General features: G+C 66.3%; 57 protein-coding genes and 1 pseudogene (1 of these 58 only partly in view). 30 read left to right on the top strand and 28 right to left on the bottom strand.

Features of this window, described 5'->3' with window-relative positions:
• The 9 genes in view from Q0Q36_RS17945 to Q0Q36_RS17905 are tightly spaced (at most 13 nt apart) and all read right to left on the bottom strand, a layout consistent with a single transcriptional unit that may run on beyond the window.
• Positions 1-403, bottom strand: partial view of a Rieske (2Fe-2S) protein gene (locus Q0Q36_RS17945; protein ID WP_293799978.1) — the 5' portion only. Its footprint begins 14 nt before the window's first position; 403 of the gene's 417 nt are visible here — the first part of the coding sequence; its start codon is at positions 401-403; its stop codon lies off the left edge, out of view.
• Position 404: 1 nt separating this feature from the next.
• Positions 405-1,511 (bottom strand): amidohydrolase family protein, encoded by a 1,107-nt coding sequence (locus tag Q0Q36_RS17940; protein WP_293799976.1) that lies wholly within the window; start codon positions 1,509-1,511, stop codon positions 405-407.
• The gene (locus Q0Q36_RS17935; protein ID WP_293799974.1) at positions 1,508-2,578 is read right to left on the bottom strand and encodes an amidohydrolase family protein; all 1,071 of its coding nucleotides are present in this window, start codon (positions 2,576-2,578) and stop codon (positions 1,508-1,510) included. Before Q0Q36_RS17935 ends, Q0Q36_RS17940 begins: the two co-directional genes overlap by 4 nt.
• On the bottom strand, positions 2,575-3,831 hold the full coding sequence (locus Q0Q36_RS17930; protein WP_293799972.1) for a trehalase family glycosidase: 1,257 nt from the start codon (positions 3,829-3,831) through the stop codon (positions 2,575-2,577). Before Q0Q36_RS17930 ends, Q0Q36_RS17935 begins: the two co-directional genes overlap by 4 nt.
• Positions 3,828-4,895 carry an ABC transporter ATP-binding protein gene (locus Q0Q36_RS17925; RefSeq protein WP_293799970.1) on the bottom strand — a complete coding sequence of 356 codons (1,068 nt, stop codon included), beginning with the start codon at positions 4,893-4,895 and terminating at the stop codon, positions 3,828-3,830. Before Q0Q36_RS17925 ends, Q0Q36_RS17930 begins: the two co-directional genes overlap by 4 nt.
• A gap of 6 nt (positions 4,896-4,901) precedes the next feature.
• Complete coding sequence (locus tag Q0Q36_RS17920) at positions 4,902-5,717, bottom strand: carbohydrate ABC transporter permease (protein ID WP_293799968.1); 816 nt, start codon at positions 5,715-5,717, stop codon at positions 4,902-4,904.
• Positions 5,714-6,562, bottom strand: coding sequence for a carbohydrate ABC transporter permease (locus Q0Q36_RS17915; protein ID WP_293799966.1), 849 nt, complete (start codon positions 6,560-6,562; stop codon positions 5,714-5,716). Before Q0Q36_RS17915 ends, Q0Q36_RS17920 begins: the two co-directional genes overlap by 4 nt.
• 13 nt (positions 6,563-6,575) lie before the next feature.
• Entirely contained in the window at positions 6,576-7,868 is a 1,293-nt protein-coding gene (locus Q0Q36_RS17910) for an ABC transporter substrate-binding protein (protein ID WP_293799964.1), read from the bottom strand.
• On the bottom strand, positions 7,840-8,919 hold the full coding sequence (locus Q0Q36_RS17905) for a substrate-binding domain-containing protein (RefSeq protein ID WP_293799962.1): 1,080 nt from the start codon (positions 8,917-8,919) through the stop codon (positions 7,840-7,842). The genes Q0Q36_RS17910 and Q0Q36_RS17905 overlap by 29 nt, the downstream gene beginning before the upstream one ends.
• A gap of 283 nt (positions 8,920-9,202) precedes the next feature.
• On the opposite strand from Q0Q36_RS17905, the gene Q0Q36_RS17900 reads away from it, so the two are divergent.
• The 7 genes from Q0Q36_RS17900 (at position 9,203) to Q0Q36_RS17870 (ending at position 16,175) form a co-directional block, all read left to right on the top strand.
• Positions 9,203-10,024, top strand: coding sequence for a metallophosphoesterase (locus tag Q0Q36_RS17900; RefSeq protein ID WP_293799960.1), 822 nt, complete (start codon positions 9,203-9,205; stop codon positions 10,022-10,024).
• Between the two features lie 80 nt (positions 10,025-10,104).
• Positions 10,105-11,292 carry an ABC transporter ATP-binding protein gene (locus Q0Q36_RS17895; RefSeq protein WP_293799958.1) on the top strand — a complete coding sequence of 396 codons (1,188 nt, stop codon included), beginning with the start codon at positions 10,105-10,107 and terminating at the stop codon, positions 11,290-11,292.
• Positions 11,293-11,294: 2 nt separating this feature from the next.
• On the top strand, positions 11,295-12,218 hold the full coding sequence (locus Q0Q36_RS17890) for a carbohydrate ABC transporter permease (protein ID WP_293799956.1): 924 nt from the start codon (positions 11,295-11,297) through the stop codon (positions 12,216-12,218).
• A 68-nt stretch (positions 12,219-12,286) separates the two neighbouring features.
• Entirely contained in the window at positions 12,287-13,093 is an 807-nt protein-coding gene (locus tag Q0Q36_RS17885; protein WP_293799982.1) for a carbohydrate ABC transporter permease, read from the top strand.
• A gap of 91 nt (positions 13,094-13,184) precedes the next feature.
• Positions 13,185-14,456 carry an ABC transporter substrate-binding protein gene (locus Q0Q36_RS17880; RefSeq protein WP_293799954.1) on the top strand — a complete coding sequence of 424 codons (1,272 nt, stop codon included), beginning with the start codon at positions 13,185-13,187 and terminating at the stop codon, positions 14,454-14,456.
• 88 nt (positions 14,457-14,544) lie between these two features.
• Entirely contained in the window at positions 14,545-15,387 is an 843-nt protein-coding gene (locus Q0Q36_RS17875; RefSeq protein WP_293799952.1) for a phosphodiesterase, read from the top strand.
• A complete protein-coding gene (locus Q0Q36_RS17870) occupies positions 15,384-16,175 on the top strand; it encodes an inositol monophosphatase (RefSeq protein WP_293799950.1) in 792 nt (263 codons plus the stop codon). The genes Q0Q36_RS17875 and Q0Q36_RS17870 overlap by 4 nt, the downstream gene beginning before the upstream one ends.
• A gap of 10 nt (positions 16,176-16,185) precedes the next feature.
• Here the strand turns inward: Q0Q36_RS17870 and Q0Q36_RS17865 are convergent, their stop codons facing one another.
• The gene (locus Q0Q36_RS17865) at positions 16,186-17,136 is read right to left on the bottom strand and encodes a sugar-binding transcriptional regulator (RefSeq protein WP_293799948.1); all 951 of its coding nucleotides are present in this window, start codon (positions 17,134-17,136) and stop codon (positions 16,186-16,188) included.
• A 193-nt stretch (positions 17,137-17,329) separates the two neighbouring features.
• Here Q0Q36_RS17865 and Q0Q36_RS17860 point away from each other — a divergent pair, with 193 nt between their 5' ends.
• The 9 genes from Q0Q36_RS17860 (at position 17,330) to Q0Q36_RS17820 (ending at position 27,196) form a co-directional block, all read left to right on the top strand.
• Positions 17,330-18,370 (top strand): alcohol dehydrogenase catalytic domain-containing protein, encoded by a 1,041-nt coding sequence (locus tag Q0Q36_RS17860; RefSeq protein WP_293799946.1) that lies wholly within the window; start codon positions 17,330-17,332, stop codon positions 18,368-18,370.
• Between the two features lie 38 nt (positions 18,371-18,408).
• The gene (gene xylB / locus Q0Q36_RS17855; protein WP_293799944.1) at positions 18,409-19,869 is read left to right on the top strand and encodes a xylulokinase; all 1,461 of its coding nucleotides are present in this window, start codon (positions 18,409-18,411) and stop codon (positions 19,867-19,869) included.
• 72 nt (positions 19,870-19,941) lie between these two features.
• Entirely contained in the window at positions 19,942-20,619 is a 678-nt protein-coding gene (locus Q0Q36_RS17850) for an HAD family hydrolase (protein ID WP_293799942.1), read from the top strand.
• Positions 20,620-20,626: 7 nt separating this feature from the next.
• Positions 20,627-21,574, top strand: coding sequence for a sugar-binding transcriptional regulator (locus tag Q0Q36_RS17845; RefSeq protein WP_293799941.1), 948 nt, complete (start codon positions 20,627-20,629; stop codon positions 21,572-21,574).
• Between the two features lie 157 nt (positions 21,575-21,731).
• On the top strand, positions 21,732-23,045 hold the full coding sequence (locus Q0Q36_RS17840; protein WP_293799939.1) for an extracellular solute-binding protein: 1,314 nt from the start codon (positions 21,732-21,734) through the stop codon (positions 23,043-23,045).
• A gap of 70 nt (positions 23,046-23,115) precedes the next feature.
• Entirely contained in the window at positions 23,116-24,036 is a 921-nt protein-coding gene (locus tag Q0Q36_RS17835; protein ID WP_293799937.1) for an ABC transporter permease subunit, read from the top strand.
• Positions 24,037-24,043: 7 nt separating this feature from the next.
• Complete coding sequence (gene ugpE / locus Q0Q36_RS17830) at positions 24,044-24,934, top strand: sn-glycerol-3-phosphate ABC transporter permease UgpE (protein WP_293799935.1); 891 nt, start codon at positions 24,044-24,046, stop codon at positions 24,932-24,934.
• A gap of 30 nt (positions 24,935-24,964) precedes the next feature.
• On the top strand, positions 24,965-25,705 hold the full coding sequence (locus Q0Q36_RS17825) for a glycerophosphodiester phosphodiesterase family protein (protein WP_293799933.1): 741 nt from the start codon (positions 24,965-24,967) through the stop codon (positions 25,703-25,705).
• Positions 25,706-25,708: 3 nt separating this feature from the next.
• A complete protein-coding gene (locus Q0Q36_RS17820) occupies positions 25,709-27,196 on the top strand; it encodes a mannitol dehydrogenase family protein (protein ID WP_293799931.1) in 1,488 nt (495 codons plus the stop codon).
• A gap of 30 nt (positions 27,197-27,226) precedes the next feature.
• Here Q0Q36_RS17820 and Q0Q36_RS17815 read toward each other — a convergent pair whose 3' ends face one another.
• Positions 27,227-27,772: a peptidylprolyl isomerase gene (locus Q0Q36_RS17815; protein ID WP_293799929.1), complete on the bottom strand. Its 546-nt coding sequence runs from the start codon at positions 27,770-27,772 to the stop codon at positions 27,227-27,229.
• A 134-nt stretch (positions 27,773-27,906) separates the two neighbouring features.
• Between Q0Q36_RS17815 and Q0Q36_RS17810 the strand changes: the two genes are divergently transcribed.
• From Q0Q36_RS17810 to Q0Q36_RS17800, 3 genes are read left to right on the top strand one after another with little or no spacing between them, the layout of a single operon-like run.
• Complete coding sequence (locus tag Q0Q36_RS17810; protein ID WP_293799927.1) at positions 27,907-30,735, top strand: molybdopterin cofactor-binding domain-containing protein; 2,829 nt, start codon at positions 27,907-27,909, stop codon at positions 30,733-30,735.
• Entirely contained in the window at positions 30,732-31,277 is a 546-nt protein-coding gene (locus tag Q0Q36_RS17805; protein WP_293799925.1) for a (2Fe-2S)-binding protein, read from the top strand. The genes Q0Q36_RS17810 and Q0Q36_RS17805 overlap by 4 nt, the downstream gene beginning before the upstream one ends.
• 4 nt (positions 31,278-31,281) lie before the next feature.
• Complete coding sequence (locus tag Q0Q36_RS17800) at positions 31,282-32,559, top strand: cytochrome c (RefSeq protein WP_293799923.1); 1,278 nt, start codon at positions 31,282-31,284, stop codon at positions 32,557-32,559.
• A 95-nt stretch (positions 32,560-32,654) separates the two neighbouring features.
• Here Q0Q36_RS17800 and Q0Q36_RS17795 read toward each other — a convergent pair whose 3' ends face one another.
• The 5 genes from Q0Q36_RS17795 to Q0Q36_RS17775 all read right to left on the bottom strand — a co-directional run bounded on the left by Q0Q36_RS17795 (position 32,655) and on the right by Q0Q36_RS17775 (position 37,673).
• Positions 32,655-33,824 carry an acyl-CoA dehydrogenase family protein gene (locus tag Q0Q36_RS17795; RefSeq protein WP_293799921.1) on the bottom strand — a complete coding sequence of 390 codons (1,170 nt, stop codon included), beginning with the start codon at positions 33,822-33,824 and terminating at the stop codon, positions 32,655-32,657.
• 245 nt (positions 33,825-34,069) lie between these two features.
• On the bottom strand, positions 34,070-34,861 hold the full coding sequence (locus tag Q0Q36_RS17790; protein ID WP_293799919.1) for an amino acid ABC transporter ATP-binding protein: 792 nt from the start codon (positions 34,859-34,861) through the stop codon (positions 34,070-34,072).
• Positions 34,858-35,775, bottom strand: a complete 918-nt coding sequence (locus Q0Q36_RS17785) for an amino acid ABC transporter permease (RefSeq protein ID WP_293799917.1) — start codon at positions 35,773-35,775, stop codon at positions 34,858-34,860. Before Q0Q36_RS17785 ends, Q0Q36_RS17790 begins: the two co-directional genes overlap by 4 nt.
• A 3-nt stretch (positions 35,776-35,778) precedes the next feature.
• Positions 35,779-36,672 (bottom strand): ABC transporter substrate-binding protein, encoded by an 894-nt coding sequence (locus Q0Q36_RS17780; protein ID WP_293799915.1) that lies wholly within the window; start codon positions 36,670-36,672, stop codon positions 35,779-35,781.
• A gap of 29 nt (positions 36,673-36,701) precedes the next feature.
• On the bottom strand, positions 36,702-37,673 hold the full coding sequence (locus Q0Q36_RS17775; RefSeq protein WP_293799913.1) for a nitrate ABC transporter substrate-binding protein: 972 nt from the start codon (positions 37,671-37,673) through the stop codon (positions 36,702-36,704).
• Between the two features lie 96 nt (positions 37,674-37,769).
• Between Q0Q36_RS17775 and Q0Q36_RS17770 the strand changes: the two genes are divergently transcribed.
• A complete protein-coding gene (locus Q0Q36_RS17770) occupies positions 37,770-39,104 on the top strand; it encodes a PLP-dependent aminotransferase family protein (RefSeq protein WP_293799911.1) in 1,335 nt (444 codons plus the stop codon).
• Between the two features lie 19 nt (positions 39,105-39,123).
• On the opposite strand, the gene Q0Q36_RS17765 is transcribed toward Q0Q36_RS17770, so the two are convergent.
• Together Q0Q36_RS17765 and Q0Q36_RS17760 are read right to left on the bottom strand one after the other, a co-directional pair.
• Positions 39,124-39,588: an ATP-binding cassette domain-containing protein gene (locus Q0Q36_RS17765; RefSeq protein WP_367187181.1), complete on the bottom strand. Its 465-nt coding sequence runs from the start codon at positions 39,586-39,588 to the stop codon at positions 39,124-39,126.
• Positions 39,558-40,067 (bottom strand): methylated-DNA--[protein]-cysteine S-methyltransferase, encoded by a 510-nt coding sequence (locus Q0Q36_RS17760; RefSeq protein WP_293799909.1) that lies wholly within the window; start codon positions 40,065-40,067, stop codon positions 39,558-39,560. The genes Q0Q36_RS17765 and Q0Q36_RS17760 overlap by 31 nt, the downstream gene beginning before the upstream one ends.
• Positions 40,068-40,309: 242 nt before the next feature.
• Between Q0Q36_RS17760 and Q0Q36_RS17755 the strand changes: the two genes are divergently transcribed.
• Positions 40,310-40,639, top strand: a complete 330-nt coding sequence (locus tag Q0Q36_RS17755) for an ATP-binding cassette domain-containing protein (RefSeq protein ID WP_293799907.1) — start codon at positions 40,310-40,312, stop codon at positions 40,637-40,639.
• On the opposite strand, the gene Q0Q36_RS17750 is transcribed toward Q0Q36_RS17755, so the two are convergent.
• The 5 genes and pseudogenes from Q0Q36_RS17750 to Q0Q36_RS17730 form a co-directional block, all read right to left on the bottom strand.
• Entirely contained in the window at positions 40,617-41,366 is a 750-nt protein-coding gene (locus Q0Q36_RS17750) for a 2OG-Fe(II) oxygenase (protein ID WP_293799906.1), read from the bottom strand. The two genes, Q0Q36_RS17755 and Q0Q36_RS17750, sit on opposite strands and share 23 nt — an antisense overlap.
• Positions 41,363-42,454 carry a bifunctional DNA-binding transcriptional regulator/O6-methylguanine-DNA methyltransferase Ada gene (gene ada / locus Q0Q36_RS17745; RefSeq protein WP_293799904.1) on the bottom strand — a complete coding sequence of 364 codons (1,092 nt, stop codon included), beginning with the start codon at positions 42,452-42,454 and terminating at the stop codon, positions 41,363-41,365. Before ada ends, Q0Q36_RS17750 begins: the two co-directional genes overlap by 4 nt.
• Before the next feature lie 193 nt (positions 42,455-42,647).
• A pseudogene (locus tag Q0Q36_RS17740) lies at positions 42,648-43,048 on the bottom strand (ester cyclase).
• A gap of 459 nt (positions 43,049-43,507) precedes the next feature.
• Complete coding sequence (locus tag Q0Q36_RS17735) at positions 43,508-44,884, bottom strand: PleD family two-component system response regulator (protein ID WP_293799902.1); 1,377 nt, start codon at positions 44,882-44,884, stop codon at positions 43,508-43,510.
• 18 nt (positions 44,885-44,902) lie between these two features.
• The gene (locus Q0Q36_RS17730; protein WP_265060345.1) at positions 44,903-45,274 is read right to left on the bottom strand and encodes a response regulator; all 372 of its coding nucleotides are present in this window, start codon (positions 45,272-45,274) and stop codon (positions 44,903-44,905) included.
• A gap of 128 nt (positions 45,275-45,402) precedes the next feature.
• Here Q0Q36_RS17730 and Q0Q36_RS17725 point away from each other — a divergent pair, with 128 nt between their 5' ends.
• Positions 45,403-45,693, top strand: a complete 291-nt coding sequence (locus Q0Q36_RS17725) for a DUF3572 domain-containing protein (protein WP_293799900.1) — start codon at positions 45,403-45,405, stop codon at positions 45,691-45,693.
• Positions 45,690-47,039, top strand: coding sequence for a DNA polymerase IV (locus Q0Q36_RS17720; RefSeq protein WP_293799898.1), 1,350 nt, complete (start codon positions 45,690-45,692; stop codon positions 47,037-47,039). Before Q0Q36_RS17725 ends, Q0Q36_RS17720 begins: the two co-directional genes overlap by 4 nt.
• Here the strand turns inward: Q0Q36_RS17720 and Q0Q36_RS17715 are convergent.
• Complete coding sequence (locus Q0Q36_RS17715; RefSeq protein ID WP_293799896.1) at positions 46,996-47,841, bottom strand: cell envelope integrity EipB family protein; 846 nt, start codon at positions 47,839-47,841, stop codon at positions 46,996-46,998. The genes Q0Q36_RS17720 and Q0Q36_RS17715 overlap by 44 nt on opposite strands.
• Positions 47,842-48,036: 195 nt before the next feature.
• Here Q0Q36_RS17715 and Q0Q36_RS17710 point away from each other — a divergent pair, with 195 nt between their 5' ends.
• The 7 genes from Q0Q36_RS17710 (at position 48,037) to Q0Q36_RS17680 (ending at position 53,256) form a co-directional block, all read left to right on the top strand.
• A complete protein-coding gene (locus Q0Q36_RS17710) occupies positions 48,037-48,510 on the top strand; it encodes a RidA family protein (RefSeq protein ID WP_293799894.1) in 474 nt (157 codons plus the stop codon).
• The gene (locus Q0Q36_RS17705; RefSeq protein ID WP_293799892.1) at positions 48,510-49,289 is read left to right on the top strand and encodes a glycerophosphodiester phosphodiesterase family protein; all 780 of its coding nucleotides are present in this window, start codon (positions 48,510-48,512) and stop codon (positions 49,287-49,289) included. The genes Q0Q36_RS17710 and Q0Q36_RS17705 overlap by 1 nt, the downstream gene beginning before the upstream one ends.
• Positions 49,286-50,524 (top strand): GNAT family N-acetyltransferase, encoded by a 1,239-nt coding sequence (locus Q0Q36_RS17700; protein ID WP_293799890.1) that lies wholly within the window; start codon positions 49,286-49,288, stop codon positions 50,522-50,524. The genes Q0Q36_RS17705 and Q0Q36_RS17700 overlap by 4 nt, the downstream gene beginning before the upstream one ends.
• Positions 50,517-51,293 (top strand): hypothetical protein, encoded by a 777-nt coding sequence (locus Q0Q36_RS17695; RefSeq protein ID WP_293799888.1) that lies wholly within the window; start codon positions 50,517-50,519, stop codon positions 51,291-51,293. Before Q0Q36_RS17700 ends, Q0Q36_RS17695 begins: the two co-directional genes overlap by 8 nt.
• Before the next feature lie 89 nt (positions 51,294-51,382).
• Positions 51,383-51,811, top strand: a complete 429-nt coding sequence (locus tag Q0Q36_RS17690) for an HIT family protein (protein ID WP_293799886.1) — start codon at positions 51,383-51,385, stop codon at positions 51,809-51,811.
• 62 nt (positions 51,812-51,873) lie between these two features.
• On the top strand, positions 51,874-52,338 hold the full coding sequence (locus tag Q0Q36_RS17685) for a carboxymuconolactone decarboxylase family protein (protein ID WP_293799884.1): 465 nt from the start codon (positions 51,874-51,876) through the stop codon (positions 52,336-52,338).
• A 27-nt stretch (positions 52,339-52,365) separates the two neighbouring features.
• Positions 52,366-53,256, top strand: coding sequence for a sigma-70 family RNA polymerase sigma factor (locus Q0Q36_RS17680; protein WP_293799882.1), 891 nt, complete (start codon positions 52,366-52,368; stop codon positions 53,254-53,256).
• Between the two features lie 74 nt (positions 53,257-53,330).
• Here Q0Q36_RS17680 and Q0Q36_RS17675 read toward each other — a convergent pair whose 3' ends face one another.
• From Q0Q36_RS17675 to Q0Q36_RS17660, 4 genes are all read right to left on the bottom strand, one after another.
• Positions 53,331-53,690, bottom strand: a complete 360-nt coding sequence (locus Q0Q36_RS17675) for an AzlD domain-containing protein (RefSeq protein WP_293799880.1) — start codon at positions 53,688-53,690, stop codon at positions 53,331-53,333.
• Complete coding sequence (locus Q0Q36_RS17670; RefSeq protein WP_293799878.1) at positions 53,687-54,409, bottom strand: AzlC family ABC transporter permease; 723 nt, start codon at positions 54,407-54,409, stop codon at positions 53,687-53,689. Before Q0Q36_RS17670 ends, Q0Q36_RS17675 begins: the two co-directional genes overlap by 4 nt.
• A 146-nt stretch (positions 54,410-54,555) precedes the next feature.
• Positions 54,556-54,855, bottom strand: coding sequence for a hypothetical protein (locus Q0Q36_RS17665; RefSeq protein WP_293799876.1), 300 nt, complete (start codon positions 54,853-54,855; stop codon positions 54,556-54,558).
• A gap of 4 nt (positions 54,856-54,859) precedes the next feature.
• On the bottom strand, positions 54,860-55,578 hold a 719-nt coding region (locus Q0Q36_RS17660; protein ID WP_293799874.1), incomplete at its 5' end, for an AAA family ATPase.

The raw sequence follows: 55,578 nt of genomic DNA, 5'->3' as shown, positions 1-55,578 counted from the left end.
CGATATAATCCTCTTCGATCCTGACTAGGACGGTCTCGGCCTGATAGGGACCGTCGAAAAGTTCGGAGCCCGATTTCACCTCGACATCATAGGTCTTGGCCCGGATGCGCCCCGGCTCGGCTCGCGACTTGCCGGTGCGGATGTCGAACTCCCAGCCATGCCAGGGGCAGCGCAGGATTTCGCCGCGGCGGCTGTAGCTGTATTGCCCCGGCGCGTCGCCGGCCTCGACCAGTCCGGTGGTCCGGCCGAGACAGAGATCCCCGCCCTGATGCGGGCAGCGGTTGAACAGGCCGAAATATTCGCCGTCGAGATTGAAAATCACGACCTTGCTGCCGGCGACTTCTGCGACGAGGCGGTCGCCGGGTAGCAGGTCGGCTGCCGGCGCGATGACGTGCTTGACCATCTCAGCTACGCCCGTAGAGCGCCCTGGCGTTGTCGAGGAAAAGAGCCTGACGGGCCGCGTCGTCGAGCTTGACCGGCACCGCCCAGAGCGGGTCGTCGAAATCCCAATGCGGGTAGTCGGTGGCGAAGAGCAGCCGGTCGATGCCGATCCATTCGACGATGTCGTGGAAATGCTTGCGCTTTTCCGGCTCCTCCATCGGCTGCGTCGTCAGCCAGACATGCTCGCGGATGTATTCGCTGGGAGCCCGCTTGAGGTGCGGGGTCTCGCCGCGCAAGCGGGACCAATGCTTGTCGAGCCGCCAGCAGAGCGAAGGCAACCAGGCGAGCCCGGCCTCGATCAGCACCATGCGCGTGCCGGGGTAGCGCTCGAACACGCCCTCGATCACCATCGATGTCAGCAGGGCCTGGCAGCATTGCGAATGCCCCACCATCTCCTCGATATAGTAGGACGGCCAGCCGCCAGCCGTGACCGGATAGCCACCATAGCCGAAGGCGTGCACGCCGATCGGCAGTTTCGCCCGCTGGGCCGCTTCATAGATCGGCCAATAGCGGCGCTGGCCGAGCGGCTCGGCGGTGCGGCTGAGCAGCAGCACCTGGACGAAGGCTTCGTGGCCGGCCCAGTGGTCGATCTCAGCGGCGGCGGCAGCGCCGTCCTCATAGGGAACGACGATCGAGGCCTTCAGGCGTGAATCCTTGCTCGTCCATTCAGCGACCTGCCATTCGTTCAGGGCACGGGCGAGCGCGGCGGAATAGTCGAGGTTCTGCGCCGCCCCGGCAGCCGGTGCGATCACCGTCATGACGCCGAGCTCGACCTTGTTGGCGTCGAGATGCTGCGCCTGCATGAAGGCGAGATCGGAACCGGGGCGCCCGTCCGGCGGCCAGGAATCGAGGCGTGCCGCGTCCGGCTGGCCCTTCGGATAGGCCGGACCGCTCTGGTAGCCGTGGCGAGGCAACATGCCATAGGTCATGGCGTGCTCCTGCCAGCGCTTCGGCAGATAGGGCAGGATGTCGGCTGGCTTGGCCAGGCAGGGATGGATGTCGCAATCGGCAATGACCGGCCTGACGATACTCGTTTCCGGCTTCAAGCGGGTGGGCAGCTCCACATTCATGCGAAATCCTCCTTCAAGCGGGGATAGGTCGCGAGCGGATTGTCGATCAGGATCTTGGTCTTGAGGCTATCGGGCAAAAGCGACGGCAGCGCGTCCTGCCCGTCGAACTGCCAATGCGGATAGTCGGTTGAGAACAGCAGGAGCTCATCCGAACCCGCCTGGTCGAGAATGCGCAGGAGGGCATCCCCCTCCATGGGGGCATCGACGGGCTGCAAGGTGAAGCGCACCTGCTCGCGGATGATCTCCGGCGGCGGACGATCGACCCACGGGATTTCCATGCGCAGGCCGCGCCAGTATTTATGCAAACGCCAGAGATAAGCCGGCAGCCAGGTGAAGCCGGATTCGATCAGCACGACCTTGAGCGTCGGGAATTTCGAGAACACGCCCTCGCAGACGAGGCTCGTCAACTGCGTCTGGAAGCCCTGCGCCTGGTTGACATAGTCCTCGGTGAAATAGGAGGGCCAGCCCACCGGCGTGACCGGGTGGCGATAGGTCGAGCCGGCATGGATGCCGACCGGCAAGCCATGCCGCGCGGCGGCCTCGTAGATCGGCCAGAGGCTGCGGCGGCCGAGCGGCTGGTCGGCAAGGCAAGGCAACAGAACCTGGACGAAGCGCCGGTCGGCCGCGCACCGTTCGATCTCGGCGGCGGCAAGCTCCGGGCTCTGGATCGGCACGACGATAGAGGCGCGCAGCCGCTTGTCCTTGTCCAACCACTCAGCAGCCAGCCAGTCGTTCAGGGCGCGGGCGAAAGCTGCCGCCATGTCTTCGCTGAACAGGGTTGTCACCGCATAGAGGCAGTTCAGGATACCGGCGCGGCTGCCGAAGCCGTCGAGTGCCTGGGCGCAGAGCTGTTCGCGGCTGGAGCCCGCCTTGGCACCGGCAATGCGCCAGTCCGGCCGCGATGTCAGCGGCGCGCGCAAGGGGTAGCTCGTCGGCTCCAGATCATGGACGCCGCGCTGCGCCACCGCATCCGCCCATTGCGCGTCGAGATAGGGCAGCAACGCGGCGATGCCCGGCACCGCCGGGTGCAGGTCGCAATCGATGCCGCCTGCCGTGGTCACATTCATCGGCCTTCGCCCTCGCCGAGCAGCAGGTCGATCGCAGCGGTCCAGGAGAAGGTCTCGCCACCGATACCGGCGCGGTCGATCGGATTGAAGTACTCACTGAAGCCTGCTTCCCCGATCAGTCGGCGCGTCTCCTCGGCAACAGAGGCAGCAGCCGCGCCCTCGCCCGCCTCGCGCAAGCCCCGCGCGATCATCCAGTTGACGACCGCCCAGACCGGCCCGCGCCAGTAGCGCTGAGGCTCGAACGAGGCCGCCTCGGGATCGGTCGAGGGCACGAGCGCGATGCCGCGGGCGCGCCATCCTTCGAGCCGCCCGGCGAGAACCCGAACATGCTCATGCAGCCCGGCGAAGACCGGCAGGAAGCCGGCCGAGGTCCGAACGGGGATGAGATTGCCGCCGATCAAATCCCGCGAGAGATAATGGCCGAGCGTGCCGTCCCACAGCCCCGCCAGCACGATCTCCTTGCGGGCGATCCGCGCCGTGATCATCTCGCGCTCATCCGCATTTCCGAACTGCTCTGCCAGCGCCAATAGATCACGTTCGGCCCGCAGCAGGATCGCGTTGGTGCCGACATCGGCGACCTTGAAGGGCGAGGTTTCGAGCATGCGCCGGGCGTTCCAGCCGGTCTCGCGGAAGAGATCGACCAGATGGATGAAACGCTGGTACTCGATGCCCCGCGGACGAAAGGCCGGATCGATATGGCCGGTATCGCGGCGCCGGATCTCCGTCTTGGTCTCCGTCGGCACGCGCTCCAGCGCGGCGTCCCAGGCCGGGCTGTTGTCCATGCCCGTCTCCCAGGGATGCAAGGTCGCGACGAGGCCGGTCGCCTCGGGGTCGCGGGCGTGCTGCCACCAGAGATGGTTGAGGATCAGTCTGGGATAGATCGCCCTGGCACGCTCAACTCCAGCCGCACCGTGCCGCTCCAGGACGAAACGCACGGCCGTCGCCAGGACGGGCGGCTGCGGAATGCCCGAGGTCGGCGGCTTGTGCGTGACGCCCCAAACATCTGGCCCCGGGAAATAGTCGTCGGATGGCGCATGGAAGACGATCTGCGGGACGAGCCCACCCTCCCATTGCCCTTCCAGCAAACGTTCGATCTCGCGCCAGGCGCGCTCGGCATCGAAGGTCGCCCAGCCCATCGCGACGAAGGCCGAATCCCAGTTCCACTGGAAGGGGTAGAGTCGATCGGTGGGCACGGTATAGCCGCCGCGGTCATTGGCGGCGAGGATGGCACGGGCGGCCTCGATGCGGCTCATGGGAGGGTCTCCAACGCTTGTCCGGCCTCGTTCATCCAGCGCAACCGCGCCGGATCGGGCTTCAGCGAGATGTCGCTGCCGGGTGTCAGCGAGGGCAGCGGCCCGGCGGCGGGCAGGACGATGCGCAAGGGCTGGCCGCCCGTGGCCGTCCCTGTCAGCAGGATTTGCGGGCCGAGCAGCTCCGCGACCTTGAGGGTGAAGGCGAAGCCGCCTTCCCCGGGACCGGCAAGCACGACATCCTCGCCGCGCAGCCCGAGCAGCAGCTTCGATCCGGCGTCCGGCGGCGGCGACAAGATGAAACCGCCGAGATCGACCTTGCCATCCCGAACGGGCAATTCGAGGAAATTCATCGGCGGGCTGCCGACGAAGCCGCCGACGAAGCGGGTCGCCGGCCGGTCGTAGATGTCGGAGGGCGTGCCGATCTGTTCGATCCGGCCGGCATGCATCACGGCGATGCGGTCGGCGAGGCCCATCGCCTCAGTCTGGTCATGGGTGACATAGATCGTGGTCGTCCCCGCTCCGGCGAGCACGGCCTTGAGCTCGGCCCGCATCTCGAGCCGCAGCAGCGCGTCGAGATTGGAGAGCGGCTCGTCCATCAAGAGCACCGCAGGTTCGACCGCGAGCGCACGCGCCACCGCGACGCGCTGGCGCTGGCCGCCGGAGAGCTGCGCGGGATGCCGCTGCAGCAGGGCCTCGATATGCAGCAGCGTCGCGGCCTTCTCGACTTGGCGCTCGATGCGCGCCTTGTCGGCCTTGGCCATGCGCAGGCCGAAGGCGACATTCTCGTAGACGGTCAGATGCGGAAACACCGCATAGTTCTGGAAGACCATGGCGAGGCCGCGCTTGCGCGGCGGCAGCGCCGAAACGTCACGCGCGCCGATCAGGACGCGTCCGCTCGTCTGCGACTCCAGCCCGGCGATGATGCGCAGCAGCGTGGTCTTGCCGCAACCGGACGGGCCGAGCAGAGCCAGGAACTCGCCGTCGGCGACGGTCAGATCGAGCTCGGCGAGCGCCCTCACATCGCCAAATCGCTTCGCCACGCCTTCGATCGTGATGCTCGCCATGGGGTCTTACCGGTTGCCGATGCCCCACATCGCGAAAAGGCGACGCCGGACGAGGAAGATGAACAGGACCGAGGGCACGATCAGCACGAGACCGCCGGCGAATTGCAGATGAAGCGGCGATTCCGACAGGACCGAGAGCAGATAGGCGGTCAGCGTGCGCTGCCTCACCGTCAGCACCGAGGCGGCGAAGACCTCGTTCCAGGAGAGCACGAAGGCGAAGATCGAGGCTGCCGCGATGCCTGGCAGCGCGAGCGGCAACACCACGCGCAGGAAGCCGGTGAAGCGCGAGCAGCCGAAGACCCAGGCGGCCTCCTCCAGCTCCTTGGGAATGCCCATGAACAGGCTGGCGCAGACCAGCGTCGCGAAGGGCGTCGCCAGCACCGCATGGACCAGTGCGACGCCGAAGGGCGTATCGTAAACACCGAGCCGGATGAAGGAGACGGTGAGCGGCAGCGCCAGGATCGCGACCGGGAAGGCTCGCGTCATAAGGATCAGCACGCGATAGGCGCCCGCCCCCCGGAAGCGGAAGCGGGCGAGCGCGTAGCCAGCGGGCATGCCGAGCGCGAGCGCCATCACCATCGTCATCGCGGCGGCCTTGATGCTGACCCAGGCCGCGCGCCAGACGCCCTCGATGGCCAGGAAGGTCTTCAGCGCTTCGAAGGCCGCACCGAACGGCGCCAAGGGCTTGGGCCATTGCGCGACGATCTCGCGGCCGCCGAGCGCCCCCAATGCCAGCAGGTAGATCGGCAGGAGCGTCCAGACGCAGAGCACGGCAACGCCGGTCCAGAGCAGCGCACGGTTCGAGCGGGTAGCGCCGGTCATGAGCGCTGCTCCGCCGGCGTGCGCAGGGCGACGAGATAAAGCAGCGTCGCGGCGACCGAGATCACCATGACCAGCACGGCATAGGCGGCGGCGACCCCATAATCCTGGCTGAAATACTGCGCGTTGAACGCCTCGCTGACGAGGACGGGGAAGTTCCGCCCGCCGAGCGCCAGCGCCATGGCGAACATCTCGAAGGCCAGCACAGTGCGCAGGATCAGCGCCGTCTGGATCGAAGGCTTGAGCAGGGGCACCGTGATGCGGATGAAGCGCTGCCAGGGCGTGGCGCCGAAGACCTCGGCCGCCTCCTCGTATTCCTTGGGCAGGAGCTGGACGCCGGCGAGCAGGATCACGAAGACGATCGCCGTCGCCCGCCAGATCTCCGCCACGACGATGGCGGCCAGCAGGGCGGCCGGGGTCTCATAGGTCAGCCAGGCCTGCGGCTGTGAAATCAGCCCGATCTGGAACAGGACAGAGTTCAGCCAGCCCTGATCGGTCAGGATGGCCAGCCAGACGAGGCCGGCCGCGAGGTCGGAAATGCCGAGCGGGATCGACCAGACCCAGACGAGCAGGTCCCGGCCGCGCCTGACCTTGCGCAGCATCATCGTCATGCCGAGCGCGAGCGCCAGTTGCAGCGGCACGGCGAGCAGCACGACCTTGAACGTGTTCGCGAGCGCATCCTGGAAATTGAGGTCGTCGGCCATGCGCCTGACATTGCCGAGCCCCCAGCCGCCGTTCTCCTGGAAGGCGAGAACGGCCGTCTGCGCCAGCGGGATCAGGAACAATCCCGCCAGGAAGATCACGGAGGGCGCGATCAGCAGATAAGGCAGGGCCCTGGACTCGCGCATCGGTCGCCTCGCCTCACTGGATCGGGCAAGGGCCGTCACTCGGCTTGTCAGGCAGCCAGCACGGCGCCTTGGTCTCGGCGATGATGCGCTTCAGCACCTCGCCCTGCCGGTCGAGCGCGGCCTTGGGGTCCTCGCCGCGCAGGACAATGCGCTGGAAGGTATCGAGATAGACCTTGTCGAACTCGCCGCCGCGCTGGTCGAGCCCGACCGGCAGCAGGCTGACGAGCGCGTTCTTGGCGCTCGTCATCTTCTGCACGGCATCGATCTCGAGCTTGAGCCCCGGATCGATATCGGCTGGCAGATCGACCTTGGCGACCGGGAAGAAGGCAACCGCCTTGGCCGTCTTCACCTGCACGTCGGGTCGCGTGAGGTATTCGATCAGTTGCTTGGCAGCTTCAGCCTGCGGCGCGCCCTTGGCAATGGCGAGCCCGGCGACCACCGGCATATAGCCCAACCCCTTCGGCCCCGACGGTGCCGGGAAAGCCACGAAATCCTCCGGCTTGCGCGAGAGCGCGTCGATCAAGCGTGCGACATGATCGAAGGCGATCCAGACATCACCGGAGATCAGCGGCTCCTGCATGAAGCCGTAATTGGTCGAGTTCGGATTGACGGTCTTCCAGAGCTCGCGGAATTTCGACCACATCGCCACGGCCTCCGGCGATTTGAAGGTCGTCACCACCCCGCCCGTATAGGACGGGTAGAGATAACCCTCGAAGAAGCGGTGCATCAGCCCGGTCGGCCCAGCCGGGAAGCCGAGCATGCGCTTGCCGGTCTTCGCCTGGATATTCGCACCCCATTGCGCCAGCTGGTCATAGGTCAGCGCATTGATATCCGCGCCTTCGGGCAGGAAGGGCAGCGCCTGCTTGTTGGCGACCATGATGTAGGTCGCCTGCATCCAGGGGATGAACATCTGCCTGGCCGTGCCGAGCTTGCCGGCCTCGACCATGCCGGCGTTCAGGCCGCGATCCTTGAGCTTCTCCAGGACGTCGTCGAGCGGCACGAGCGAATCCGCCGCCAGGGGCTGCAACTCGCCGTGGAGCGCACCGATCAGGCTGGAGACCGGCTTGCCACCCTGCTGTTCGGCGCGGACATGGACGCCGAGCTGCGGCGGCTGCTCGGTGACGAATTCGACGCCGCCGGGGAAATCCTTGAGGATATCCGAGCGCAGCTTCTGCGCCGACTCGATCGGGCGCAATTGCGTCGACAGGAACACGACCTCGGCTGCTGCAGGCGTCGCGAGCCAGGCAAGCGTCAGGGCAGCAACGGCGGCGGAGCGCCTAAGCCGTGTCGTGAGGCCTTTCGTCATCGGATCTTTCCTCCCTGGAAATGGCACGGCTCTTCATTTGGCCGTTTAGGTCTGGAGCGGGTCCATCGGACCGGCGCGGAACGAGCGTTGCACCGCGCAATTCGTTCATCCCGGCGCCGTCCTGTCCGGCAAGCTGGGCCAGCAGCATGTCGAGCATGCGCCCGGCCGCGCCTTCGATATCGGGGTCGTAGCTGGTCAGCGGCGTCGCCGCGTAATTGGACACCGGCGAATTGTCGTAGCCGATCACCGAAACATCGTAGCCGGGACGAAGACCGGCATCGCCGAGTGCATGCAAGGCCCCGATCGCAAGGCGGTCGGTGGCACAGAGCAGCGCGGTCGGCCGTTCCGGCCCGGCCAGCAATTCATGAGCGAGGCGATGGCCGTTTTCTTCGCTGGGCTCGGCGAAGCGCGCCGGGCCGGGCGGCAGGCCCGCCTCCGCAAGCGCCGACCGCCAGCCGGCCTCGCGGAAGAAGCCGAAGCCGTAATCAAGCGGCGCGCCGATGAAGCCGATGCAGCGATGGCCGAAGGCGACGAGGCGCTGCGTCGCCTCGCGAAAAGCGCGCGCGCCGTCGATGTCGACGCTGGCATGTCCACCGGCGCGCGTGCGGCCATGCGTGACGAAAGGCAGGCGCGCATGCCTGAGATAGGCGATGCGATCATCGTCGAGGCGGGTACGCGCCACGATCATCGCATCGACGCGCCGATTCTCGACGAACTGCCGGTACAGCGCCAGCTCTTCCGCCCCGCTGCGGGCGCTGGAGACGATGAGATCGAGCCCGGCTTCCGCCAAGCGGGGACCGATCGCGGCGATCAATCTGAGGAAGAAGGGCTCGCCGAACTGTCCGGGGCCGGTCGGAAGCACGATGCCGACAGCATCGCTGCGTCCACCGCGCAGGCGCCTGGCAATCGGATTGGCCCGGTAGCCGATCCGCCGCGCCTCCTCCTCGACCCGCCGACGCGTCTCCTCGGCCACATCGCCATGCCCGCCAAGCGCCCGCGAAACGGTCGTGACGGATAGGCCTAAGCTGATTGCGATCCTGGATAGCGACACGAGAAAGCCCTCGCCAAAAAGCTATTCCGAAACGTTTCGGGAAGTCAAACCGAGGGAATTTACGCCCCGAATTGCGCTTTTCTGCCGATGTGAGCCCAAGCTGATGCGAGCAGCGCTGATTGAGCTGTCCGCGATAGCCCGAGACGCCGCCGCGTCCGACAGGCGCTAAAAATACAATTGTGTCATCAAACATTCATTTGTATGGTCCAAGGCAAAACCGCTGCCCGGCGCTTGCGCCGGGACGAGACGGCCGCCCGATGACGAGGCGAATTCCGGAGGGAACATGCAGCGCATCGTGCAGATTTCCGACACGCACCTGAGCCCCACCAAGCGGCATTTCGCCGATAATTGGGCGCCGCTGACGGACTGGCTCGCGGCACAGGCGCCGGACCTCGTCATCCATACCGGCGACGTCACCGTCGATGGCGCCGATATCGACGAAGACATGCGTCATTGCCGTGTCTTGCTCGACAGCCTCGGCGTGCCGGTCCTCAGCATCCCCGGCAATCACGATGTCGGCGAGGCCTATCACCCGCACCAGCCGGTGAACGACGCCCGCCTTGCGCGCTGGCGCCAGCATCTAGGCGCGGATTTCTGGGTCCGCGACCTCGAGAATTGGCGCCTGATCGGCCTCAATTCGATGCTGTTCGGCAGCGACGAGGCCGAGGAGAAGCGCCAGCTCGCGTGGCTCGATCAACAGATCGCCGAAGCGCAAGGCCGCCGGCTCGGCTGGTTCCTGCATCGTCCGCTCTTCATCCAGACGCCCGATGAAGGCGACATGGGCTATTGGAGCGTGCCGCCGCGGCCGCGGGCACACCTCCTCGATCTCGTACGCCATCACGAGGTCGCCTTCGTCGCCAGCGGCCACCTGCACCGCGCGCATGACTTCATGATCGCCGGCACGCGCTACATCTGGGGCCCCTCCTCCGGCTTCGTCGTCGGCCCGGAATTGCAGCCCGGCATGGCTGGCACGACCACGCTGGGCGCCGTCTCCTACAGCTTCGAGGGCCGGGATTTCACGGCGAAGATCCACGAGATTCCCACGCTGAACACGCTCTGGATCGATGACGTGATCCACGAAGTCTATCCGCCCCGCGCCGCCTGAACGCCTCCCCGGCCGCCTGTGGGCGCCCGGCCGAAACACGCCCAACGAAGAGCCCGCAGGGCCGCAGAAAGGCGAACGCCATGGCCAAGGTCACATTGTCTTCGATCGCCAAGTCCTTTGGACCGACAAAGGTCCTCGGCGGCGTCGATCTCGATATCGCTGACGGCGAGTTCCTGACCCTGGTCGGCCCCTCCGGCTGCGGAAAATCGACGCTGATCCGGATCATTGCCGGGCTCGAGCACCAGGATGGCGGCAGCGTCGCGATCGGCGGCAATGGCGTCGACCATCTGCGCCCGCATGAGCGGCGCGTCGCGATGGTGTTCCAGTCCTATGCGCTCTATCCGCATATGAGCGTGGGAGCGAACATCGCCCTGCCGCTGACGATGTCGCGGCTGAAGCTCTGGCAGCGCCTGCCGCTGCTGCGGCAACTCTCCGCCCAGCGCCGGACGGTGATGCGCGAAATCGAGGCCGATGTCGCGGCCGTCGCGGCGCAGCTCCAGCTCGACCATCTGCTTTCGCGCAAGCCGGCCCAGCTCTCGGGCGGCCAGCGCCAGCGCGTCGCGCTCGGCCGCGCCATGGTGCGCAATCCCGACGTCTTCCTCATGGACGAGCCACTCTCGAACCTCGACGCCAAGCTACGCGTCCATATGCGGACGGAGCTGGCGGAACTGCACAAACGTCTCGGCGCGACATTCATCTACGTCACCCATGACCAGGTCGAGGCTATGACGATGTCGGACCGCGTCGCCATGATGGATTCGGGCTCGGTGCTGCAGCTCGGCACGCCGTCCCAGCTCTACGAGAAGCCGGCATCGCTCAAGGTAGCGCAATTCATCGGCAGCCCGGCGATCAACTTGCTGCCGGCGACGGTCGCGCAGGGCGGACGCCTCGAACTCTTCGGCCGCCCCCTGGCGCTCGCGGTCCCGCAGGCGCAGGGACAGGCCGCGACGCTCGGCATTCGTTCGGAAGCGCTCTCGCTCGTCCAGGGCGATCCCGGCGGCAGCGGGCGCGCCTGGTTCTCCGCCCGCCTGCGGCGCAAGGAGAATCTCGGCTCCGAATACATCCTGCATTTCGACCTCGCCGGACGCGACGCCGCCGGCGTGACGATGCGCGCGACGCCGGCGGCAGCCGCCGGCGTGAACGAGGCCGCCGAGGTCACGCTCGGCTTCGACGAGACCGCCGCCCATATCTTCGCCGCCGATGGCGAGCGCGTGGAACCGCGTGGACAAGGCGCCGCAAGCGGCTCCGTCGTGCCGCTGAGGGCCTGAGCATGACCCTCGCCCTCTCCGCTCCGATTGGCCTAGCGCCCGCCACACGCCGCAGACTCTGGATCGAGCGCGTCACCGGCCTCGGCTTCGCCCTGCCCGCCTTCGTCCTGCTGCTGCTGACGATCCTGCTGCCGCTCGCCGTCCTGCTCTGGCTCAGCCTGACGAATTATGAGTTCGGCGGCGTCGACATGGACTGGGTCGGGCTCGCCAATTTCCAGAAGGCGCTGGCCGATCCGATCATCCGGCGCTCCCTCGTCAACACGCTGCTCTATGTCGCGATCGTCGTGCCTGGCGGCGTGTTCGGCGCGCTGCTGATCGCCGTGCTGGTACACCGGCGCAAGCGCACGCGCTCCTTTTACGAGGTCGTCTATTTCCTGCCGGTGACCTCGACGCTGATCGCGATGGCGACGGTCTGGCAATTCCTGCTCCACCCCTCGCTCGGCCCGGTCAACGGCCTGCTGAAATGGCTGGGCATCGGGCCGATCGCCTTTCTCAGCGAGCCTTCGACGGCACTGGCGACGCTCGCCGTGATCGGCATCTGGCAGCTCATCGGCTTCAACATGATCCTGTTCCTGGCCGGACTGACCGCGATCCCGCGCGATCTCTACGAAGCCGCCGATATCGACGGCTGCTCCAGCGGGATCGACCGCTTTCTGACCATCACCTGGCCGCTGCTCGGGCCGACGACGATGTTCGTCCTCGTCACCACGATGATCACCGCCTTCAAGATCTTCGACACGGTGGCGGTGATGACGCGCGGCGGCCCGGTCGGCTCCACCGAAGTGCTGCTCTACAACATCTATCTCGAAGGCTTTCAGTACTTCCACACCGGCTATGCCGCGGCGCTGACCTTCATCTTCCTCGCCTTCATTCTCGTCTTCTCGGCCGTGCAGACCTTCGCCCTCGACAAGAAGGTGCATTACTGATGGCCGATCTCGCGCTTCCCGCCGCCCCGGTCACGCCCGTTCATTCGGTGCTGCGCCGGTTCGTGACGATGGCTCTGGTCCATGGCGTGCTGATCGCCGGCGCGATCTTCATGCTGGCGCCCTTCGTCTGGATGCTGGTGACCTCGATCAAGCCACCGGCCGAGATCTTCAGCGCCGAGATCTCGCTCTGGCCGAAACAGTTCTACGGCCTGCAGAATTACGGCTTCGCCATGGAGAAGGCGCCGCTGCTGCGCTTCGCGCTGAACGGCGTCATCCTCTGCGGCGGCATCCTGATCGTTCAGCTGCTCGTCGCGATACCCTGCGCCTATGCGCTGGCGAAGCTCGACTTTCCCGGCCGCAACGCTCTCTTCGTGCTTGTGCTGCTCGGGCTGTGCATCCCCGTGCAGGTGCCGGCGATGCCGCTCTATATCGCGCTCGCCCAGCTCGGGCTGCTCAACACCTATTTCTCGATGATGGTGCCGTTCTTCCTGTCGGTCTTCGCCATCTTCCTGTTCCGCCAGTTCTTCCGCAGCTTTCCCGACGACATCATCAACGCCGCCCGGCTCGACGGTATGAGCGAGTTCGAGATCGTCTGGCGCATCGTCACGCCGAGCGCCTGGCCGGCCATCGCCGCCTTCTCCGTGTTCTCGGCCGTGGCGCACTGGAACGACCTCTACTGGCCATTGATCGTCATCTCCGACGCCAAGCTCGCGCCGCCGCCACTGGGCATGATGTTCTTCGCCGATGCCGAGACCGGATCGAATTACGGCGCGCTGACCGCAGCCGCGACGATCCTGACCGCGCCGCTCGTCATCGCCTTCCTCGTCGCGAGACGCCGTTTCATCGACGGCATCACCATGACCGGGGTGAAGTAGCCGGCTGCGCCGCCCGCGCACCCCACCAAGAGTTCAGGCCTGAAGCAACCCAAACCCGGCAGCCCCGCTGTCCATGCCAAGGAGATCACACATGAAACCTCTCGGCAAAATCCTTGCCGCGGCAGCATTGACCCTCGCCGTATCCACGGCGGCCAGGGCCGAGCAAGTCACGCTCGACGTGCTCTATGCCTTCCCGGCCTTCGCCAAGTTCCACGAGCCGATCGCCGCGGAATTCATGAAGAAGCACCCGGATATCAAGATCAACTTCCGGGCGCCGGCCGCGAGCTATGACGACGGACACCAGGCGATGCTGCGCCAGTCCGTCACCAACCAGCTGCCGGACGTCTACTATTCGGGCTTCCACCTGCTGACCGAGCTCACCGAAACCCTCGACAAGCGCAAGCAGATCGTGGATCTCGGCCCGCTGCTGAAGGCCGAACCGGAAGCCTGGCGCAAGGCCAATTACTCGGACGCGCTGCTCTCGCTCGGACAGGTCGCGGGCAAGCAGGTCGGCCTCGCCTTCAACGCCTCGACGCCGCTGATGTATTTCAACGCCGAGCTGGTGAAGAAGGCCGGCGGCGACCCCGACAAGATGCCCGACAACTGGGCCGACACCGTCGCGCTCGCCAAGAAGATTCGCAGCGGCGACACCGCCGGCATGGCCTACAACATCCATGACTGGCCGGATGACTGGCTGTGGCGCGGCGTGATCCTGCAGGGCGGCCATTCCATGCTCTCGGCCGACGGCAAGAAGGTCGCGTTCGGCGGAGAGGTCGGCGAGAAGACGCTGTCGCTGCTGCGCAGCTTCGTCACCGAAGCCGGCATGCCGCTGATCGACTGGGACCAGTCGCGCCAGCAGTTCATCGCCGGCAAGATCGGCATCTTCTTCGACACCCCGGCTCGGCTCCGCCAGGTCACCGACCTGATCGGCGACCGCTTCACGCTGAAAACCGCGCTCTTCCCGGTCGACGACAAGGCCAAGGGCAAGCTGCCGACCGGCGGCAACGCCGCGCTGATCACGGCCAAGGACCCGGCCAAGCAGAAGGCCGCCTGGGAGTTCATCAAATTCGTGACCGGCCCGGAGGCCCAGAAGATCATCGTCGAGACCGCCGGCTACATGCCGACCAATCTGCGCGCCGGTGAGGATGCCTTCCTCGGCCCGTTCTACAAGGAGAATGCCAATTTCCGCACGATCAACGGCCAGGTCTCCCGCGCCGCGCCGTGGGAAGGTTATCCGGGCGGCAATTCGGTGCGCATCTGGCGTCAGCAGCGCGAAGTCGTCGCCGGCGTGATGCGCGGCGAGATCCAGCCGAAGGCCGGCATCGAGCGCATCGTCTCCGAGACCGAAGCGCTGATGAAGTGAACGGCCGCCCTTCGGCGCCTGCCCATCGCCGCCCGATCCTCATCCGATCGGGCGGTTTCCCATTTCCTGACCGCCGGACGTTTCCCCTATGATCATCGCCCAGCTCAGCGACTTCCATGCCCGCCCTCATGGCAACCCCGCCTACGGCATCGTCGAGACCAACCCGGCGATCGACCGCGCCGTGGACGAGATCCTGAAGCTGGAGCCGCAGCCCGATTGCGTGCTGGTCACCGGAGACCTCTCCGATTGCGGGCTGCCGGAGGAATACGGCATCGTTCGCGCCGCGCTGCGACGTCTGCCGATGCCGGTCTATGTCATCCCCGGCAATCACGACCGCCGCGACAGCTTCGCCGCGGATTTGCGTCCCGATCACCCCTATCTGCCGCAGACGGGCTTCCTGCACTACGTCATCGACGATTTCCCGGTCCGGCTGATCGGTCTCGACACCGTCGTCGCGGGCGAGGATGGCGGCGAGATCTGTGCCACCCGCGAAGCCTGGCTCGCCGAGCAGCTCGCGCGGGGGCAAGGCAAGCCGACGGTGATCTTCATGCACCATCCGCCCTTCCCGGTTGGCGTCGACGGCATGGACATCATGCCCTGCAAGGTCTCGCCGGGCTTCGCTCGCCTGATCGCGGATCATCCCGAAATCGAGCGCGTGCTCTGCGGCCACTACCACCGCCCGATCCAGCTGCGCTTCGCGGGCACCATCGGCTATGTCGTGCCGGGCACGGCCCATCAGGTCGCGCTCGACCTCAGGCCCGGCACGGAGAACAGGTTCGTCATGGAACCGCCGGCTCTGGCGCTCCATGTCTGGAAGCCCGGCATCGGCCTGATCAGCCATCTCCAGCCGATCGGCGACTATGGACCACGCCGGGATTTCGTGCTCGATCCCGCCTATCCCGGAAAGCCGCAAACGGTGCCCGCTCAATGACCGAACCACGCCTTCTCGCCCTGCTCGATCAAGCCGACGCCCTTGCTCGCCAGGCGGGCGAGATGCTGGTGCGGATGCAGGGCGCCGAGCTCGGCGTCACCCGCAAGGAGCTGAACGACGTGGTCACGGCGGCCGACCTTGCCTCCGAACGCCTCGTCATCGACGGTTTGCGCACCTTGACCCCGGAGGCTGCAATCCTCTCGGAAGAGGCCGGCTTCAGCGGCTCGGAACAAGCCCCACGCTGGATCATCGATCCGCTCGACGGCACGGTGAACTACGCATCCGGCCTGCCCTGGTTTTCCGTAACCCTGGCCTATCAGGAACAGGGCCGCACCGTGCTCGGCCTGACCCACGCGCCGCTCGCCGGGCTCTCGGCGCATTTCGCGGACGGTGGCATCGCGACGGTCGACGGCCGGCCGGCGCGCGTCTCCGCCACAAAGCGCCTCAGCGACGCCACCGTCTCGATCTGCCTGACCTCGCACTACACCGCCGAGGAGGCGAACCGGACGAGCGACGTCATCCGCCGGCTCGCCGGCCTGTGCCGCGGCGTGCGGGTGATCGTCTCCGGCGGGCTGGAAATGTCGCTCGTGGCGGCCGGCCGGCTCGACGCCTTCATCGGCCTCAAGGCCGATATCGTCTCCCACGCCGCCGCGATGCCGCTGGTCCGGGCGGCCGGCGGCAAGGTGACGACGGTCGACGGCCGCGATTCGCGCGACGAGGACCTGGAGAAGGTCGTCACCAACGGCCTGATCCATGACGAGTTGCTGCAGGCGATCCGCAGCGTCTGAGACGCCGCTGTCAGGCTGACGCCGGGCTCTCCAGCACGGCGGCTGCCGCATCCTCGTCCGTGATCAGCACCGAAGCCAGCTTGCCGCGCAGCGTCGCCGCGATGACCTCGGCCTTGTATGCTCCGCCGGAAGCAAGGATCACGGTCGGGATCCGGCGCAAGGCGTCGAGCGGCAGCGCGATGGCGCGGCGGTTGATCGGATGCGCGATCGCCTGGCCGTTGCGGTCGATGAACTGGCCGAGCATGTCACCGACCGCGCCGGCTTCCGCCAGTTCCGCTACGCGGACATCGCCCGGCAGCCCGTAACGCACCAGCAGCGAGCGCTCGCTCAGATCGCCTGCGCTGAGGATGGCGACATCCGTCGCCCGGATGCGGTCGAAGGCCGCCTCGAACACGTCCTGCGCCAGGATCGTGTCGCGGGATTGCGGGGTCCCGGCATAGATCGGCGCCGCCAGATAATGGCACTCCGCCTGCCAGAGTCGCGCGAGATGGCTGGCGATCTCGAAAGTGTTGATCTCGATGCCGTAGGTCAGCCCACCCATCATCGAGGTCACCGCAAGCTCGCGATACTGTCCGGCGCGGACATGGCGGATGGTTTCCCGGAGCGTGCCGCCCCAGCCGACACCGAAGATGCCCGACGGTTTCTCCTCGATGATCCGCGAGATGAAGTCGCCGGCCGCCTTGCCGATCTGGGCGGCGATCTGACCGGGATCGGCGGGGCTCGGCACGACGATCGCATCCTTCAGACCGAACTGCGCCATCAGCGCACGCTCCAGCCGGACACAGCTTTCCAGCCGGGAATTGATGGTGATGTTGACCAGCCCGCTGCTGCGCGCCTCGACCAGCAGCCGGTTGACGCGCAGCCGTGTCATCTTCAGCCGGTCCGCGATCTCCGCCTGGGTCAGCCCTTCCAGATAGTAGAGCCAGGCGGCTCGAACTTGCGTCTGCGATTCCTCCGGCATGGCGGCATCCTGATGCGGTCGGCTCCGCCTGCGGCGGGCGCGGCGGCATGAGGCGGGTCTTCGAAGCTGGCTTACAGTGCTTTCGCGCTGTCCGGCAATGCGGTGGCGCGAACGGCTTCATGCTTGACGCAAACCAATGTAAATCTAAAAATACATCTGCATAAGATCTTCCGTAAAGCGAGTGGCGACCTCCATGTCCCGTGCCGTTTTCCTCCACGCCGCAGGCGATGCGCGCCTCGCGCCGTTCAATCTCCGCGAGGGAGCGGCGGGGGAAACCTTGCTCGATGTCGCCGCCGTCGGTCTCTGCGGCAGCGACCTGCACTATTACAAGGATGGCGGCATCGGCTCTGCGGTGATCGCGACGCCCTTCGTGCCCGGCCACGAGTTCAGCGGCTGGCTGACCGAGGATCTGCCCGAGCTCGGCCTGGCACGCGGCGCGCTGGTCGCCGTCGATCCCAATCAGGCCTGCGGCCAGTGCGAGCATTGCCGGAGCGGCCATCCCAATCTCTGTCCCGAAGTCGTCTTCATCGGGGCTCCTCCGCATGACGGGGCGATGACGGAACGGATCTGGGTACCGAAATCGCAGGTCATCGCGGTGCCCGAAACCTTCTCTCCGAGCGAGGCGGTGATGCTCGAACCGCTCGGCGTCGCGATCCATGCGGTGGATCTGGCCAAGCCGCGCCTGCTCGAACGCGTGGCGCTGATCGGCTGCGGCCCGATCGGCCTGCTGATCCTCCAGGTCCTGCGCACGGCCGGCGTCGGCGAGATCCTCGCCTGCGATCCGCAACCGCATCGGCGCGAGCTCGCGTTGAAGCTCGGCGCGAGCAAGGCCGGCCCCGGCGTCGCCGAGATCGCCGAATGGACGAAGGGCGAAGGCATGCCGCTGGTGATCGAGGCGACCAACGCACCCGAGGGCTTCCGCGACGCCATCCGCGCCGCCCGCATCGGCGGCCGCGTCGTGCTGGTCGGCATCCCCGATGGCGACAGCTATGTGATCCCGGCTGCGGAAGCCCGCAGGCGCGGCCTCAACATCAAGTTCTCGCGCCGGATGGGCCATGTCTATCCACGCGCCATCGAACTGGTCGCGCTCGGCAAGGTCGATGTCGAGGCCGTGGTCAGCCATCGCTTCCCGCTCGCCGAGGGGCCAGCCGCCTTCCGCCGGCACGCCAGCAATGAAGACGGCATGGTCAAGAGCATGATCTATCCGGGCGGCGTGCCCCAGGGCCATCGCTGAACCCGCGCACCGCTGCCCCCGCGCCAAAGGCCCCTGATGTGACCTATATCGGCATCGATCTCGGAACATCGTCGATCAAGGCCGTGCTGGTCGATGATCGGCAGCGCGTGCTCGCCACGACGGCGCGGGAACTGGCCGTGGCACGCCCCGCTCCGCTCTGGTCGGAGCAGGCCCCGGCAGACTGGATCACCGCCACGCTGGAGGTATTGCGCAGCCTGAGAGCGACGGCCCCGCAGGACTTCCGCCGTTGCGCCGGAATCGGCCTTTCCGGGCAGATGCATGGCGCGGTCTTGCTGGATGAACGCGATCAGCCGTTGCGTCCCTGCATCCTCTGGAACGACGGACGCGCGGCAGCGGAATGCGCCGAATTCGAGGCAGCCGAACCCCAGTCGCGCGCCATCACCGGCAATATCGCCATGCCCGGCTTTACCGCGCCGAAGCTGCTCTGGGTGCGCAAGCACGAACCCGACATATTCGGGCGCACCCGCAAGGTGCTGCTGCCGAAGGCCTATCTGCGGCTCGTCCTGACCGGCGAGGCGATCGAGGAGATGTCCGACGCCTCCGGCACGCTCTGGCTCGATACCGGCCGTCGCGATTGGTCGGACACGATGCTGGCCACGACCGGCCTCGATCGCAGCCACATGCCCGCTCTCGTCGAAGGCTCGCAGGCCGCCGGCCGCATGCGCCCCGAGCTCGCCCGCGAACTCGGCTTCGACACCCCGCCCCTCTTCGCCGGCGGGGCGGGCGACAATGCCGCCGGGGCGGTCGGGCTGGGTGCCGTAGCGCCGGGATCGAGCTTCCTGTCGCTGGGAACGTCCGGAGTGCTATGGCGAACCACGGCGGGCTTCGAACCACGAGCCGGCAGTGCAGTCCATGCCTTCTGCCACGCCTTGCCGGAGCGCTGGCACCAGATGTCGGTCCATCTTTCGGCTGCCGCGAGCCTGAACTGGTGGGCCGCGATTTCCGGGCGATCCGAAGCGGCGCTGTTGAGCGAACTCGGCGCACGCGCCGAACAGCCGTCGCCGGTGCTATTCACGCCCTATCTGTCGGGAGAGCGCACGCCGCATAACGATCCGCAATTGCGCGGCGGCTTCACCGGGCTCGGCCACGAAACCGATCGCCCGGCGATGACCCAGGCGGTGCTGGAAGGCGTCGCCTTCGCCTTCCGGGACGGCAAGAATGCGCTGGAAACCGAAGGCGAACCCATTCGCGAGGCCATGGCCATCGGCGGCGGCGCGCGCTCCGATACATGGCTGTCGATCCTCGCCGATGTGCTCGATCTGCCGCTCAGCCGCTATCGTCAGGCCGAGGCCGGCGCCGCTTTCGGGGCCGCGCGCCTCGCGCGTCTGGCCTGCACCGGGGAGGAACCGGACGCCGTCTGCACGCCGCCTTCGGGCGAGGTCGACATTTTCACGCCGCACCCAACGAGGGTCGCGGCCTATGCCCAGCGATACGCGCTCTGGCGGCGCGTTGCGGAGATCAGCCCCCCACTGCGCTGACCGGGTTCGAGTTTGACAGATGATCGAACGAATGCTCTTCATGCGAGCATCCGTTCAATCAACTATTGCCCGATGCCCTCTCCATACCAGCCTTTCGACCTCGTCATTCTCGATTGCGACGGCGTGCTCGTCGACAGCGAAACCATCAGCTGCCGGACGCTCGTCGATATTCTCTCGCCTTTCGACCCGAGCCATGATCTGGAAACCGTCATGCGCCGCTATCTCGGGCGGCCGGCCAGCGCAGTCATCGAGGATTACGAGAGAATGACCGGCCGCCCGGCCTCGGCTGACTTTACGCGGGACTGGCGGACGCAACTCTTCGCTGCCTTCCAGCAGGATCTCCAGCCCGTCGAAGGTGTTCGCGCGGGCGTCGAAGGCCTCTGCAGCGACTATTGCGTAGCTTCGTCGAGCGACGAGGAGCGCATCGAGACCTGCCTGCGCAAGACGGGGCTATGGGACCTGTTCGAGGGCCGGATCTTCAGCACGACGCGCGTCAAGCGCGGCAAGCCCGCCCCGGACCTCTTCCTGCTGGCAGCCGGCGAGCGTGGCGTAACGCCCGAGCGTTGCCTGGTGATCGAGGACAGCGTTAGCGGCGTCACGGCGGCAAAGGCCGCCGGCATGACAGCCTATGGCCTCGCCGCCGGCAGCCACTTCGCCGTGCTCGACCAGCGACAGGCCCTTCTGGCGGCCGGCGCCGATCGCCTCCTCGAATCCTGGCAAGAGCTTTCGCTTGCGCCAGCGCCCAATTGAGACCGCGATGGCCGAGAACGACAGCACCCGCCTCGAAGATGCCGCCCGCGCCGGCTGGCTCTACTACATCGCCGGCCGTACCCAGGACGATATCGCGCAGATCCTGAACATCTCCCGCCCCGCCGCGCAGCGCCTCGTCTCGCTCTGCCGCAGCGAAGGCCTGATCAGCTTCCGGATGAACCATCCGATCAGCGCCTGCATGGACCTGGCCGCGAGGCTGCGCGACCGTTTCGAGCTGCTGCATTGCGACGTCGCCCCGTCCGACGGCTCGCCGGAAACCGGCGCCGCCGGCGTCGCCGCGCTCGGCGGCGTCCTGATCGAGCGCTGGCTGCGCTCGCGCAAATCGCTGGTCATGGCGCTCGGCACCGGCCGCTCGATGCGGGCCAGCATCGAGCGGGTCCCGCCGATGTCCTGCCCCTTGCACCGGCTGGTCTCGCTGGTCGGCACCATCTCGCCGGACGGCTCGGCCAGCCCCTTCGACACGCTGGTCAAGCTCGCCGAGATCACCAAGGCGCAGCATTTCCCGATGCCGCTGCCGCTTTATGTGTCCAGCCCGGAAGAGCGCGCACAGCTCGTCGAGATCGAGTCGATCCGCCGTATCCGTGCCATCGCCGGCGAAGCCGACCTCTGGGTCATGGGCATCAGCCAGATCGGCGAGGATGCCGTGCTCTACCGCGACGGCTTCATGACCCGCGGCGAACTCCTGGAAATGGTCCGCCATGGCGCTGTCGGCGAGGTAACCGGCTGGGTCTTCGATGCCGAAGGCCGCTTCCTCGACCGCGGCACCAACCTGCGCGTGACCAGCATGCCGCCGGAGCCCGGGAGCTCGCGCCTCCGGATTTGCATCGGCCAGGGCCCAGCCAAGGTCGCACCGCTGCGCGCAGCGCTCGCCGGCAAGATCGTCAACGGCCTCGTCACCGACGAAGACACCGCCCGCGCCCTGCTCGCAGCCTGACGCCCCACCTCCCAGCTTGTCGATTGCCCGCCTGTGCAAGCGATTGCGCGCGACTGTCATCCCTTCGTCGCCGACGGTTGACATAAGAAGCGAGTATGCGAGCATATGCTTCAACAAAGAGCATATGCTCACATAAGACTGACACGGGAGGCTTGGGATGCGACCTTTCTATGGCGTGTTGGCAGGTGCGGGCGCTTTGCTGCTTGCGGGGATGTCGACCGTACAAGCGGCGACCGAAATCGAGTTCTGGCACGCGATGAGCGGCGCGCTCGGCGAGCGCGTCGAAGAACTGGTCAAGAAGTTCAACGACTCGCAGAAGGACTATGTCGTCAAGGCGATCGCCAAGGGCACCTATGACGAGGTCCTGAACGGCACGATCGCGGCCTATCGGGCCAAGCGCCAGCCCGAGATCGTCCAGTCGAACGAGCGCTCCTTCCTGACCATGGTCAATTCGGGCGCCATCCTCCCGACCAGCGAATTGATGGCGCAACAAGGCCATCCGGTCGACACCGCGAAATTCATCGCCCCGGTCGTGAGCTATTATGCGATCGGCGACAAGCTGCAGGCGATGCCGTTCAACTCGTCGACGCCGATCCTGTTCTACAACCGCGACCACTTCAAAGCCGCCGGCTTCGACAAGCCTGGCGCGACCTGGCAGGAGCTTGAGCCGCAGCTCGACGCGATCAAGGCCAAGGGCGTCTCGAAATGCGCGATGGTGCTTCCCGGCGACTACGAGTGGAGCTTCCTCGAAAACTACAGCGCCGTGAACGACATCCCGTATGCGACCAAGCGCAACGGCATGGACGGCCTCGATACCAATTTCGTCTTCAACAAGGGCAAGCTCGTCGGCCAGGTCGAGCGCATGAAGCGCCTGATCGGCTCCGGCGTGATGCAGATCGCCGGCCAGGGCATCATCCCGATCCAGCTCTTCACCTCGGGCGAATGCTCGACCATCATCGCCTCGACCGCCTCGCATGCCGCTGTCGTCGCCGCCGCGAAATTCGACTGGAGCGCCGCCGAACTGCCCTATGAGCAGGGCGTAACGCCGAAGAACAGCGTCATCGGCGGCGCCGCTCTCTGGACCCTGAAGGGCCATACGCCGGAGAAGTACAAAGCCGTCGCCGCCTTCTACGACTTCCTCGCCAAGACAGACACGCAGGTCTGGTGGCATCAGGCGACGGGCTATGTCCCGGTCACGACCGCGGCCTATGACGCCGCCAAGGCTCAGGGCTACTACCAGAAGAACCCGACCCGCGAGATTGCCGTGGTGCAATTGATGCGCGGCACGCCCAGCGACAATTCCTTGGGCTTCCGTATCGGCAACAGCAACCAGATCAATGTCGCGATCATGGAAGAGGTCTCGGCCGCCTTCCTCGGCAAGAAGCCGGTGCAGCAGGCGCTCGACGATGCGGTTTCCCGCGGCAACGAGTCGCTGCGCCGCTACGAGCAGCTCAATGCTGGCAAGAAATAAGCCGGCTGGCCTTTCGGCAGTGGCTGGCGGAGGCGGTCTGCGCCTCCCCTCGCCGCTGCGGCACCTTTTCGTGAAGGGTGCTGGCGACGGCCAGTCGGAAAGCGGGCTGAAGCGGGCGCATTTCAAGGAATGGCGCCTGCCCTTCTGGCTGCTCGCGCCGCAACTCTTCATCCTGCTGTTGTTCTTCTTCATCCCTTCGATCAGGGCGCTGATCCAGGCCTTCCAGCTCACGGACCCGTTCGGCGCGACGACCCAATGGGTCGGCTTCCAGAATTTCGAGCGGCTGTTCCGCAGCAATGTCTACTGGTCCTCGGCCCAGGTGACGCTGATCTTCACCCTCGCCCAGAACGCACTGACCCTGTCGCTCGCGTTGCTGCTCGCCTTCGCCTCGAACCATATCCTGCGCGGCCGCGGCGCCTACCGCACGGTCCTGCTGCTGCCCTATGCCATCGCGCCCGCGATCGCCGGCATCATGCTCGCCTTCCTGTTCAATCCCCGCGTCGGCCCGGTCGCCCATATGCTTCAGGGCGTGGGGCTGGACTGGGACCCGAACCGCAATTCCTGGCATGCACTTGCGCTGGTGGTGATGGCCGCCTCGTGGAAGCACATCTGCTACAACTACATCTTCCTGGTCGCCGCCCTGATGTCGGTGCCCCAGTCGATCCTCGAATCCGCCTATCTGGATGGCGCCGGGCCGATCCAGCGCTTCCTGCGCATCTCGCTGCCGATGATCGCGCCGACGCTGTTCTTCCTGATCGTGATCAACTTCGTCTACGGGCTGTTCGAGACCTTCGCCATCGTCGACGCCACAACGCGCGGCGGCCCGGCCGGCGCCACCTCGATCCTCGTCTACAAGGTCTATCAGGACGGCTTCGTCACGCTCGATCTCGGCTCTTCGGCTGCGCAATCCGTCGTGCTGATGGCGCTCGCGCTGTTCCTGACCTTCGCGCAGTTCCGCTTCGTGGAGCGCCGCGTGAACTACAGCGTCTAGGCCAGCGATGAACGAGCGCACCCCCGTCATCGACGCCCTCTGTCACCTCATCCTGCTGGTGGGCGCGGCGCTCGTCTGCCTACCCATCTATTTCGTCTTCGTCACCGGCTCGCTCACGCAAGCCGAGATCATGCGCGTGCCGATGTCCTGGCTGCCGGGCAGCCAGTTCCTGGCGAATATGCAGACCGTGCTGAGCAGCGCCAATTTCGGCCGGCTCCTGATCAACTCCTTCATCATCGCCACCGGCATCACCGTCGGAAAGCTCGCTGTTTCCGTGATCGCGGCCTTCGCCGTCACCTATTTCCGCTTTCCCTTCCGGATGACGGCCTTCTGGCTGATCTTCATGTCGCTGATGTTGCCGATCGAGGTGCGCATCGTCCCGACCTACGAATCCGCAGCGAATGTCGCCCTGCCACTCAACTCCCTCGGCTCCTGGCTGGGCATCCAGGCGCTGGTCGACCTCGACTGGAATCTGGTCAACACCTATTCCGGCCTGATCCTGCCATTGATCGCCTCGGCGACCGCGACCTTCCTGTTCCGCCAGTTCTTCCTGACCGTTCCCGACGAGCTCTGCGAGGCGGCCCGCATCGACGGCGCCACGCCCTGGCAGTTCTTCCGCCTGATCCTGCTGCCGCTCTCGCGCTCGAACATCGTGGCGCTGGCGATCATCCTCTTCCTGATGGGCTGGAACCAGTATCTCTGGCCGCTCTTGCTCACCACCGAGCCCGCCATGGCCAATGCCGTGATCGGCCTGAAGAAGCTGATGCCGCAAGGCGACTCACTGCCGACCTGGCATCTCCTGATGAACGCGGCCTTCCTGACGATGCTGCCGCCGACCCTCGTCATCCTCATCCTCCAGCGCTGGTTCGTGAAGGGGCTGGTGGATAGCGGCAAATAACCCGTCCACGGGCAAGCAGGGCTTTTCGACATGCGGATCATCGGTCATCGTGGCGCGCGCAATATCTGGGCGGAGAACAGCCTGAGCGGCTTCCGCAACGTCTGCGGCCTGGGCGTCGACGCCGTCGAACTCGACGTGCATCTCTCCAGCGACGACGAGATCATGGTGATCCACGATCCGCTGCTCGACCGCACCACCGATCACAAGGGGCCGGTCGCGCATCTCTCGCGCGCAGCGCTCGCCAAGGTGACGCTCGACGATACGCTGGGCGAGACCATCCCGACCCTGCCGGAGGTGCTCGACGTCTTCGGCCCGACCGGGATCGAGCTCGAGATCGAGATGAAGATGGATGCCTATGGCAATCCCTATCCCGGCCTGCTCGACAAGGTCCTCGCGCTGGTCGAGGCCCGCAAGATGGCTTCGCGCGTCGTGCTGACCTGCTTCGTGCCGGAGGTGATCGAGGAGATCCGGGCGAAGGCGCCGCATATGCGCCGGCTCGCCTCGGTCGACCGCCGCTCCTGCGAGGCCTTCGGCGGCGTCGACCGGACCTTGCAGCGCTTCGTCGATCTCGGCTGCATCATCGCCGTCGAGCAGTCGCTGCTGCGGCTCTGCCTCGATCGCGCGATCAGCATCGTCGGGCGCGACAGGCTCGGCGCCTGGGTGCCCAACACGGTGCGCGAGCTCGATTTCTGGCTCGGCCAGCCGATCGCGCAGATCACCAGCGACCGGCCCGACCTCGCCTTGATGCTGCGCGCCGCACGGCAGGGCTGAGCGATGGCGGTGCGCCTCTCCCGCGCGACGCTCGGGCAACTCAGTCCGTCGGTCCGCGTTCCCGGCTATCGCGCGGAAGAGCTGAGCCCCGGCATCGTCCATATCGGCGTCGGTAATTTCCACCGCGCGCATCAGGCCGCCTATCTCGACGAATTGTTCGAGCGCGGGCGCGATCACGACTGGGCGATCGTCGGCACCGGCGTACGCGACAGCGACGCCGAGATGGGCCGCGACCTCGCCGCGCAGGACTTCCTGACGACAGTGGTGACGCAGGAGGCCGGGCGCTCGCAAGCGCGCGTTACCGGCGCGATGATCGATTTCGTCGCGCCAGGTGATACAGGCCAGATCATCGAGCGCCTCGTCGATCCCCGCACGCGGATCGTCTCGCTGACCGTCACCGAGGGCGGCTACTACATCGATCCGGCGACGCAAGCCTTCGATCCCGGCCACCCCGATATCGTCGCCGATGCTGCCGATCGTCTGGCATCTCCCAACACTGCCTTTGGCCTGATCGCAGCCGGCCTTCTGAAAAGGCGCGCGGCCGGCCTGCCGCCCTTCACGGTGATGTCCTGCGACAACCTGCCCGGCAACGGCCATGTCACGGCGGATGCCGTCACCGGGCTCGTCGACCTGATCGACCGAGACGACGCACGCTGGATCCGCGAAAGCGTCGCCTTTCCCAATGGCATGGTCGACCGCATCACGCCGGCGACGTCCGACCGCGAACGCCAGGCACTGCGCGACGACTTCGGCGTCGAGGACAGCCGCCCGGTCTTCTGCGAGGATTTCCGGCAATGGGTGCTGGAGGATCATTTCCCGGCCGGCCGGCCGCGCCTTGAAGAAGTGGGCGTGCAGTTCGTCGCCGATGTCGCGCCGTTCGAGCTGATGAAGATCCGCATCCTCAATGGCGGCCACGCGGCGATCGCCTATCCTGCCGGCCTGCTCGACATCCATTTCGTCCATGAGGCGATGCAGGATGCCCGGATCGCCGGCTTCCTCTCAGCGCTGCTCGACGACGAGGTCATCCCGGTTGTCCCGCCGGTCCCCGATACCGATCTCGTCGCCTACAAGCACACCATCGAGCGGCGCTTCGCCAATCCCAAGATCGGCGATACGATCCGCCGGCTCTGCCTCGACGGCTCGAACCGCCAGCCGAAATTCATCCTGCCGACCCTGCGCGATGCCTTGCAGGCAGGACGGCCCATCGACGGCCTCGCGCTGGTGAGCGCCCTCTGGTGCCGCTACTGCTACGGCGAAACGGAGAGCGGGCAGCCGATCGCGCCGAACGATCCGAGCTGGCCGCGTCTCACCGCGCAGGCACAGCAGGCCCGATCCGCGCCGGAGATTTGGCTGCAGATGCGGGATATCTATGGAAATCTGGCGGATGATCCGCGCTTCCGGGAGGCGTTCGGCCGAGCACTGCGGAGAATCTGGCAATCCGGAACCCGCGCTTGCATCGATGCCTATCTCGCATCGCGCGTTTCCGCCTAGCGGCAGAGCAAGCCGCTGAGACGCTTCGGATCACGCGGCCGGGCTTCGCTGGATCCCGAAAATCCTGATCGGCGCCTGCATGTATTCCGCTGCTTCCGCACGCCCGTGCAGGCGCAAAAGCGTCTCCATGCCGTCGACGACCTGGCCGAAAGCGGCGAAGCCGGCGCCGTCGGGGTTCCGTCGCCCGCCTTCATCGAGTTCGGGCTGATCCCCAATGCAGATGAAGAAGCCATGTCCGCCGCTTCCAGGGGCCTTTCGGGCCAATGACAACGTGCCGTTGCGGTGCCGCAGGCCGCTCGACGATGTCGGCTCATGGGGCACGGGAGGCAGCGGTGGCGCCCGCTCCTCACCCGGCCCGGGCGAGCCGAACTGGATCACCTCGATCGGATGCAGCGTGCCAGCGGTCTGGTTGGCGAGCGTCACGATCCTGTAGATCGTCGCAGCCCGAAGATGGCCGCCATCGACATAGGCCAGAAAGTTCGCAGCCGTGAGAGGCGCGCGCGCCTCATCGATGCCGAGCACCAGGCGGCCTTCCTCGGTATCGAGCGTGACCAGCGTCAAGCCATCAGCCTTCATCGTCATCTCCCTCCAGGCGCCGCCGCCAGCGAATCCCCGACACTTGAAATCGGAACAATTAAAGTATCTCGTGTCCCTGCCGGCCCGCCACACGGCCTGGTAGAATCGGTTCGTCAACCAGCGGAGGACCCGGCATGAAGATGGGCCTGTCCCGCAGAAATTTCCTCAAAGCAGGTGCTGCCGGCGTCGCCATCAAGGTCTCGCTGCTGCCTTCCCCCACGCAGGCCGAACTGATCCAGACGCCACCGCGTCCCGGCGCCGACTGGCTGGCGGCTGGCGGCAAGCCGAAATACCGCCTCGACGCGATCGCCAAGGTGACCGGTGGCAAGACCTTCTCGCGCGACTACCGCGCTCGAGACCTCGAAGGCTGGCCGAAGGAACAGGCCCATGCCTTCACGCTCAAGGCGACGCGGGTCGACCGCGTCTTCGACAGCGTCGATCTCAGCTTGCTCGGCGACGATCTGAAGCCCGACCGATTGGTGCTGCACGAGGATCTCGTCGCCGACGGCATCACGCTGCCCTCTCCCTGGCCGGGCTTCTATGGCGATGTCTTCTTCGTACCGAAGGGGCAGACGGCGCGGCTGCTCGGCCAGCCCGTCGCCATGCTGATCTATCACGACTTCGCCCGCTACGACGCCGCCAAGCGCAAGCTGCGCTTCAACGACAAGGCCGTGCGCTACGGCCCGGAAGGCCCCTCGACCACGCCGGGGCCCTATGGCGCAGCGCGCTATGTCCGCATCGACGGCGGCAGTCCCGACGCCGAAGACCGCTACTCCTCGCTGAAGGAGACGACGATCCGCGCCGGCTTCAAGGGCGAGGAGCCGCAATGGCCGGCCGCCGGCGACGGCGACGCGATGGCGCGCGGCATGGCGGCCGCCGCCGAGATCGAGCGCGAGATAGCGGCAGCCGGTGACGACGCGTTGGTACTGCGCCGCTCCTTCGCCACCCAGTCGGCCGATGCCTCGGCCATGGAGGCCGATAACGGCAATGTCTGGTACGACCGTGCCAGCGGCCTGCTGCACGCGCTGATCGCCACCCAGTCGCCCTATGAGGTGGCGGAAGCGACGGCGCATATGGTCTCGAAGTCGAAACTCCCGCTGAACAGCGTCGATCTCAAGATCGGCTATACCGTCGGCTACGGCACCAAGGACCACGCGATCTTTCCGTATTACTGCGTGCTCGCCGGGCTATATGGCGACGGGCGCCCGGTCAGGCTCGCCAATGACCGGTTCGAGCAGTTCCAGACCGCGCTGAAGCGCCATGCCTTCCAGATGGAGAAGGTCATGGTCATCGACCGCAAGACCGGCCGGTTCCGGGCGATGACCGGGCGCTATCGCACCGATGGCGGCGGGCGCGAGAATTTCTCGGTCTCGGTCGGCACGGTCGGGGCGACGGCGGCGCAATCGATCTACTATCTGCCGAAGAGCGATTTCTCGGCGGTGATCCTGTCGTCGCGCGCAGTCGATGCCGGCTCCATGCGCGGCTACGGCACGCTGCAGACCATGGCAGCGACCGAGATGATGGTCGACGAGGCGGCCGAGGCGCTCGGCCTCGATCCCATGGAGTTCCGGCGGCGCAACGCCCTGAAATCGGGGATGAAGAACTCGCAAGGGGCGATCCCCTCCGGCGCCATGCGCCACGGCGAGATCCTCGACCGGGCGCAGAAGCATCCGCTCTGGGCGAACAGGCAGAAGCGCAAAGCCGAATTCGAGGCGGCCAATCCCGGCAAGAAATACGGCGTCGGCTACGGGCATGTGCACAAGGATTACGGCACCGGCGCGGAGTCGGCGCTCTGCGCCATCGAATTCGATGCTGCCGGGCGGTTGAAGCTCTCCCATGTCGCGCATGAGATCGGCACGGGCGCGACGACCTCGCAGGCGGTGATGGCTGCCGGCATCCTCGGCCGCCAGCCCGACGAGACCGAGTTCGGTCGGGTGCGCTGGCCGCAGATGCCGCTGGAGACCACCGACGAGCCCTACACGCTGTCGCAGGAGGAAGAGGACAAGCGCAAGGCCAATCCGCGCTGGACGCCGAGCTTCACCTCGCCGATGAGCGCCTCGAACAGCGTCTATTATCTCGGCCATGCGACGCGCGAAGCAGCCAAGGCGCTGGTCGAGCTCGCGATCTGGCCGGCGGCGCGCTCGCTCTGGTCGCGCGGCATCGGCGGCGGTCAGATGGCGCCGGAAGCGGTGCGTCGCGAGGATCTGCGCGTCGTTGGTGGCCGCGTCACGGCTGCCGCCATGCAGCCGCTCGCCTTCGCGGAGATCGCAGCCGAAGCGCACCGGCTCGGCCTCGTCACCGGCGTCACCGTGCACAGCTTCAACCGCTGGCAATGGGCGGAAGCCGAGTTCGATCTGCCCGATACGGGACAGTGGCGCTTCGCCATCGATGCGCTCGCGGTGAAATATGGCGAGGGCGCGCCGGCTTCCCGCAAGGAGCTGATGACGCTCGAAGGCTGGCATTTCGTCGAGCGCGCATCCGTCTTCTACCCGCCCGCCCAGCGCAACAATGCCGGCGTCACCTATTACGCGCCGATGGCGACGCTGGCCGAGATCGCGGTCGATACCGGCAGCGGCGAGATCAGCCTGCTCTCGCACCACTCCATCCTCGAATGCGGCAACCAGATCGTGCCGGAGCTGGTCTCCGGCCAGATCCAGGGCGGCATCGCCATGGGCATCGGCCACGCGCTGAAGGAATATCTGCCGCTGCACGAGGACGGCCCCGGCGACGGCACCTGGAACTGGAACCGCTACGAATTGCCGGTCTCGAAGGACGTCGCGGTCTGGTCGCAGACATCGGAGGTATTGCCGCCGCTCTCCGACACCGATCCGCCCAAGGGCATGGCCGAGGTGGTGATGATCGCCGTGGTGCCGGCGCTCGCGAATGCCGTCGCCCATGCCATCGGCAAGCGCTTCTACAGCCTGCCGATCACCTCCGAGAAGATCCGGGAGGCACTGGCATGACCATCGTGACCAAGCCGCTCTCCCTGACTATCAACGACAAGGCCGTCGGCCCGATCGACGTGCCCGAGGCGATGATGATGCAGGATTTCCTGTACGAATATCTCGATCTCACCGGCTCGCGCATGGGCTGCGGCCAAGGCATCTGCCATGCCTGCACCGTGGTGCTGGAGAAGCCCGACGGCACGCTGGAGGAGATGCGCACCTGCATCACCGGCGCGCATTGGTTCGCCGGCCGCAAGATCCGGACGGTGGAGGGCCATGCCCAGCGCGACGCCAATGGCGCCATCACCGCGCTCTCGCCGGTCCAGCAGGCCTTCATCGAGCATTTCTCCTTCCAGTGCGGCTACTGCACGCCGGGCTTCGTCACTGGCGCGACGGTGCTGCTCGACCAGTTGAAGCGCAATCCGGTGAAGCGCGAGGCGCTGGAGCAGGTGATCAGCGAAGCGCTCGACCGGCATATCTGTCGCTGCACCGGCTATGTCCGCTATTTCGAGGCCGTGCGCGACCTCGCTCTCAAGACACCTGGCTTGGTGAAGGCGTAAGCGCATGGCGAGGAAGCTGCTTCTGGCCGTCCTGACGGTCGCCGTCCTCGGTGCGCTCGCCGCCGGGGCCGTGTTCCTCGGCCTGCTCGAGCGCAGCGTCGTGGCCAAGGATATCGAACAGCCCCTGTCGGCCGAGCAGATGAAGATGCTCGCCAAGCGCGGCGCCTATGTCGCGGTCGCGGCCGATTGCTATGCCTGCCATGTCACCAAGGGCGGCGCACCCTGGGCCGGCGGCCTGCCCTTCGAGACGCCGTTCGGGACGATCTTCTCCACCAATATCTCGCCAGACAAGGAACACGGTATCGGCAACTGGACGCGGGCCGAGTTCCACCGCGCCGTGCGAGATGGCGTCGGCAAGAACGGCCATCTCTATCCGGCGATGCCCTATGCTTCCTACCGCAAGCTGACGGCCGAGGATGTCGATGCGGTCTATGCCTTCCTGATGAGCCGCGAGCCGATGAAGGTGGCGAACAAGGCCAGTCATCTGCCCTTTCCGCTCAACATCCGGCAGGGCCTGACCTTCTGGAACCTCGTCAACCTGTCCTCCGATACGAAGACGGAGGTCGCCGGCCGCTCGGCGGCCTGGAACCGCGGCCGCTACCTGACCGATGCGCTCGCTCATTGCGGCGAATGCCATACGCCGCGCAACCTCGCGATGGGCATGAAGGAGAGCGCCTATCTCCAGGGCTCGGAACTTGAAGGCGTGATCGCGCCGGATATCACCAAGGCCGGGCTGGCGCGGATGGGCTTTGATCCGCTGGTCTTCGCCAGTTTCATGAAATCGGGCATCTCGGCGCAGGGCGCGATGACCAACCAGATGTTCGAGGTCGTGCATTTCTCGACCCAGTATTTCACCAACGAAGACCTCGCGGCGATGTCGGCCTATCTCTTCGACCTCGACAAGCTGCCGGAACAGGCGACCCCGCCGGCCCCGCCGCAGCCGGTCGCCGTCTCCGCGGAGGTCGCGGCCTCGGCCCGCGCCAGCTATCTCGCCGTCTGTGCAAGCTGCCATGGTGGCGAGGGACAGGGCATCCCGCATGTCGTCGTGCCGCTGGCGACCAATGCCTCGCTGCGGCTGGCGGATGCGCGCAATCTGAACAAGGTCATCCTGACCGGCATTCCGGCCCAGCGCTTCCCAGGGCTGGAGCGCATGCAGCCGATGCCCGGCTTCGCGGGGCAGCTCTCCGACCAGCAGATCGCCGATCTCTCCAACTGGCTGCGGGCGAGCTGGAGCGGCCAGCAGCCGACAGTCACGGCGGAAGAGGTGCAAAAGCTGCGCTGACCCGAAGCGCAGCGCGAACATCGGCCAGTTCGCGCCCTGCCCCATAATCGCGGGCGAGAACGACGTCGCAGGTCCCGGCGGGCGGGCGGGCCGACTTAGTACGAGCGCGGCATGCCCAGCACATGCTCGGCGAGATAGGACAGGATCAGGTTCGTCGAGATCGGCGCGACCTGATAGAGCCGCGTCTCCCTAAACTTGCGTTCGACATCGTATTCCTCGGCGAAGCCGAAGCCGCCATGAGTCTGCACGCAGGCATTGGCGGCCTCGAAGGAGGCATCTGCCGCCAACATCTTCGCCATATTGGCCTCGGCGCCCGGATTGGCGCCGGCTTCGTAGAGCCGGATCGCCTCGCGCACCATCAGCTCGGCCGCACGCATGTTGGCGTAGGCCTTGGCGATCGGGAATTGGATGCCCTGGTTCTGGCCGATCGGCCGGCCGAAGACATGACGCTCCCTGGCATAGGTCGAAGCCTTGTCGATGAACCATTTGGCATCGCCGACGCATTCGGCCGCGATCAGGATGCGCTCGGCATTCATGCCGGAGAGGATGTAGCGGAAGCCCCTGCCCTCCTCGCCGACGAGGTTTTCGGCCGGGACCTTCACATTGTCGAAGAAGACCTCGGTCGTGGCGTGGTTCATCATCGTGCGGATGGGCCGGATGGTCAGGCCGTCCTTCAACGCCTCACGCATGTCGAGGATGAAGACCGAGAGCCCGTCGGTGCGCTTGGCGACCTGGTCGCGCGACGTGGTGCGGGCGAGCAGCAGCATCAGGTCGGACTGCGCGGCACGACTCGTCCAGATCTTCTGGCCGTTGACGATGTAGTGGTCACCCTCGCGGCGGGCGGTGGTGCGCAGCGCCGTGGTGTCCGTGCCGCTGGTCGGCTCGGTGACGCCGAAGGCCTGGAGGCGCAGTTCGCCCGAAGCGATCTTCGGGAGGTAGCGCCGCTTCTGGTCCTCGCTGCCGTGGCGCAGCACCGTGCCCATCACATACATCTGGGCGTGACAGGCGGCGCCGTTGCAGCCCTGAAGCTGGATCTCCTCCATGATGACAGCCGCCGCCGAGAGCGTGAGGCCTGCCCCGCCGTACTCCTCGGGGATCAACGCCGAGAGAAAGCCGCTTTCCGTCAGCGCCGTCACGAACTCCGTCGGATAGGCCATCTCGCGGTCGAGTTTGCGCCAGTATTCGCCCGGATAGTCCGCGCAGAGCTTGGCCACCGCATCGCGGATATCGGCATGGGCGTCCGGATGGTGATGATCTGTCGTCATGGCGTCGGCTCGCTCTTGGCGCACGGCGGCGGCCCGGCGTGAACCGTCGCGTGCACCGGATTCGAGGAGAAGATACCGGCGCCGCGATCGAGTGGCATCAACGAAGCGCGCGTGCGGGCTACGCCTGCCCGGCGTCGGGCTCACCCACGAGATCGCAGCCCCCTGCAAAGGGCATATCGAAGGTCCCCGCCTGCTCGCAACTGAAGAACATCCGCCGGTTGCACGCGACAGGAACGCCCGCTCCGTCAGACCTTCTCGATGAAGCGGCTCAGGAAAAGCCGCGTGCGCGGGTGCTGCGGGTTGCCCAGCACGTCCTGCGGCGGCCCCTGCTCCACCACCACGCCGCCATCCATGAAGACGACCCGGTCGGCCGCCTCCCGGGCGAAGCCGATCTCGTGGGTGACCACGATCATGGTCAGGCCCTGCTTGGCGAGGTCGCGCATCACGCTCAGCACCTCGCCGACGAGCTCGGGGTCCAGCGCCGAGGTCGGCTCGTCGAACAGCATCAGCTTCGGCCGGATCGCGAGCGCCCGCGCGATCGCGACGCGCTGCTGCTGGCCGCCGGAGAGCTGTCGCGGGTAGGCATTCGCTTTCTCCGCCAGCCCGACGCGGGCAAGCAGCTCCATCGCATTGGCCTGCGCCTCGGCACGCGGCTGGCCATGCACGCCGATCGGCGCCTCGACCACGTTCTCCAGCGCCGTCATATGCGGGTAGAGATTGAACTGCTGGAAGACCATGCCGATCTTGCGGCGCTGCACGGCGATGGCATGGTCCGACAGCCGGTTGAGCCGCGTGCCGCGCAAGGCGTAGCCGATCTGCTCGCCATCGACTTCGATGAAACCGCGCTGGATCGATTCCAGGTGGTTGATGCAGCGCAGGAAGGTCGACTTGCCGGAGCCGGACGGCCCGAGCACGACGACGACCTCGCCCGGCGCGACATCGAGATCGATGCCCTTCAGGACTTCGTTCGGGCCGAAGGATTTGTGGACATTGCGGGCGCGCACCATCGGCGCGGCGCCCTCGGCAGCCTTGCTCATGCGGGCTCCTCCACCCGGACGGGCACCTTGTCGGCGCTCACCGTGCCGCGCTCGCCACGGGCGTAATAGCGCTCGATGAAGCCCTGCACGATGTTCAGGATCGAGGTGATGATCAGATACCAGATCACCGCGACCATCAGCATCGGGATCACCTCGAAGGTGCGGTTATAGACGTTCTGAACCGAGTAGAGCAGGTCGGCCATGGCGATGACGCTCACCAACGAGGTCGCCTTGATCATGCTGATGAGCTGGTTGCCGGTCGGCGGCACGATCGAGCGCATGGCCTGCGGGATGATCACCCGCCGCAGCGCCCGCGCGCGGGTCATGCCGAAGGCGTCGGTCGCCTCGACCTGCCCCTTGTCGACCGAAAGCAGGCCGCCGCGGATGATCTCAGCCATATAGGCGGCTTCGTTGAGGGAGAGGCCGGCGATGGCCGCCGTCATCGGCGTGATCAGATCGTTGGTGTTCCAGCTCGCCAGAACCGGGCCGAATGGAATTTTCAGCACGATCTCAGGGAACAGCGTCGACAGGTTGTACCAGAAGATGAGCTGGACCAGCAGCGGCGTGCCGCGGAAGAACCAGATGAACAGCCCCGAGAGCGAGCCGAACAGCCGGTCCTTGGACATCCGCGCGATGGCGAGGACGAGGCCGAGCGCCGTGCCCAGCGTCATCGCCACCACGGTCAGGCCGAGCGTGACGCCGAGCCCGCGCAGGATCGAGGCTTCGGTGAACCACTGGCCGACGATCGGCCAGCCGAAATGCGGGTTATGCGCGACGATCCAGGCGAAATTCGCCGCGACCGCCAGCACGAAGGCCCAGAGCAGCCAGCGCCCCCAGGCAGGAGGCTGGTGCGCATTGGCGACGTCGCGCAACGCCGCCTCGCCTGAGCTGATCTCCACCGAAGCGCCTGCCATGGCTCAGTTCTGCGAAAGATTGATGCCGGGCGCCTCGATCTTGTTGTTCTCGAGCCCCCATTTCTTCATCACGGCCGCATAGGTGCCGTTATCGACCAGGACCTTGATGGCGTCCTTGAGTACGCCGCCCAGCTCCGCCCCCTTCGGCACCACCGCGCCCTGGAACAGGTCGCTGAAGCCGTTGGACTTGCCGACCGCGGCCAGTTCGAGCTCGCCATTGGACTGCTGGACGAAATAGGTCAGCGGCGCCTGCGACGAGAAGAAGGCGTCGGCCCGCTTCGAGCGCACGGCGAGGATCGAAGTCGGCTGGTCCGGGTAGGACTGGACGGTCAGCGCTGGCTTGCCATCGGCCGCGCATTTCTCGGCCTGCGCCTTGATAACCTTCTCGGCCGACCCTGCCGACTGCACGGCGATGCGCTTGCCACAGGCGTCATCCAGGCTGTTGATGCCGCCCGGATTGCCCTTCTGCACAGCAAAGACGACGTATTCGCGCACCCAGTCGACGAAATCATTGGCTTCCTGCCGCGACTTGAAGTCGCCGACCGGCCCCATCGCGAACTGATAGCGGCCGGCCTTGATGCCGGTCAGGATCGACGACAGGCCGTTGACCGTCGCATGCTCGATCTTGATGCCGAGCAACTCTCCGACGGCGTCGCCGAGATCGGCGCTGGCGCCGGTCACCTCGGTCGGCGACTGCACGATCTCGTAGGGCGGGAAGGAACCGCTGTTGACGGCGGTCATCTTGCCGGCGCTGCGGATCGCTTCCGGCAGGCGCGCACGCAGCTGCTCGTTCACGCTCTGCTTGGCGATCTTCACGCTCGCGTCAGCCTGGGCGAAGGCAGGAGCGGCTGCGAGGGTAACGAAGGCGGCGGCACAGGCCGCGATGCGAAGCTTCATGATCGAATCCCCTTATTGTGCCTCTCGGCTCAGGCTGCGTCGGCGAGATTTTCGAGCGGCGGAAACAGCGTATCCGGCGTCAGGTCGGTCTTGGCCAGCCCTTGGCTGCGGATCTCGTCGAGAAAGCCCGCGATCATCCGCCGATTGGCTTCGAGCCCGCTGGCGTTCCAGCTGTCCGGGAGATCGCGGCCGCAACGTCCGAGTTCGTCGATGATCCAGGGCGTCGTATCCGCGTATTTGCGACGCTTCTCCAGCCAGACGCGCTGCGACTCGTCGATGAGATCGCTCAGGGCCTGCGGCAGCCAGGGATGGCGCCGGGCGAAATCGGCCTTGAAGCCGAGGATATGGATGCCGGGCACATAGCCGACCTCACGGAAATAGCCGAGTTCGGCACCGGGCAGATCGGTCAGCAGATGCCGGAACGGCGAGTCCGGCGTGTAGAAGCCCGGCGGCATGAAGGGCGTGAAGATGGCGTCGAGTTCGCCATCAAGCAGCGCGTCGAGCATCGGCTTCTCGCCGGGCATGGCCTCGATCCGCCCCAGCCTGGCATAGGGCCCGAGCCGGTCGGTGATCGGATGGGCTTCGCTGAGCCGCCCAGCATACCAGCGCGCATCCTCGACACCGACGCCTGCCGGCGCCAAAGCGGCACGCGTCCAGGTATTGCCGGAATCCTGCCAGCCGGTGACGCCGATGCGAGCACCCTTCAGCTCCTCCAGCTTCGTCAGCTTGCTCGCGCGGCTCGTGATGATGCAGCGATGGCGGAAGCCGCGCATGACGAAGTTCGGCACACCGAAGATTCCACTTTCGCCCCGGCTGCGGCCGGTCGTGTAGCGGCTGAACGAAACCTCGCAGGCATCGTAATCCGGGTCCGTCGTCAGATCTTCGGGCAAGGTGCCGACGCGATCGACTTTCAAGGCGATGCGCTCGTCGGCCACATCGCCCAGCACGAGCGGCGTCACGTAGTCCCAATCGCGCAAGGCTAGCCGGACTTCGACCTTCATCGGCACACTCCGCATTGACAATCCAGCGGAGAATTGAATGTTCAGAAGCGGCGATCAATCGTTATTACGTTATCGAACAATTAAAGAGCGGAATCTTTGGCACACGAAACCGACGATGCGACCTGGCTCGCCGGGCAGTTCTCCGAAATCAGCGCACGCGGAATCGCCAACCAGACCGCGATGTTGATCCGCCGCGGCGTGTTGCCGGCCGGCGCCAAGCTGCCGACGGTCCGGGACCTCGCCTATCGGCTCGGCATCAGCCCCGCGACCATCTCCGAAGCCTGGAGCGAATTGCGCCATCAGCGCATGATCGAGGGGCGCGGGCGCTCGGGAAGCTGGGTGACGGGCGATACGATCGGCCCACGCCCGGCCCGCACCGGCACGTCCGGCGTTTTCGGCAGCGACGTGCTCGACTTGTCGCTTTCCGTGCCGGATACCGCCGTGTTGCCGCCGCTGGATCTGGCGTTACGGCACGCCTCCGCGGCCCATAACCTGCACAGCTACGAGCGCACGCCGATCCTGGACAGCCTTCGCCAGGCGGTGCAGCAGCGCTGGCCCTATGAGCCGGAAGCCTTTCTGGCGACGAATGGCGGCTACAATGCCTGCTATTCGGTGGTGCAGGCGCTGATCATGCCGGGCGCGACGGTGGCGATCGAGGACCCGACCGGCATGCGCTTGCTCGATATCATCGAGGACAGGGGCGCACGCCCCCTGTCGGTCGCCTGCGATGCGGAGGGGCCTCTGCCTGAGGCGCTCGCCCAGGCCCTGGCGGCAAAGCCCGTCGCCTTCGTCTACCAGCCGCGCACGCATTCGGTGACCGGCCGCGCCGTCAGCCCGGCCCGGCTTGCCGCCCTGGCCGAAATCCTGGCCGGCAGCGATGCCTTGATCATCGAAGATGACGGCATCGGGGATGTCTCGCCGCAGCCACCCGTGAGCCTGGGCCACCTGTTCCCCGACAGGGTCATCCACATCCTGTCCTTCTCGAAGTCGCACGGGCCCGATCTGCGCCTCGCCGTGCTGTCGAGTTCCGCGACGGTCCGGCGCCAGATCCAGTCCTATCGCAGCTTCAGCTCGGGCTGGACGAGCCGGCTGCTGCAGGAGACGACGGCCTGGCTGCTCACCGACGACGACACAAGGCAGCGCCTTGCCGCCAACCGCTCGCTCTATGCGGAACGGCGCGCGGCACTGGTGAATGCGCTTGGGGCCTGCGGCATCGCGATTCCGCCCGGCGACGGCCTGAGCATCTGGGTTCCGGTCACCTCCGAGCAATTCGCACTGGTCACGCTCGCGGCGCATCGCATCGCGGTCCTGCCCGGCAGCAAATGCGCGGTGACGCCGACCCATCACATCCGTGTCGCGACGGCGATCCTCGCCGATCGCTATGACTACGTCGCGGAATCGATCCGGCTCGCGGTAACCGGCGCCGGCTGAAGCCGCCCCGGCGGGGCGCTCAGGTGATCGCGCCGTGCTCGATCTGCAGGGCCTCGCCGACGATCGCGTCCAATAGAGCCGGCGTCGATTCCGTAACGAGGATCGCGAGATCGGGCCGGCTGCGCCTGAGCTCGCCGAGGGTGCGCGCATAGTCCAAGGCCAGCGCTGGGGCGAACCCCTGGAAAGGCTCGTCGAGCAGCAGTGCCGTGCGAGCCACCATCAGGGCGCGGCCGAGCGCCACCATCTTGCCCTGCCCGCCCGAGACGCCGCCCGGTCGCTTGCGCATGGTCTTGAGCTGCGGCAGCAGCGCATAGACCTCGTCGAGCCACCGGCCTCGTTCGGCAGCGGGCAGCCTGAGTGCCAGCGCCGGCAAGACGATATTGTCCTCGACGCTGAATTCGGGAACCAGCCGCCGGTCTTCCGGCGCGTAGCCGACGCCCTGCGCGGCGTGCGCTAGTGCTCCTGCGTGCCTTGCTCGCGCGATAGTAATGCGCGCTTGCGCTGGACACCCCAGCGATAGCCCGAGATGGAGCCATCCTTCTTGATGACGCGATGGCAGGGGACGATGACGGCGACCGCGTTGTTGGCGATCGCCTGCGTGACCTCACGCGGATCGCGTGTGCCGAGCCTGGTGGCCAGCGCCCCATAATTGGTCGTCTGGCCGGCCGGAATCTCCCGCAGTATCATCCAGACCTTCACCTCATAGGCGGTTCCGCGCAGATCGAGCGGCAGGTCGCAATCGCTTGCAGGATCGTCGATCTGGGCCGCCGCCGTCGCGACGACGCCTGCGAGCTCGCTATCGCTTTCGTGCAGATGGGCATCCGGAAAGCGGGTCCGCAAGGCATCCTCCAGCGCGTCTCGCGCGGAGCCGAATTCGAGCGCCACGATGCCCTTGTCGGACATGGCGACGATAAAATCGCCAAGGGAGCTGATCCCCCAGGCAAAGCGAATGATCTCACGCATTGGTCCGACCTTTTCAAATTTACGCGTCGAACATTAGACCCCTGTGAGGCCGGGCCTCTCCGGGTCTTGCTTTCAAATCGAAATGCGTTGCGGAACGCCGACCGCGTCTTCGTCTGGGATTCCGGCAGCGTCATGGCGGAGGGGCCGCCCTCGGTCATGTTCAAGGACGAACGGGTGCCGCGTAACGTCGTGGGAGTGGCGTTATGCTTCGGATCGCAGGAGTAAGCGCCGCGATCGCCGGCGTGCAGGTGCTGCGCTCGGTTTCGCTCGGGCTGAGATCGGGCAAGACGACGATCCTGATCGGCCGCAACGGCGCCGGCAAGACCAAGACGCTGCGCGCGATCATGGGCTTGCTGCCGGTGCAGGGCGGATCGGCGCGGCTCGATGGCGAGGAGATCGGCACGACGCCGGCCGCAATAGCCTTTCCGTCTGAACCGACATCGCTGCTGCGATTGCCGCGCCGCGAGAGAACGCCCCGGCAGCAATCTGCCAGGGCATTCTCGTCTGTTCCGGGCTTGAACCATTCAGCCGAAACGCTGGTCGCCGCCGTTATCGGGCGTCGTGGAAGATGATGCCGACGGTATGGCGCATGCCCGACCGGACACGGCTGACACCATGGCGCAGGTTCACGCGATAATTTCCCTTCGAGCCCTGCACCGGCCGGTTATGGACCGCAAAGGCCACCGCATCGCCCTGCCGGAGCGGCACGACCTCGACCCGGCTCTGCATGCGCGGCCGCTGCTCGGTCAGGGCGAACTCGCCGCCGGTGAAATCGCGGCCCGGTTCCGAGAGCAGGATCGCCACCTGGATGGGAAAGGCGAGATCGCCATAGAGATCCTGGTGCAGGCAGTTGAAGTCACCGGGGACATATTGAAGGAGCAGCGGCGTCGGGCGGCCCTGCCCCATGGCATGGCACTGCTCCAGGAACGCGGAGTGCTCACGCGGATAGCGCTCATCGATCCCCATGCGGGCGTTCCAGGCATTGGCGACGCCGGCCAGATGTGGATAGAGCGCCGTCCTGAGGCCGCCGACGATGTCGGGGAGCGGATACTTGAAATAGCGGTACTCCCCTTTGCCGAAGCCGTGCCGCGCCATGATGATATGGCTGCGGAAATGGCTTTCGTCGGGATAGAGCGCCGCCAGGGAGCGGCACTCGTCCGGTGTCAGCAACCCGGACAGGATAGCGCAGCCGAAATTGTCGAGCTCATTGCCGAGCGCGGCCCAGTCATAGGCGGAAACCCGTGTCTCTGCGGATCCATCCGCAGAGACCGTGGCGAGCGTGGCAAGTTTCGCATTCATGCAGCGGCTTCCTTCTGAATGAGCGCGCGCTTGCGTTCGATGCCCCAGCGATAGCCGGCGAGGTCGCCGTCGCTGCGGATGACGCGATGACAGGGGATCGCGACTGCGAGCCTGTTGGCGGCGCAAGCGCCGGCGACGGCGCGCGTCGAGCTCGGCGCCCCGATGCGGCGCGCGATCTCCGCATAGGAAACCCGCTCACCGACAGGAATCTCCTGAAGAGCTTGCCAAACCCGCCGCTGGAAGGCGGTTCCGCGAACATCGAGCGGCAGGTCGAGGCCGACATCGGGATGTTCCACGAACCCGCAGACGCGGGCGATCAGCGCCTCGTATTCGCGGTCCATGCCGATCAGGCGCGCTTTCGGGAAACGATCCTGAAGGTCACGGACCAGTGCGTCGGGGTCGTCGCCGAGCAGGATCGAGGCAACGCCCTTCGTGCTCGACGCCACGAGGATCGCGCCGAGCGAGGTCTGGCCGACCGCGAACTTGATCTCCTCATTGGCGCCGCCCGCCCGATACTGCGACGGCGTCATCCCGAGCATGCCGGTGGATTTCTCGTAGAAGCGGCCGCTGGAATTGAAGCCGGCATCATAGATCGCCTCGGTGATGCTGCCGCCGGCATCCAGGCCGTGGCGAAGCTTCCTCGCCCGATCGGCCGCGGCATAGTCCTTCGGCGTCAGCCCGGTTGTCGCCTTGAACATGCGATGGAAATAGCTCGGGCTGCGCCCGACCGCATCCGCCAGATGCTCGAGGGAGGGTTCCTCCTCGCTCTCCTCGATAACCCGGCAAGCTCTGGCGATCAGCGCCGCGTTTTCGCATTCGAGCGAGGGACCATCCGGATTGCAGCGCCGGCACGGCCGAAACCCGGTGGCCCGAGCACCCTCCAGCGTATCGTGCAGCGCGACATTCCTGGGATTGGCCGTCCGCGACGGGCAGGATGGGCGGCAATAGACCCCGGTCGTCGCGACGGAATACCAGAGCTGCCCGTCGGCGGTCTTGTCGCGTGCGGCGATGCGGGTCCAACGCGGGTCTTCCGCGACCGACAGTGGCGCCACAGATTGCAGTGATGTGGATCTCGCAAAAATTGTCATAGTTGTCGTCTCGGCTCGTTCCAACCTGACCGTGCCCGCGATCCACATCCGTCACGCTCCGATCCTTGCTGCCAAATCGAATTCGCTCCCACCCGATTCCTGCCGTGCGGGGCCGGTGTCGAAACGGAAAAATGGGCCCGCGCCGGGAGTGCGGGCCCCTGCCCATGGCCGAACCGGGACGCGCCGGCTCGGATCAGGCCGCCTTGACGAGGCCGATCTCCTCAGCGATCTTGCCGTCGACCGCCTTCAGGACCGTCGTGCCGGTGAAACGCATCTTGCGCCCGGTCGCGGCAGGAAGGGCTTCGTAGCCCCGCAGGAAGTCATCGAAGGCCGCTCCGGTATGCGTGCCGCCGCCTTCCCACCGGCCGGTGACATAGTCTCCCTCGGCAATGAGTTCCGCGTGCCCCAGAAATTGAGATCCGGGAACGCAGCGCGGAAATCGGTCATGAAAGCCCTGATGTCGGCCCGGCCGCGCCGCGGCTCATGCAACGAGTACTGCAGGAACATGTCCGGCGCCGCGATCTCGTCGATGACGGCGAGATTGACGTTCTGGCCCCAGAACTCGGTGAAGGCGAGCCGGCGCCGCGCGATCAAGGCTGGATAGCAAAATCAAGTATTCGCGCGATTGCGGCAAAATAAACCAAGCAACGCATGGTGGCCGGCCGGCGACGGTTCTGAGGAGGCCAGAAATCCGTCACCGACCGGCCGAGCCCTTCGGTTTCCCAGGAGATGCGGCGGACCTGAGCTCCCGAGGGGCATTTTCGAGCGATCCTTGCGACCGCTGCGTCGCACAAACATGTACAATGCAGCGCATCCGAATCAATCAAATCCGATCGATCGGCGCCATTCATCGATCATTAACCCTACTCGATAAGTTTAAAGCTCACGGTTAACAAGCGAACGTCAAAGCATTTCATCGCGCGACATCAGAGATATGGCGCAACGAACTGAGAATAAACTTGAAGACTGCTTGAAAACGCCCAGGCATACGCTCATTGGCTGGGCCGGCACCCTTCGAGAACGAAGCTGGAGCGGGCTTCGGTCCAGGAGCCCTTACGCCGCGCTGGCGACGATCACGCGATTGCGGCCGCTGGCCTTGGCCCGGTAGAGCGCATCGTCCGCGCGCTTCATCATATCGGCGGAGGAAGCATCCCCTGCCCGCCGGTTCGAAACCCCGACCGAGACCGTCACCTTGATGTCGCGGGTGTTGTTCTGGACCGCGAAAGGCGTGCTCTCGACCCGCTCGCGGATGCGCTCGGCCACGCGATAGGCAGCATCGCGCCCGGTATCGGGCAGCACGACCACCACCTCCTCGCCGCCCATGCGGGCCACGAGATCGATGCCGCGCGTGCAGGCGCGGACCCGGTCGGCGAATTCGCGCAGGACCTCGTCGCCGGCATCATGGCCCCAGCTGTCGTTGACCGACTTGAAATGGTCGATGTCGAGCACGAGCAGCGAGAGCGAACGGGCGCGCAGCGCCGACTCGTCGAACATCACCGCCAGCCGGTTATCCATGAAGCGGCGATTGTGCAGCCCGGTGAGCTGGTCCATCACCGCCATTTCCATCGAGGACTGCACGCTGTCGCGCAGCCGCTCGGTGAAGCGCTTGCGGCGTACCTGGGTACGCACGCGCGCCAGCAACTCGTTACGATCGATCGGCCGCAGAAGGAAATCATGCGCCCCGATCTCGAGGCCGCGCAGGATGCGTTCGCGGTCCTCGGCCTCGCCCATCAGCAGCACGGAGACGTTGCGGGTGCGCTCCAGCGAGCGTAGCTGGCTGCACAGGCGCAGGCCGTCCTGCCCCTCCAGGCCGAGGCTGACCACCACGGCGTCGAAATCGCCCTCGGCGGCGCGCATCAGCGCCTGCTGAGCGTCGCTCTCGACTTCCACGGCATGAAAGGCCGAAAGCGCGCTCTGCACCCGTTCGGCGGCGCTCGGGCGGTCCTCGATCACGAGGACGCGGCCATTGAGCCCGGTCTCGGCAGCCGCCGTCGCCAGCGGATCGGCGATGCCCAGGCGGACGGAGGCGACCGCACGGCTGCGCAACTCGTCGGTCATCGCTTTCAGCCTGGCCAGGCTGCGCACGCGGGCGAAAAGCGCCGTGTCGTCGAGTGGCTTGGTCAGGAAATCATCGGCACCGGCATCGAGCCCTTGCAGGCGGTCGCGGGGCTGGTCGAGCGTCGTGACGATGACGACCGGAATATGCGCGGTCGCCGGCGCACCCTTGAGCCGACGGCAGACTTCGAACCCGTTCATGCCGGGCATCATCACGTCGAGCAGGACGATATCGACCTCGCCGCGCTCGCAAAGCGCGATCGCATCGCGCCCGTTCGTCGCCGTGACCACGCCGAAATACTCGGCCGAGAGCTTGGCTTCGAGCAGCTTCACATTCGCGGGAATGTCGTCGACGACGAGGACGCGGGCGGTCATGGCTGTGCTTTCGCCGGCTCAGGCCGCGCCGGCATAGGTGCGGACGGTCTCCAGGAACTTGGCGACCGAGATCGGCTTGGAGAGATAGGCCTCGCAGCCACCTTCCCGGATCCGCTCCTCGTCGCCCTTCATCGCGAAGGCCGTTACCGCGACGACCGGAATCGTCTTCAGGTCGTCATCCTCCTTGATCCATTTGGTGACCTCGAGCCCGGAGACCTCCGGAAGCTGGATGTCCATCAGGATCAGCGCCGGATGATGTGTCCGCGCCAGCTCGATCGCCTCGATGCCATCCGACGTCTTCAGCGTCGCATAACCATGGGCTTCGAGCAGATCGTTGAAGAGCTTCATGTTGAGCTCGTTGTCTTCGACGATCAGAACCGTCTTCATCAGGCCGCCCTTCAATTGCGCCAGGATCGCTCACGCCGATGGCGGGCTTTCCAAAATGGCGGCGTCATCAGATGATTGCTTAGCACGCGAGCTATTGACGAAACGCAAACCGGATACGCGACTCCGCCCCCATGATACGACGACCGACCACCGACGAGGCCGAGGCGCTGGCACTGCAGGCCCTCGCCTTCCTGGCCTCCGAACCCGAGCGGATCGAGCCCTTTCTGAGCGTGACCGGCCTCAACCCGGCCAATTTGCGCCAGGCTGCCGGAGAGCCCGGCTTTCTGGCAGCCGTGCTCGACCATATCGGCTCAAGCGATTCGCTCCTGCTGGAGTTTGCCGGAAATTTAAGGCTGAATCCCGAAATCGTCGCCGATGCCAGGCGCGTCCTCGCCGGGCCGGAGCCGGACGACTTCTCTTGAGCGCGGGCGCGCCATCGCCGCGCTGGCTCTGCCGCGATTGCCTGGCGGACCACGACTCATCCGGGCCAGCGAAACGCTGCCCGGCCTGCGGCTCGCCGCGATTGCTCAGCCATGACGAGCGGGATTCGCTCAGCCTGGCCCATATCGACTGCGACGCCTTCTACGCCACGATCGAGAAGCGTGACGATCCGAGCCTGCAGGACAAGCCGGTCATCGTCGGCGGCGGCAAGCGCGGCGTGGTCTCGACCTGCTGCTACATCGCCCGCACCTATGGCGTGCGCTCGGCCATGCCGATGTTCAAGGCGCTGAAGGCCTGCCCGGACGCCGTGGTAGTCAAGCCGAACATGGCAAAGTATGTCTCCGTCGGCCGGGAAGTCCGCCAGCTCATGCGCGAACTGACGCCGCTGGTCGAGCCGCTCTCGATCGACGAAGCCTTCCTCGATCTTTCCGGTACGGAACGCCTCCACCATGCCAGCCCCGCGGTGACGCTGGCGCGCTTCGCAAGGCATGTCGAAGCCGAACTCGGCATCACCATCTCGGTTGGGCTCTCCTATGCCAAGTTCCTGGCTAAGGTTGCCTCCGACCTCGACAAGCCACGCGGCTTCTCGATTATTGGCAGGGCCGAAGCCGTGGCTTTCCTCGCGGGGAAGCCGATCAGCCTCATCCCCGGCATGGGCCCGGCCGGCGTCGCGAGGCTGGCGGAAGGCGGATTCAAGCTGATCGGTGACTTGCGCGAAGCACCCGTCGACAAGCTCTTCAAGCTCGCCGGCAAGGACGGCCCGCGCCTCAAGAACCTCGCCAACGGCGTCGATCCCCGTCAGGTCACACCGGAGCGCGAGACCAAGAGTGTCTCCAGCGAAACGACGCTCGACGTCGACCTCACGCGCTTCGAGGATCTGGAACCGATCCTGTGGCGGCTCTGCGAGAAGACATCGAAAAGGCTGAAGGCGCAGGAGCTTGCCGGCAGAACCATCACCCTGAAGCTGAAGACGGCGGACTTTCACATCATCACCCGCGCCGCCCGCCTGTCGGAGCCGACGCAGCTTGCCGCACGCCTCTTCGCCGCCGGGCGCGATCTCCTGAAGCGCGAATGCGGCGGCGCGCATTATCGCCTGATCGGCATCGGCGCGAGCGATTTCAGCCCGCCGGAAGCCGCCGACCATGGCGACCTCGCTGACACCGCGACGCCGCGCCTGAAGGCGATGGAAGGCGCGCTCGACAAATTGCGTGCCCGCTTCGGCGACGAGGCAATCGGCAAGGGCCTGAGCCTGAGACTGCCGCAGCGCCGCGCATCCGAGCCTGCTATTTCGCGCAGGATTCCTGAGGAAGAAGATCCAGACGCGTGAGCGTGCCGCGCAACGCGAAGGTGCCGTAATCGAGCCGGATCGCGCCGGTGACGCCGTTCTCGTAGAGCTCGAAGGTGATGCTGTAGGACGGCGTCGATTCGCCGGAACCCGCCTTGAAATAGGAGATCGTCACCGGCCAGCGCGCCATCTTCTCGAATTCGGGGCGCTGCAACGGCTTCTCGGAAGGCTCGGCCTCGATCCGCTTCCCGATGATCGAGAGTGTGTCATAGACCTCCTTGCCGGAATTCGCGCCGTCATAGAGCCTGACACTCAGGGTCTTCTGCCCGGCGCGCGCGGCCTGGATCACGGCCTTCATCTGCGCGTTCGGAAACAGGGCGTCGCTCGCCTCGCGATGGGTCTCGGTCTTGGGCAGACGCAGCTTCACCTCGTAGCCGCTGCCGTTCTTCTGAGCAGTGCCGTCGACGGTGTCCGGTTGGGCGCCACCGGTCGAACTTTCGGTCTTGAAGCGGTAATTCGCGCCGTCACCGGCCTCGAAACTGGTGGTGCGGGCATCGATCAGACGCGGCCCGGCCTCGGTGCCGAGCTGCGTCACCTGCCGGAAGGACAGCGCATAGCCCTCGCAGGCATCGCCTGTGAACTCATAGGCGATGCGGCCCTTGGCGGTCTCGATATTGCCGGACGGTTTGCCGTTGTCGAGCACGAGATCGTAGACTGCGCGATGCGGCGCCAGCACCACTCGCTCCGCCGCGGCCTGCGCAAAACTCGGCACCGCGGCCAGAACCAGCGCCCCCACTAAAACCCCGCTCGCCTGGGCCGCGAGCTTCGAGACTGTTCCGTTCATGCGCCGCTTGTCCGTTATGGCTTTCTGCGAAATCTAGGTGCATCGCGGCAATGGCGCAAACATGGCGATGGCGCATCTCTCAAGCGTCGCATCGGCCCTGTCCGCCCGGCATGCCGCGATGCTTGCGGGGGCAGCCCGCATCGGCCATGAAAGGCCTGCCCGAAGGCACCCTGCCTCGCTCGCGGAGCCAAGTTCATGAACGTCGTCGACACCCGCCTCGCCGAACTCGGCATCACCTTGCCGAGCCCGGCCGCCCCCGTCGCCAACTACGTGCCTTATGTGATCACCGGTAACCTGCTCGTGATCTCTGGCCAGCTCTGCTTCGGGCTCGACGGCAAGCTCGCGGACAAGCACAAGGGCAAGCTCGGCGCCGAGATCTTCAACGAGGCCGGCCTGGAGGCCGCCCGTCTCTGCGCCATCAACGTGCTGGCCCAGGCGAAGGCCGCGCTCGGCGGCGATCTCGGCCGCATCACGCGGTGCGTCCGGCTCGGCGGCTTCATCAACGCCGCCCCGCATTTCGCTGCGCTGCCGGCGATCATGAACGGCGCCTCCGACCTGATGGTCGAAGTGCTCGGCGACAAGGGCCGCCACGCCCGCTCGACCATCGGCGTCGCCGAATTGCCGGCCGATGCCGCCGTCGAGGTCGAAGCGATGTTCGAGATCGCCTGATGTCCGCAGCGACGCTCAAAGGCGCCGGTCGGCCCGATCTGGGCTGGCTGGTGGCAAAGCCGATCGCTCATCGCGGCCTGCATGATCTCGCAGCCGGCGTGATCGAGAACAGCCCTTCGGCCGCGACCGCCGCGATCGCGGGCGGCTTCGGCATCGAGTGTGACGTCCAGCTCACCGCCGATGGCGAGGCGGTCGTGTTCCACGATTTCGTGCTTGATCGCCTGACGGGTGAGACCGGCGAAGTCGTCGCGCGCAAGGCTGCAGAGCTCGGCGCGATCACGCTCAAGGGCTCGAACGACCGCATCCTGACGCTCTCGGCCTTTCTGGATCTGATCGGCGGGCGCGTTCCGCTCGTGATCGAGATCAAGAGCCGCTTCGACGGCAACCTGGCTCTGACCAAGCGGACCGTGGAGGTCGTCGCGGGCTACAAGAGCCACCCGATCGTGATCAAGTCCTTCGATCCCGAGATCGTGACAGCGCTCCGCGAACTGGCGCCGGAGATTCCGCGCGGCATCGTGGCGATGAACGCCTATGACTACGGCGATTACGAAAAGCTCTCAGCCGAGCGGAAGCATGCCCTCGCCAATCTCCTGCATTTCACCGAAAGCCGGCCGGACTTCATCTCCTGGAAGGTCACCGATCTCGACAGCGCCGCGCCCTATCTCTGCCGCAACGCGATGGGCCTGCCGCTGATGAGCTGGACGGTGCGCACGCCGGAAGAGCGGCAGCGGGCCGCGGTCATGGCCGACCAGATGGTCTTCGAGGGCTTTCGCCCTTGAGCGAAGCGGGGAACGGCGATCTCACCGTTCGTGTCGCGACCTCGCTCAAGGCCGTCCCCGCAGGCGCATGGAACGCCTGCGCCAATCCCCACGCGCTGGCGGACGCGATCTCGGCGCCCGCCACGCCATCGCACGATCCCGCGCTCGACGGGGACAACCCCTTCGTCAGCCATGAATTCCTCATGGCGCTGGAAGACAGCCGCTGCACCGGCGGCCGCACCGGCTGGTCGCCCGCCTATCTCCTCGTCGATGACGAGGCCGGCCAGTTGCTGGCGGCGGCGCCCAGCTTCCTCAAGAGCCACAGCCAGGGCGAATACGTCTTCGATCACAGCTGGGCCGACGCCTATGAGCGCGCTGGCGGGCGGTATTATCCGAAGCTCCAGGTCGCCGCGCCCTTCACCCCGGCGACAGGCCCGCGCCTGCTGGTCGCGGACACGCCACGCGCCGACGAAGCCCGCGCCGCACTGATCGACGGGCTGGAGGCTCTGCGCGGGCAGACGCAATCCTCTTCGGTCCATGTCACCTTCGCGCAGGAACCGGACATCGCAGCGCTGAGAGAGGTCGGCTATATCGAGCGCAACGACCTGCAGTTCCATTGGCAGAACGAGGGCTTTGGCACTTACGACGACTTTCTGGCGACGCTGGCCTCGCGCAAGCGCAAGGCGCTGAAGCGCGAGCGGCGCGAAGCGCTTTCCACCGGCATCAGCATCGATATTCTCTCCGGCAACGACCTCACCGAGGCGGTCTGGGACGATTTCTTCTCGTTCTACGAGGATACCGGCGCGCGCAAATGGGGCCGGCCCTATCTCAACCGCGCGTTCTTCTCGGCGGTCGGTGCTGCGATGGGCGAGCGCATCGTGCTGGTGATGGCGAAGCGCGCGGGGCGCTATATCGCCGGCGCCATCAACTTCCGCGGCGCCAACACGCTTTATGGCCGCAACTGGGGCTGCATCGAGGATCACCCCTTCCTGCATTTCGAGGTCTGTTACCACCAGGCCATCGACTATGCGATCGCGCACGGCCTCGCCCGCGTCGAAGCCGGCGCACAGGGCGAGCACAAGCTGGCGCGCGGCTACCGGCCGGTCATCACCCGCTCGCTGCACCATATCGCCGATCCCGGCCTGCGCCGGCCCGTCGCCGCCTATCTCGCGCAGGAGCGCGAGCAGATCGCGGCGGCGCGCGAAGCGCTCGCAGCCGAAAGCCCCTTCCGCAAGACGGACACCGCCGATGACTGACGCTGCGCTCACGCACCCGGCCTCTGTGGCCACCGCCTTCTGCGAAGACGGCGAACTCGGCTATCGCCGCAGCCTCACCGATCTGACGACGCCGCTGACGCTCGACGAGAGCTATCGGCTGGCGCATCTGCCGCTGGTCGCGCCGGATCATCCCGGAATCATCGCGCGGCGCGAGGGCAAATTCTACGAGATGGGCCGCCACCCGACGGTCTATTCGCTGGTCCTGCCGGTGGAGGACGCAGCCTTACGCGCCTCCCCCGCTTTCCTCGCATTGGAGGCCGAGCTGAAGGCCGCGGCCTTCGCCGGCAAGATCGCCTGGGACATTCTGCCGAGGCGGGAGGACCGCCTGCACGCGACGGTCTGCGGCTCGCTGAGCCTTGCCGAGCCTCCGGTCATGACCACCGAAACGCGCGAAGCCCTGCGCAAGATCGAGCCCTTCACGGTGGAATTGCGCGGGCTCTTCTCCGGCAACGTCAATCGCGGCCGGCTCTATCTGCCGATCTATCCGGAGAAACGGGACAGCCGGAACACGCTGCAGGAGGTGCAGGCCGCCTTCGGCCGGACGCCGGGCGATCTCTGGCTCGTCGGCCTCTACAATCTCACCTACGATCTCGATGCGGCCGAAACGGCCGCGCTGGCCGACATCATCGCGCGCTGGTGGAACAGGCCATTGCTCAGCCTCACCGTGACTGAGCTTCAGGTCATGGGCGCGAGCGACGATCTCGTGCTAGACGCCCATGTCGAGACGCTGCTGCCGCTCGGCGCCTGAGGCGAAGCCATCATCCGGTCTGCGGCCTTGACGCCCCGGCCGGGGCGCCGCAGCTTGCGCCTACCCTTTCCGATCCTGCCGGACCCGCCATGACCGCCTATGATCAATCCAACGTCTTCGCCAAGATCCTGCGCGGCGAACTACCCTCCCACACCGTCTACGAGGATGCCGAGACGCTGGCGATCATGGACATCATGCCGCGTGCCGATGGCCATGTGCTGGTCGTCCCGAAGGCGGCCTGCCGCAACGTCTTCGATGCCCCCGCCGATGCGCTGAAGGCGGTGGCGCTGACCACGCAGAAGCTGGCGCGGGCGGTGAAGGCCGCGTTCTCGGCCGAGGGCGTCACCATCCAGCAGTTCAACGAGCCAGCCGGCGGCCAGGTCGTGTTCCATCTCCATGTTCATGTCATGCCGCGCTTCGAGGGCGTGGCGCTCCGCCCCCATACCGGCGCGATGGAGAAGAACGAGGTGCTCGCCAGCAATGCCGAGAAAATCCGCGAGGCCCTGAAAAAAATCTGACAGGCCATGTCACAGCGGGATGGGCTGGCTCGTCTTGTCGTCATCAACCGATGGAGAAGACAGTGAAGCGCCTCAATCCCTATACCGCCGCCCCCGAAGCCGTGAAGCCGCTGCTTGCGCTGGAAGAATCGATCAAGAATTCCGGCCTTGAATACAGCCTGATCGAACTGGTGAAGATGCGCGCTTCGCAGATCAATGGCTGCGCCTTCTGCCTGCACATGCACTCCGCCGACGCCCGCAAGGCCGGCGAGAGCGAGGCGCGGCTTTATTTGCTCAATGCCTGGCACGAATCAGCGCTTTACACCCCGCGCGAGCGCGCCGCCCTGGCCTGGACCGAGGCGCTGACGCTGTTGCCGCAGACCCACGCGCCGGATGCCGATTACGAAGAGGCGATGCGGCATTTCAGCGAGGAGGAGATGGTGAAGCTCACCTTGCTGATCGGCACGATCAACACCTGGAACCGGATCGCGGTCGGGTTCCGTTCGCAACATCCCAACGACAGGGCGCCGAAAGCCGAAGCGGCCTGATGCCCTGCCGGCGCCTGCCGGAGCTGCATGACGAATGCGTCGATGACCGGCTTCGAGGCGAACCGGTCCTACCTGACCCGCCTCGCCTACCGCATGCTCGGCTCGCTCAGCGACGCCGAGGATGTGGTGCAGGATGCATGGCTGCGCTGGCATGACTCCGCGCCGGATGCGATCGCGAACCCGCGCGCCTGGCTTGGGCGCGTGGTGACGCGGCTTTGCCTTGATCTGATGAAATCGGCCCGGCGCAAGCGCGAGACCTATGTCGGCGCCTGGCTGCCAGAACCGTTGATCGAGACGATCGGCTCGACCCCAAGCACCGATGAAGCGATCGACGTGCCCTATGCGCTCCAGCTCGCGCTGGAGCGGCTCTCGCCGCTGGAGCGCGCGGCGTTCCTGCTGCACGACGTCTTCGACCTGCCCTTTGCGGAGATCGCCGAGACGCTCGGGCGCAGCGAAGCCGCCTGCCGGCAGCTCGTCTCGCGGGCGCGCCGCCACGCCCGCGAGGAGGACGGCCCGCGCCATCCGCTCTCGCCCGACGAAGCCCGGCGCTATGCGAAAGCCTTCTTCCAGGCCGCCCACAGCACCGATGCCACGATCCTGAAAAGCATGCTCGCTGATAACGCGATCCTGCGCGCCGATGGCGGCGGCAAGGTCAATTCCGTGCTGAATCCGATCCTCGGCAGCGACAAGATCGGTCGCTTCTTCGAGGGCATCAGCCGCCATGTCGAGCGAGAGGGCCGATCGACCCCGCGCTACGAGTTCGTGATGATCAACGGCCTGCCCGGCTATATCAGCCTGGAACGCGGTGAGACCGTGCAGGCCATGGCTCTCGACATCCGCAACGGGGCAGGGGCCGCTATCTACATCATCCGCAATCCCGACAAGCTCGGCCATGTCCGCCGACTGCTGGAAGCTTAGACAGGGCGGATCACGACTGTCATTCCGGGGCTTCGCGCCTGCGGCGCGCCCCGGAATGACAGGGGTTGCGGTGCCTAGCCCGCGAACAGCCAGACGCCGCCGATAAGGACCGCCTCGCCGGCCAAGACCGCGAGCATCATCCGGCGCTTGTCGAGGAACATGACGGCAGCCGCAGCCGCCAGCCCGGCGACACGCACCCAGCCGGGAGCCACCGCCAGCACGCCCGGCGGCGAGACGATCAGCTTGGCGACGATTCCCGCCAACAGCGCGGTCGCGACCGCCCTCACCCATTCAAGCAACGGCGAATCATTGGCGAGCCCGCGCGCGAATACGACCGCGAGCCATCGCCAGATCTCCGTGGGTAGCACGGCGAAGAGCATCAGCGCGAGATAGGGCCAGAGCGGCCCGTCTAGCATGGCGATCGGCTGGGTCATGCCGGCTTCCGCTTTCGTCCGATGAGGAAGGCCAGGCTTCCCGCGATCAGGCCGGCCACGATCAGGTCGAAGCCGCCGCCGATGAAGCGCGCGGAGATCGGTGCGAAGACCAGCCCGAGGATGAGCGCCGCCGCGTCACCGCGATGGCGCAACCCACCCATCAGCGAGATCAGGAAGAACATCGGCGTGAGGCAGAGCAGCCCCGCCGCGAAGGGAACCGGCAGCGCGCCGAGCAGGTAATAGCCCGAGAAGGTGCCGATCGAGCTGACCAGCATGCAGGTATTGGCGAAGCCGAGGAAATAGGCGACGCGCTGATGCGGGGCGATGCCGGGCAGGCGCCGCAGGCCCTCGCTCCAGGCGGTGACGGCAACGTAATGCGCCAGCAGGAGCTGCTGCCAGACACTCTGGCCGGGCCGTCGCAGCAGCGGCAGGATCGCCATCGTCATCGGCAGGAAGCGCAGCGAGGCGAAGGCGATCGCGATCACGATCGCGCTCCAGGCTGCGCCGGCGGCGATCGAGGCGAAGAACAGGACCTGTGAGGGGCCGGCCCAGACCAGGATGGTCGAGAGCACGGCGACACCGACGGGGTAGCCGACATCGTGGGCGAGCGAGCCGATGCCGATCAGGCCGAAGCCGACGATCCAGGCCGGCAGCATCAGCGCATCGCGCATGCCGGCCAGCGCGACGCGCTGCCAGCTCCAGTCGGCGGATACGCTCATGAAGTCATCGCTGCGGGATGGCTCGACAGGGTTCAGGCCCCAAACAGAACGGGCCGTCTCCTCTATCGTTCATGCACGCGACGCTTGCATAGGCACTGGTAAGCCGGCCTGCCCTGCGATTGATGCAGAGAGGCGCGCGCCGCCCGTCAGCCCTTGCCGCCCTTCATCGCCATGGCGAGGAGCTCGTTGCCGAAGTCGATCAGCTCCTTGGGGATGCCGCCGACCGACTTAACGCCGAGATAGATCAGGTAGACGAAAGCCGGCACCAGGATCCAGCCCAGCACCTCCTCGAAGATCTTGCGGCGGCGCCGACGCCGGTCCCGCTTCTCGAACCAGCCGAGCTTTTCCTTCTTCGGACGCGCCGGCGCTGCGGGCGCCGCCGGGGCCTCCTGAAGCACCTCGCCGCTCTCGGCGGCGAGGCTCGCGGTCTTGCGCTTGAACAACACGTTCCTATGCCTTCGTCAGCGGAACCTTCGGTACGGTGCGCACGCCCTTGGCCGAGGCCTTCGGCGCGCCGCCACCCGTTCCATCGGGAGTGCCGCCACCTTTAGGCGCTCGCCGCGGCGGAGTCTTGCTCGTTTTGCCACCAGCCGCAGCTTTCGCGCGCGGCTTCGGAGCGCGCTTGGCCGTAGCGGCCTCGACATCCTTCTCCGGCTTGGGCTTGGCCGGCCCGTCCGGGAATTCGAGGCCGAGCACCTTGATGCCGGTCTCGGACTGGACAACGACGACCCTGACCGCACCACCGTTCTTCAGGCGCCCGAACAGAACCTCGTCGGCGAGCGGCGTCTTGATCGTCTGCTGGATCAGCCGCGCCATCGGCCGGGCACCCATCGCCTCGTCATAGCCGTTCTCGACCAGCCACTCGCGCGCCTCGTCCGAAAGCTCGATCGTGACGTTGCGATCGGCGAGCTGCGCTTCGAGCTGGAGCACGAACTTGTCGACGACGCGGGCGACCACCGTCTTCGGCAGATGGCCGAAGGAGATGACCGAGTCGAGGCGGTTGCGGAATTCCGGCGCGAACAGCTTGTTGATCGCCTCGGTATCGTCGCCCTCGCGCTTGGTGCGGGTGAAGCCATAGGCGTTGCGAGCCATGTCGGCGGCGCCGGCATTGGTGGTCATGATCAGGATGACGTTCCTGAAATCGACCTGCTTGCCGTTATTGTCGGTCA

The sequence above is a fragment of the uncultured Allobosea sp. genome, from assembly GCF_945957345.1.
Taxonomy (GTDB): domain Bacteria; phylum Pseudomonadota; class Alphaproteobacteria; order Rhizobiales; family Beijerinckiaceae; genus Allobosea.
This window is presented reverse-complemented; position numbering and strand designations above follow the sequence as displayed.

Bases quoted from the DNA above. Each gene is read 5' to 3' on its own strand.
- Q0Q36_RS17820 (WP_293799931.1), top strand. From the start codon at position 25,709: ATGGCGGTGCGCCTCTCCCGCGCGACGCTCGGGCAACTCAGTCCGTCG.
- Q0Q36_RS17935 (WP_293799974.1), bottom strand. From the start codon at position 2,578: ATGAATGTGACCACGGCAGGCGGCATCGATTGCGACCTGCACCCGGCG.
- Q0Q36_RS17815 (WP_293799929.1), bottom strand. From the start codon at position 27,772: ATGAAGGCTGATGGCTTGACGCTGGTCACGCTCGATACCGAGGAAGGC.
- Q0Q36_RS17885 (WP_293799982.1), top strand. From the start codon at position 12,287: ATGGCTCTGGTCCATGGCGTGCTGATCGCCGGCGCGATCTTCATGCTG.
- Q0Q36_RS17680 (WP_293799882.1), top strand. From the start codon at position 52,366: ATGACGAATGCGTCGATGACCGGCTTCGAGGCGAACCGGTCCTACCTG.
- Q0Q36_RS17785 (WP_293799917.1), bottom strand. From the start codon at position 35,775: ATGGCAGGCGCTTCGGTGGAGATCAGCTCAGGCGAGGCGGCGTTGCGC.
- Q0Q36_RS17860 (WP_293799946.1), top strand. From the start codon at position 17,330: ATGTCCCGTGCCGTTTTCCTCCACGCCGCAGGCGATGCGCGCCTCGCG.
- Q0Q36_RS17845 (WP_293799941.1), top strand. From the start codon at position 20,627: ATGGCCGAGAACGACAGCACCCGCCTCGAAGATGCCGCCCGCGCCGGC.
- Q0Q36_RS17910 (WP_293799964.1), bottom strand. From the start codon at position 7,868: ATGACGAAAGGCCTCACGACACGGCTTAGGCGCTCCGCCGCCGTTGCT.
- ugpE (WP_293799935.1), top strand. From the start codon at position 24,044: ATGAACGAGCGCACCCCCGTCATCGACGCCCTCTGTCACCTCATCCTG.
- Q0Q36_RS17875 (WP_293799952.1), top strand. From the start codon at position 14,545: ATGATCATCGCCCAGCTCAGCGACTTCCATGCCCGCCCTCATGGCAAC.
- Q0Q36_RS17870 (WP_293799950.1), top strand. From the start codon at position 15,384: ATGACCGAACCACGCCTTCTCGCCCTGCTCGATCAAGCCGACGCCCTT.
- Q0Q36_RS17690 (WP_293799886.1), top strand. From the start codon at position 51,383: ATGACCGCCTATGATCAATCCAACGTCTTCGCCAAGATCCTGCGCGGC.
- Q0Q36_RS17890 (WP_293799956.1), top strand. From the start codon at position 11,295: ATGACCCTCGCCCTCTCCGCTCCGATTGGCCTAGCGCCCGCCACACGC.
- Q0Q36_RS17895 (WP_293799958.1), top strand. From the start codon at position 10,105: ATGGCCAAGGTCACATTGTCTTCGATCGCCAAGTCCTTTGGACCGACA.
- Q0Q36_RS17790 (WP_293799919.1), bottom strand. From the start codon at position 34,861: ATGAGCAAGGCTGCCGAGGGCGCCGCGCCGATGGTGCGCGCCCGCAAT.
- Q0Q36_RS17760 (WP_293799909.1), bottom strand. From the start codon at position 40,067: ATGCGTGAGATCATTCGCTTTGCCTGGGGGATCAGCTCCCTTGGCGAT.
- Q0Q36_RS17725 (WP_293799900.1), top strand. From the start codon at position 45,403: ATGATACGACGACCGACCACCGACGAGGCCGAGGCGCTGGCACTGCAG.
- Q0Q36_RS17805 (WP_293799925.1), top strand. From the start codon at position 30,732: ATGACCATCGTGACCAAGCCGCTCTCCCTGACTATCAACGACAAGGCC.
- Q0Q36_RS17775 (WP_293799913.1), bottom strand. From the start codon at position 37,673: ATGAAGGTCGAAGTCCGGCTAGCCTTGCGCGATTGGGACTACGTGACG.
- Q0Q36_RS17795 (WP_293799921.1), bottom strand. From the start codon at position 33,824: ATGACGACAGATCATCACCATCCGGACGCCCATGCCGATATCCGCGAT.
- Q0Q36_RS17940 (WP_293799976.1), bottom strand. From the start codon at position 1,511: ATGAATGTGGAGCTGCCCACCCGCTTGAAGCCGGAAACGAGTATCGTC.
- Q0Q36_RS17930 (WP_293799972.1), bottom strand. From the start codon at position 3,831: ATGAGCCGCATCGAGGCCGCCCGTGCCATCCTCGCCGCCAATGACCGC.
- Q0Q36_RS17710 (WP_293799894.1), top strand. From the start codon at position 48,037: ATGAACGTCGTCGACACCCGCCTCGCCGAACTCGGCATCACCTTGCCG.
- Q0Q36_RS17900 (WP_293799960.1), top strand. From the start codon at position 9,203: ATGCAGCGCATCGTGCAGATTTCCGACACGCACCTGAGCCCCACCAAG.
- Q0Q36_RS17715 (WP_293799896.1), bottom strand. From the start codon at position 47,841: ATGAACGGAACAGTCTCGAAGCTCGCGGCCCAGGCGAGCGGGGTTTTA.
- Q0Q36_RS17695 (WP_293799888.1), top strand. From the start codon at position 50,517: ATGACTGACGCTGCGCTCACGCACCCGGCCTCTGTGGCCACCGCCTTC.
- Q0Q36_RS17840 (WP_293799939.1), top strand. From the start codon at position 21,732: ATGCGACCTTTCTATGGCGTGTTGGCAGGTGCGGGCGCTTTGCTGCTT.
- Q0Q36_RS17800 (WP_293799923.1), top strand. From the start codon at position 31,282: ATGGCGAGGAAGCTGCTTCTGGCCGTCCTGACGGTCGCCGTCCTCGGT.
- Q0Q36_RS17920 (WP_293799968.1), bottom strand. From the start codon at position 5,717: ATGACCGGCGCTACCCGCTCGAACCGTGCGCTGCTCTGGACCGGCGTT.
- Q0Q36_RS17915 (WP_293799966.1), bottom strand. From the start codon at position 6,562: ATGCGCGAGTCCAGGGCCCTGCCTTATCTGCTGATCGCGCCCTCCGTG.
- Q0Q36_RS17880 (WP_293799954.1), top strand. From the start codon at position 13,185: ATGAAACCTCTCGGCAAAATCCTTGCCGCGGCAGCATTGACCCTCGCC.
- Q0Q36_RS17850 (WP_293799942.1), top strand. From the start codon at position 19,942: ATGCCCTCTCCATACCAGCCTTTCGACCTCGTCATTCTCGATTGCGAC.
- Q0Q36_RS17780 (WP_293799915.1), bottom strand. From the start codon at position 36,672: ATGAAGCTTCGCATCGCGGCCTGTGCCGCCGCCTTCGTTACCCTCGCA.
- Q0Q36_RS17825 (WP_293799933.1), top strand. From the start codon at position 24,965: ATGCGGATCATCGGTCATCGTGGCGCGCGCAATATCTGGGCGGAGAAC.
- Q0Q36_RS17735 (WP_293799902.1), bottom strand. From the start codon at position 44,884: ATGACCGCCCGCGTCCTCGTCGTCGACGACATTCCCGCGAATGTGAAG.
- ada (WP_293799904.1), bottom strand. From the start codon at position 42,454: ATGACAATTTTTGCGAGATCCACATCACTGCAATCTGTGGCGCCACTG.
- Q0Q36_RS17810 (WP_293799927.1), top strand. From the start codon at position 27,907: ATGAAGATGGGCCTGTCCCGCAGAAATTTCCTCAAAGCAGGTGCTGCC.
- Q0Q36_RS17865 (WP_293799948.1), bottom strand. From the start codon at position 17,136: ATGCCGGAGGAATCGCAGACGCAAGTTCGAGCCGCCTGGCTCTACTAT.
- Q0Q36_RS17670 (WP_293799878.1), bottom strand. From the start codon at position 54,409: ATGAGCGTATCCGCCGACTGGAGCTGGCAGCGCGTCGCGCTGGCCGGC.
- Q0Q36_RS17750 (WP_293799906.1), bottom strand. From the start codon at position 41,366: ATGAATGCGAAACTTGCCACGCTCGCCACGGTCTCTGCGGATGGATCC.
- Q0Q36_RS17675 (WP_293799880.1), bottom strand. From the start codon at position 53,690: ATGACCCAGCCGATCGCCATGCTAGACGGGCCGCTCTGGCCCTATCTC.
- Q0Q36_RS17705 (WP_293799892.1), top strand. From the start codon at position 48,510: ATGTCCGCAGCGACGCTCAAAGGCGCCGGTCGGCCCGATCTGGGCTGG.
- Q0Q36_RS17925 (WP_293799970.1), bottom strand. From the start codon at position 4,895: ATGGCGAGCATCACGATCGAAGGCGTGGCGAAGCGATTTGGCGATGTG.